This is a genomic window from Desulfovibrionales bacterium, from assembly GCA_028715605.1.
Classification (GTDB): domain Bacteria; phylum Desulfobacterota; class QYQD01; order QYQD01; family QYQD01; genus QYQD01.
Window position 1 is genome coordinate 1 of the sequence record JAQURM010000002.1, and the last position, 57,671, is coordinate 57,671.

62 protein-coding genes, 2 tRNA genes and 1 pseudogene are annotated in these 57,671 nt (G+C 49.7%); 35 read left to right on the plus strand and 30 right to left on the minus strand.

Going from position 1 to position 57,671, the window contains the following annotated elements; translation table 11 throughout:
* The first annotated feature begins 175 nt into the window (after positions 1–175).
* Both PHT49_02700 and PHT49_02705 read left to right on the plus strand, forming a co-directional pair.
* Positions 176–457, plus strand: coding sequence for a type II toxin-antitoxin system RelE/ParE family toxin (locus PHT49_02700; protein ID MDD5450791.1), 282 nt, complete (start codon positions 176–178; stop codon positions 455–457).
* On the plus strand, positions 351–767 hold the full coding sequence (locus PHT49_02705) for a HigA family addiction module antitoxin (protein ID MDD5450792.1): 417 nt from the start codon (positions 351–353) through the stop codon (positions 765–767). Before PHT49_02700 ends, PHT49_02705 begins: the two co-directional genes overlap by 107 nt.
* Before the next feature lie 173 nt (positions 768–940).
* Here the strand turns inward: PHT49_02705 and PHT49_02710 are convergent, their stop codons facing one another.
* From PHT49_02710 to tolQ, 10 genes are all read right to left on the minus strand, one after another.
* A complete protein-coding gene (locus PHT49_02710) occupies positions 941–2,422 on the minus strand; it encodes a nickel-dependent hydrogenase large subunit (protein MDD5450793.1) in 1,482 nt (493 codons plus the stop codon).
* Positions 2,423–2,437: 15 nt separating this feature from the next.
* The gene (locus tag PHT49_02715; protein MDD5450794.1) at positions 2,438–3,358 is read right to left on the minus strand and encodes a hydrogenase small subunit; all 921 of its coding nucleotides are present in this window, start codon (positions 3,356–3,358) and stop codon (positions 2,438–2,440) included.
* Positions 3,359–3,630: 272 nt separating this feature from the next.
* Entirely contained in the window at positions 3,631–6,159 is a 2,529-nt protein-coding gene (locus PHT49_02720) for a DNA internalization-related competence protein ComEC/Rec2 (GenBank protein ID MDD5450795.1), read from the minus strand.
* Entirely contained in the window at positions 6,156–6,536 is a 381-nt protein-coding gene (locus PHT49_02725; GenBank protein MDD5450796.1) for a chaperone modulator CbpM, read from the minus strand. The genes PHT49_02720 and PHT49_02725 overlap by 4 nt, the downstream gene beginning before the upstream one ends.
* A 3-nt stretch (positions 6,537–6,539) precedes the next feature.
* Entirely contained in the window at positions 6,540–7,628 is a 1,089-nt protein-coding gene (gene dnaJ, locus PHT49_02730) for a molecular chaperone DnaJ (protein ID MDD5450797.1), read from the minus strand.
* A gap of 38 nt (positions 7,629–7,666) precedes the next feature.
* On the minus strand, positions 7,667–8,590 hold the full coding sequence (ybgF, locus tag PHT49_02735; GenBank protein ID MDD5450798.1) for a tol-pal system protein YbgF: 924 nt from the start codon (positions 8,588–8,590) through the stop codon (positions 7,667–7,669).
* Between the two features lie 15 nt (positions 8,591–8,605).
* On the minus strand, positions 8,606–9,913 hold the full coding sequence (tolB, locus tag PHT49_02740) for a Tol-Pal system beta propeller repeat protein TolB (protein ID MDD5450799.1): 1,308 nt from the start codon (positions 9,911–9,913) through the stop codon (positions 8,606–8,608).
* A 5-nt stretch (positions 9,914–9,918) separates the two neighbouring features.
* On the minus strand, positions 9,919–10,740 hold the full coding sequence (locus tag PHT49_02745) for a cell envelope integrity protein TolA (GenBank protein MDD5450800.1): 822 nt from the start codon (positions 10,738–10,740) through the stop codon (positions 9,919–9,921).
* Positions 10,737–11,150: a protein TolR gene (gene tolR / locus PHT49_02750; GenBank protein MDD5450801.1), complete on the minus strand. Its 414-nt coding sequence runs from the start codon at positions 11,148–11,150 to the stop codon at positions 10,737–10,739. Before tolR ends, PHT49_02745 begins: the two co-directional genes overlap by 4 nt.
* Positions 11,151–11,154: 4 nt before the next feature.
* Entirely contained in the window at positions 11,155–11,910 is a 756-nt protein-coding gene (gene tolQ, locus PHT49_02755) for a protein TolQ (GenBank protein ID MDD5450802.1), read from the minus strand.
* Between the two features lie 181 nt (positions 11,911–12,091).
* Between tolQ and PHT49_02760 the strand changes: the two genes are divergently transcribed.
* The gene (locus PHT49_02760; protein MDD5450803.1) at positions 12,092–13,393 is read left to right on the plus strand and encodes an adenylosuccinate synthase; all 1,302 of its coding nucleotides are present in this window, start codon (positions 12,092–12,094) and stop codon (positions 13,391–13,393) included.
* Here the strand turns inward: PHT49_02760 and PHT49_02765 are convergent.
* Both PHT49_02765 and PHT49_02770 read right to left on the minus strand, forming a co-directional pair.
* The gene (locus tag PHT49_02765; protein MDD5450804.1) at positions 13,366–14,004 is read right to left on the minus strand and encodes an endonuclease III domain-containing protein; all 639 of its coding nucleotides are present in this window, start codon (positions 14,002–14,004) and stop codon (positions 13,366–13,368) included. The genes PHT49_02760 and PHT49_02765 overlap by 28 nt on opposite strands.
* A complete protein-coding gene (locus PHT49_02770) occupies positions 14,005–14,343 on the minus strand; it encodes a hypothetical protein (GenBank protein ID MDD5450805.1) in 339 nt (112 codons plus the stop codon).
* A 606-nt stretch (positions 14,344–14,949) separates the two neighbouring features.
* Between PHT49_02770 and PHT49_02775 the strand changes: the two genes are divergently transcribed.
* From PHT49_02775 to PHT49_02795, 5 genes are all read left to right on the plus strand, one after another.
* A tRNA-Arg gene (locus PHT49_02775) sits at positions 14,950–15,025 on the plus strand.
* 87 nt (positions 15,026–15,112) lie between these two features.
* Complete coding sequence (locus tag PHT49_02780) at positions 15,113–16,108, plus strand: methyltransferase (protein MDD5450806.1); 996 nt, start codon at positions 15,113–15,115, stop codon at positions 16,106–16,108.
* A gap of 224 nt (positions 16,109–16,332) precedes the next feature.
* Positions 16,333–16,557 carry a ribbon-helix-helix protein, CopG family gene (locus PHT49_02785; protein MDD5450807.1) on the plus strand — a complete coding sequence of 75 codons (225 nt, stop codon included), beginning with the start codon at positions 16,333–16,335 and terminating at the stop codon, positions 16,555–16,557.
* Between the two features lies 1 nt (position 16,558).
* The gene (locus PHT49_02790; GenBank protein MDD5450808.1) at positions 16,559–16,837 is read left to right on the plus strand and encodes a type II toxin-antitoxin system RelE/ParE family toxin; all 279 of its coding nucleotides are present in this window, start codon (positions 16,559–16,561) and stop codon (positions 16,835–16,837) included.
* A gap of 112 nt (positions 16,838–16,949) precedes the next feature.
* A complete protein-coding gene (locus PHT49_02795) occupies positions 16,950–17,435 on the plus strand; it encodes a type I restriction enzyme HsdR N-terminal domain-containing protein (protein MDD5450809.1) in 486 nt (161 codons plus the stop codon).
* 261 nt (positions 17,436–17,696) lie between these two features.
* Here PHT49_02795 and PHT49_02800 read toward each other — a convergent pair whose 3' ends face one another.
* The gene (locus tag PHT49_02800; protein ID MDD5450810.1) at positions 17,697–18,635 is read right to left on the minus strand and encodes a bifunctional riboflavin kinase/FAD synthetase; all 939 of its coding nucleotides are present in this window, start codon (positions 18,633–18,635) and stop codon (positions 17,697–17,699) included.
* Positions 18,636–18,725: 90 nt separating this feature from the next.
* Here PHT49_02800 and PHT49_02805 point away from each other — a divergent pair.
* The 10 genes from PHT49_02805 (at position 18,726) to PHT49_02850 (ending at position 25,646) form a co-directional block, all read left to right on the plus strand.
* A tRNA-Leu gene (locus PHT49_02805) sits at positions 18,726–18,812 on the plus strand.
* Positions 18,769–19,953 carry a prephenate dehydratase gene (gene pheA / locus PHT49_02810; GenBank protein ID MDD5450811.1) on the plus strand — a complete coding sequence of 395 codons (1,185 nt, stop codon included), beginning with the start codon at positions 18,769–18,771 and terminating at the stop codon, positions 19,951–19,953. Before PHT49_02805 ends, pheA begins: the two co-directional genes overlap by 44 nt.
* A gap of 9 nt (positions 19,954–19,962) precedes the next feature.
* A complete protein-coding gene (locus tag PHT49_02815) occupies positions 19,963–20,496 on the plus strand; it encodes a hypothetical protein (GenBank protein ID MDD5450812.1) in 534 nt (177 codons plus the stop codon).
* Between the two features lie 5 nt (positions 20,497–20,501).
* Positions 20,502–20,759, plus strand: a complete 258-nt coding sequence (locus PHT49_02820; protein ID MDD5450813.1) for a zinc ribbon domain-containing protein — start codon at positions 20,502–20,504, stop codon at positions 20,757–20,759.
* A 50-nt stretch (positions 20,760–20,809) separates the two neighbouring features.
* Positions 20,810–22,051 (plus strand): MFS transporter, encoded by a 1,242-nt coding sequence (locus PHT49_02825; protein MDD5450814.1) that lies wholly within the window; start codon positions 20,810–20,812, stop codon positions 22,049–22,051.
* A gap of 139 nt (positions 22,052–22,190) precedes the next feature.
* Complete coding sequence (locus tag PHT49_02830) at positions 22,191–22,583, plus strand: HEPN domain-containing protein (protein ID MDD5450815.1); 393 nt, start codon at positions 22,191–22,193, stop codon at positions 22,581–22,583.
* Complete coding sequence (locus PHT49_02835; protein MDD5450816.1) at positions 22,556–22,879, plus strand: nucleotidyltransferase domain-containing protein; 324 nt, start codon at positions 22,556–22,558, stop codon at positions 22,877–22,879. Before PHT49_02830 ends, PHT49_02835 begins: the two co-directional genes overlap by 28 nt.
* Positions 22,880–23,040: 161 nt before the next feature.
* Positions 23,041–23,760, plus strand: coding sequence for an HAD-IA family hydrolase (locus tag PHT49_02840; GenBank protein MDD5450817.1), 720 nt, complete (start codon positions 23,041–23,043; stop codon positions 23,758–23,760).
* Positions 23,761–24,114: 354 nt separating this feature from the next.
* On the plus strand, positions 24,115–24,336 hold the full coding sequence (locus PHT49_02845) for a hypothetical protein (protein ID MDD5450818.1): 222 nt from the start codon (positions 24,115–24,117) through the stop codon (positions 24,334–24,336).
* 92 nt (positions 24,337–24,428) lie between these two features.
* Entirely contained in the window at positions 24,429–25,646 is a 1,218-nt protein-coding gene (locus PHT49_02850; GenBank protein ID MDD5450819.1) for a DNA methyltransferase, read from the plus strand.
* 18 nt (positions 25,647–25,664) lie between these two features.
* Here PHT49_02850 and PHT49_02855 read toward each other — a convergent pair whose 3' ends face one another.
* The 14 genes from PHT49_02855 to PHT49_02920 all read right to left on the minus strand — a co-directional run bounded on the left by PHT49_02855 (position 25,665) and on the right by PHT49_02920 (position 40,237).
* On the minus strand, positions 25,665–28,199 hold the full coding sequence (locus PHT49_02855; GenBank protein MDD5450820.1) for a hypothetical protein: 2,535 nt from the start codon (positions 28,197–28,199) through the stop codon (positions 25,665–25,667).
* Entirely contained in the window at positions 28,183–29,343 is a 1,161-nt protein-coding gene (locus PHT49_02860; GenBank protein MDD5450821.1) for a hypothetical protein, read from the minus strand. The genes PHT49_02855 and PHT49_02860 overlap by 17 nt, the downstream gene beginning before the upstream one ends.
* 202 nt (positions 29,344–29,545) lie before the next feature.
* Positions 29,546–30,538, minus strand: coding sequence for an ORF6N domain-containing protein (locus PHT49_02865; GenBank protein MDD5450822.1), 993 nt, complete (start codon positions 30,536–30,538; stop codon positions 29,546–29,548).
* Positions 30,531–32,141: a class I SAM-dependent DNA methyltransferase gene (locus PHT49_02870; protein MDD5450823.1), complete on the minus strand. Its 1,611-nt coding sequence runs from the start codon at positions 32,139–32,141 to the stop codon at positions 30,531–30,533. The genes PHT49_02865 and PHT49_02870 overlap by 8 nt, the downstream gene beginning before the upstream one ends.
* A gap of 282 nt (positions 32,142–32,423) precedes the next feature.
* The gene (gene yihA, locus PHT49_02875) at positions 32,424–33,023 is read right to left on the minus strand and encodes a ribosome biogenesis GTP-binding protein YihA/YsxC (protein ID MDD5450824.1); all 600 of its coding nucleotides are present in this window, start codon (positions 33,021–33,023) and stop codon (positions 32,424–32,426) included.
* 204 nt (positions 33,024–33,227) lie between these two features.
* Positions 33,228–33,995, minus strand: a complete 768-nt coding sequence (locus PHT49_02880; GenBank protein MDD5450825.1) for a tetratricopeptide repeat protein — start codon at positions 33,993–33,995, stop codon at positions 33,228–33,230.
* Positions 33,995–34,870 (minus strand): ATP phosphoribosyltransferase, encoded by an 876-nt coding sequence (hisG, locus tag PHT49_02885; GenBank protein MDD5450826.1) that lies wholly within the window; start codon positions 34,868–34,870, stop codon positions 33,995–33,997. The genes PHT49_02880 and hisG overlap by 1 nt, the downstream gene beginning before the upstream one ends.
* Complete coding sequence (gene hisI / locus PHT49_02890) at positions 34,864–35,241, minus strand: phosphoribosyl-AMP cyclohydrolase (protein MDD5450827.1); 378 nt, start codon at positions 35,239–35,241, stop codon at positions 34,864–34,866. Before hisI ends, hisG begins: the two co-directional genes overlap by 7 nt.
* A gap of 148 nt (positions 35,242–35,389) precedes the next feature.
* Positions 35,390–36,316 (minus strand): UDP-3-O-acyl-N-acetylglucosamine deacetylase, encoded by a 927-nt coding sequence (gene lpxC / locus PHT49_02895; protein ID MDD5450828.1) that lies wholly within the window; start codon positions 36,314–36,316, stop codon positions 35,390–35,392.
* 322 nt (positions 36,317–36,638) lie between these two features.
* Complete coding sequence (locus PHT49_02900) at positions 36,639–37,223, minus strand: molybdenum cofactor guanylyltransferase (GenBank protein ID MDD5450829.1); 585 nt, start codon at positions 37,221–37,223, stop codon at positions 36,639–36,641.
* The gene (gene era / locus PHT49_02905) at positions 37,223–38,125 is read right to left on the minus strand and encodes a GTPase Era (protein ID MDD5450830.1); all 903 of its coding nucleotides are present in this window, start codon (positions 38,123–38,125) and stop codon (positions 37,223–37,225) included. The genes PHT49_02900 and era overlap by 1 nt, the downstream gene beginning before the upstream one ends.
* Positions 38,109–39,122 (minus strand): radical SAM protein, encoded by a 1,014-nt coding sequence (locus tag PHT49_02910; GenBank protein ID MDD5450831.1) that lies wholly within the window; start codon positions 39,120–39,122, stop codon positions 38,109–38,111. The genes era and PHT49_02910 overlap by 17 nt, the downstream gene beginning before the upstream one ends.
* Positions 39,119–39,850 (minus strand): ribonuclease III, encoded by a 732-nt coding sequence (rnc, locus tag PHT49_02915; GenBank protein ID MDD5450832.1) that lies wholly within the window; start codon positions 39,848–39,850, stop codon positions 39,119–39,121. The genes PHT49_02910 and rnc overlap by 4 nt, the downstream gene beginning before the upstream one ends.
* 114 nt (positions 39,851–39,964) lie before the next feature.
* Complete coding sequence (locus PHT49_02920; protein MDD5450833.1) at positions 39,965–40,237, minus strand: HU family DNA-binding protein; 273 nt, start codon at positions 40,235–40,237, stop codon at positions 39,965–39,967.
* Positions 40,238–40,588: 351 nt separating this feature from the next.
* On the opposite strand from PHT49_02920, the gene PHT49_02925 reads away from it, so the two are divergent.
* The 6 genes and pseudogenes from PHT49_02925 (at position 40,589) to PHT49_02950 (ending at position 45,841) form a co-directional block, all read left to right on the plus strand.
* On the plus strand, positions 40,589–41,161 hold the full coding sequence (locus PHT49_02925; GenBank protein ID MDD5450834.1) for a D-sedoheptulose 7-phosphate isomerase: 573 nt from the start codon (positions 40,589–40,591) through the stop codon (positions 41,159–41,161).
* 279 nt (positions 41,162–41,440) lie between these two features.
* Positions 41,441–42,394, plus strand: coding sequence for a hypothetical protein (locus PHT49_02930; protein MDD5450835.1), 954 nt, complete (start codon positions 41,441–41,443; stop codon positions 42,392–42,394).
* Between the two features lie 28 nt (positions 42,395–42,422).
* Positions 42,423–42,506 (plus strand): annotated as a pseudogene (locus tag PHT49_02935) (zinc ribbon domain-containing protein).
* Positions 42,507–42,738: 232 nt separating this feature from the next.
* On the plus strand, positions 42,739–43,671 hold the full coding sequence (gene hemC, locus PHT49_02940) for a hydroxymethylbilane synthase (GenBank protein MDD5450836.1): 933 nt from the start codon (positions 42,739–42,741) through the stop codon (positions 43,669–43,671).
* Between the two features lie 13 nt (positions 43,672–43,684).
* Entirely contained in the window at positions 43,685–45,235 is a 1,551-nt protein-coding gene (gene cobA, locus PHT49_02945; GenBank protein MDD5450837.1) for a uroporphyrinogen-III C-methyltransferase, read from the plus strand.
* Between the two features lie 273 nt (positions 45,236–45,508).
* Complete coding sequence (locus PHT49_02950) at positions 45,509–45,841, plus strand: PilZ domain-containing protein (GenBank protein ID MDD5450838.1); 333 nt, start codon at positions 45,509–45,511, stop codon at positions 45,839–45,841.
* A gap of 324 nt (positions 45,842–46,165) precedes the next feature.
* Here PHT49_02950 and PHT49_02955 read toward each other — a convergent pair whose 3' ends face one another.
* Positions 46,166–47,080 carry a J domain-containing protein gene (locus PHT49_02955; protein MDD5450839.1) on the minus strand — a complete coding sequence of 305 codons (915 nt, stop codon included), beginning with the start codon at positions 47,078–47,080 and terminating at the stop codon, positions 46,166–46,168.
* A gap of 298 nt (positions 47,081–47,378) precedes the next feature.
* Between PHT49_02955 and PHT49_02960 the strand changes: the two genes are divergently transcribed.
* The 11 genes from PHT49_02960 to PHT49_03010 all read left to right on the plus strand — a co-directional run bounded on the left by PHT49_02960 (position 47,379) and on the right by PHT49_03010 (position 55,289).
* On the plus strand, positions 47,379–47,600 hold the full coding sequence (locus PHT49_02960; GenBank protein ID MDD5450840.1) for a hypothetical protein: 222 nt from the start codon (positions 47,379–47,381) through the stop codon (positions 47,598–47,600).
* 11 nt (positions 47,601–47,611) lie between these two features.
* Positions 47,612–47,791 carry a hypothetical protein gene (locus PHT49_02965; protein MDD5450841.1) on the plus strand — a complete coding sequence of 60 codons (180 nt, stop codon included), beginning with the start codon at positions 47,612–47,614 and terminating at the stop codon, positions 47,789–47,791.
* 402 nt (positions 47,792–48,193) lie between these two features.
* On the plus strand, positions 48,194–49,681 hold the full coding sequence (locus PHT49_02970) for an HD domain-containing protein (protein MDD5450842.1): 1,488 nt from the start codon (positions 48,194–48,196) through the stop codon (positions 49,679–49,681).
* On the plus strand, positions 49,674–50,597 hold the full coding sequence (locus PHT49_02975; GenBank protein MDD5450843.1) for a TIGR01212 family radical SAM protein: 924 nt from the start codon (positions 49,674–49,676) through the stop codon (positions 50,595–50,597). The genes PHT49_02970 and PHT49_02975 overlap by 8 nt, the downstream gene beginning before the upstream one ends.
* 181 nt (positions 50,598–50,778) lie before the next feature.
* Positions 50,779–51,474, plus strand: coding sequence for an HD domain-containing protein (locus PHT49_02980; GenBank protein ID MDD5450844.1), 696 nt, complete (start codon positions 50,779–50,781; stop codon positions 51,472–51,474).
* Positions 51,475–51,802: 328 nt separating this feature from the next.
* Complete coding sequence (locus PHT49_02985; protein MDD5450845.1) at positions 51,803–52,000, plus strand: hypothetical protein; 198 nt, start codon at positions 51,803–51,805, stop codon at positions 51,998–52,000.
* Complete coding sequence (locus PHT49_02990) at positions 51,978–52,421, plus strand: hypothetical protein (protein MDD5450846.1); 444 nt, start codon at positions 51,978–51,980, stop codon at positions 52,419–52,421. The genes PHT49_02985 and PHT49_02990 overlap by 23 nt, the downstream gene beginning before the upstream one ends.
* Before the next feature lie 143 nt (positions 52,422–52,564).
* Entirely contained in the window at positions 52,565–52,864 is a 300-nt protein-coding gene (locus PHT49_02995) for a hypothetical protein (protein ID MDD5450847.1), read from the plus strand.
* Between the two features lie 365 nt (positions 52,865–53,229).
* Positions 53,230–53,454, plus strand: a complete 225-nt coding sequence (locus PHT49_03000) for a type II toxin-antitoxin system HicB family antitoxin (GenBank protein ID MDD5450848.1) — start codon at positions 53,230–53,232, stop codon at positions 53,452–53,454.
* A gap of 336 nt (positions 53,455–53,790) precedes the next feature.
* On the plus strand, positions 53,791–54,618 hold the full coding sequence (proC, locus tag PHT49_03005; GenBank protein MDD5450849.1) for a pyrroline-5-carboxylate reductase: 828 nt from the start codon (positions 53,791–53,793) through the stop codon (positions 54,616–54,618).
* An 86-nt stretch (positions 54,619–54,704) separates the two neighbouring features.
* Positions 54,705–55,289 carry a rubrerythrin family protein gene (locus PHT49_03010; GenBank protein MDD5450850.1) on the plus strand — a complete coding sequence of 195 codons (585 nt, stop codon included), beginning with the start codon at positions 54,705–54,707 and terminating at the stop codon, positions 55,287–55,289.
* Between the two features lie 659 nt (positions 55,290–55,948).
* Here PHT49_03010 and PHT49_03015 read toward each other — a convergent pair.
* Entirely contained in the window at positions 55,949–56,575 is a 627-nt protein-coding gene (locus PHT49_03015; GenBank protein ID MDD5450851.1) for a nucleotidyl transferase AbiEii/AbiGii toxin family protein, read from the minus strand.
* Positions 56,572–57,363 (minus strand): type IV toxin-antitoxin system AbiEi family antitoxin domain-containing protein, encoded by a 792-nt coding sequence (locus PHT49_03020; protein MDD5450852.1) that lies wholly within the window; start codon positions 57,361–57,363, stop codon positions 56,572–56,574. The genes PHT49_03015 and PHT49_03020 overlap by 4 nt, the downstream gene beginning before the upstream one ends.
* Positions 57,364–57,671: the final 308 nt, after the last annotated feature.

The following is a 57,671-nucleotide window of genomic DNA, read 5'->3' on the forward strand; positions in this document are numbered from 1 at the left end:
GTAAGATGTGTGTAGGACATGACAGGCTCCTTCTGGGTGTAAGGTTGGTCGTGCTTCCTACACTACCAGAAACCCTGTCATGTCTTCTAGTTATCTTAAGTGGTGCACTTGCAACTTGAATTCACCACAAAAAGCGCCACTTGACATCAATAAACAAATTGTTTATAATTAATTTGTGATTCAGTCATTTGCTTCTTCCGAAACGGAACGCTTCTTTGCCACCGGAAAATCGCGCCGCTTGCCGCGGGACATACTGAAGCGTGCAGCGATGCGCTTGACACAGTTGGATGGAGCCGTGCGCCTCGACGATTTGCGAAACCCGCCTTCCAACAGACTGGAAGCGTTGGTTCATGATCGCGCCGGTCAATGGAGCATTCGCATTAACGACCAGTGGCGCGTATGTTTCCGCTTTGAAAATGGTGACGCTTACGACGTTGAAATCGTTGATTATCACTAAAGGAGATACAGATATGGTTAAGAATGGTTTGCCTGCAATTCATCCGGGAGAATTCCTGGCAGAAATCTTGGGAGAGATGGGTATATCTCAGGCCGAGTTCGCTCGCACTATCGGGGTATCGCCGATGCGGATTTCGCATGTAATCAAGGGCGATCGTCCGGTGACGGCGGAACTGGCATTGTTGTTCGGTCGTGCCTTTAACCAGACGCCGCAATACTGGCTCAATCTTCAGGCGTCTTACGATTTAAAAATCGCGAAGGCGAGTATCGGTAAGCGCCTTGCTGGTATACATGCCCTCGCGCATGCCTAATTTCCCGGAATGAAGAATAACGCTGGTAAAAAAGTAACAAAACCTTATTCGATTAATCGTAACCCATAGCTACATATCCATATCAGGCATAATTTACCTTACATAAAAAAATGGCTGCCGGCGATTCTATCTGCCGCCGGCAGCCATTCCTATGCCCGCAAGCGAGCAGGGTATTAGCTGACCCTGATCTCGTAAGCCTTATTGGTATCGACGTGCAACACGTGCACGGCACAACCCAGTCACGGGTCAAAAGAACGTATGACCCGCACCACATTAAACGGATTCTCCGGATCCGGCACCGGAGTCCCGATAAGGGCTTCTTCAATCGGCCCCCTCTGTCCTTTATCGTCACGGGGCGAGGCATTCCAGGTAGTAGGCGCAATCACCTGATATTGGGCTATCTTGCTATTTTTAATCTTGATCCAGTGGCCAACCGATCCCCTGGGAGCTTCACTTAGACCAAATCCCTGACCGGACTTGGGAACGGGTTTCATGATAACACCTGACTCGCCCGGAGTCAATTCATCCAGCCACTGCCCAAGGGCCTTGGCCACCAGATAGCATTCTTCGGCCCGGGCCACGTGCCGCCCCATGATGGAAAAGGCCTTTTCACCAAGATCCCGCATACGCACATCCTTTGCTTCATCAATGCCGAGGAACCTATTGGCCTGTTTGCTCAGTACCGGATTGGTTATCCACATCCTGGCCAGCGGCCCGACCTCATGCGGAAGTCCCTTATACCGGGCCGCCTTGATATAGGAGTAAGCGCCCTTTTTGCCGGGTAGTGGTACGGTTTCTCCTTCCGCAGGGTTCTTCCCGGTGGTGCGATCGTCATACCAGGAATGGGACACGAACTCCTTGATTTTTTTTACGTCTAACGGGTAATCCTTACCATTGGTATAGACGCCACGCTTTAAGAGAAAGGCGTTTTCCTTGTCGTCTAAGGGAAAGACCCCATACGACAGGAAGTTTTTGCAACCCGTGCCAACGTTAAAGAGATCTTTATACGCCCCGCCTATCAGATAGACCGTGGGCAGATAAGTATTGGCAATAAAATCTATAACCTTTTTGGCCCGTTCCTTGTACCCGGAGATCTCTTCCCTGGTGGGGATAGCCGTGGCTCCACCCACGACCATGCCCTGGACGATGGGTCCTTTACCACCCCACATGGCGGTCAGTTCATGGCCGAGGGCCTTTATCTTAAGGGCCTCAAGATACTGATTAACCGCCACCTGGTTTGTTTTTTCATCGAGCCGGTAATCCCCGTCATAACGGGGGACAAAAGGTTCGGTTCCCGGCCCCTTGACATAATCGAGGGCGGCCAGATGATAAAAATGAAGGACATGATCCCATGCATAGTCAGAGCCAAGAATAATATTGCGCAACACCCGGCCGTTCTTTGGGGGTTTCACCTTAAAGGCAGAATCCAGGGTCCTGACCGAGGCGCTGGCATGAGAAGTAGGGCAGACGCCGCATATGCGCTGTGTGATCTGAGAGGCATCCCGCGGGTCTCTGTCTTTCAAGATTATCTCAAATCCCCGGAAGAGGGCGCCGGTGCTGTGGGCATCGACTACCTTTCCGTCCTTGACCTCGACCTCTATTTTTAAGTGGCCCTCAATCCGCGTTACCGGGTCAATTACTATCTTTTTAGCCATGTCTTATCCCTCCCTTCAGCCTGTGGTCTGTTCATAGAGCGGGGCCATCTCATCCCAGAAATTCGGCTGTACGCAGCCGATACAGATGGCGTTCCGCACACACCAGTTGACCTTGTTATTCCACTGACGCTGCCAGCAATCGGCGTAGGTCTCCGGTCCCTTACAGCCGAGCTTCAGGCGACAACCTTCTTCGCCATAGGACCTGGCAAACTTTCCCTCTTCGTAATACTTAAGATAGGGGCAGTTATCATGGATAGTACTGCCGAAGAACAGCAATGGGCGTCTGTATTCATCCAGGGGCGGGATGCCTTTGGTCAGTGCATAAGCAATAGTTCCCACCATCCAATCCGGATGCGGCGGACAACCAGGGACATTAACCACCGGCGTTTTTATCCCGTTTTCCTTGAAGATAGCGGTAACCGGTCTTGCTCCGGTGGGATTGGGCTTGGCCGCCGGGATACCGCCAAAAGAGGCGCAGGTGCCAAAGGCCAGGGTTGCCGCGGCCTTTTTACCCATATCAATGGTAGCATCTAACATAGTAATCTCATGTCCTTGACATTCGCCAACCATACAGAACCGTCCGTCTTCCTTGGTGGGTATAGAACCCTCCACTACCAGATAAAACTTTCCGGCATAATCCTCCGCCACTTTATACATCTTATCCATGGCCAGTTCGCCTTGGGCAGCCATTACCGTAGAATGAAATTTCAGACTGATTATCTTGAGCAGGACGGCGGCAATATCCGGTTCTACGGAATTAAGGAGGGAGACAGAGCAGCCGGTACAACCTGATCCCTGAAGCCATATCACCGGAGGATTACCTGCCAGGGCCTTCTCCAGGGCCTGCACCACATTCGGGATACCCAAACTGGAAAGCCCACATGCTGCTGCGGTACCACCGCATACCTTTAAAAAATTACGCCTTGTAATTTTCATTCACATCTCCTCCTTTCGTGTTTGTTCACCCCAAAGGCGCAAAGATAAGGATATATAGACGCCTCTGGGGTAATTATGCGTGTGCACAAGTTCACAAGCATACCCAAAAAAATTTTGCTGGGCCTGTATCTTCCTGTATCTCTTACCAAATCCTGTTTCATTTCCCCTGAGTCACAATTGCTATGCCCATTTAAAGTAGGCTGACTTATTTCATAAATCCCCTTAACTTTCTTATCGGGAAAGTGGGGCGGGACTTTAATAAGAAAGGTTCCTTAGCGTGAGAAGGGTTCGATTTGAAGATTATGGCCATCCGTGAGGCAGGTGATCGCCCCGTCCCGGTCTGTCCGATAAATGGAGCAGCTCCTATCCATATACCTTCCTACTACGTCAGGGTGGGGAAAAGAGAAGCGATTGAACTGCCCCACAGAGAAAACGACCGCATCGGGGGCCACGGCCCGGATAAACTCCGGCGTATTTGATGTATTGCTGCCGTGATGGGGGGCAAGAAGGACATCGGATTTAAGGGCATAACCCTCTTGCGACAGCTCATTCTCCCTGCATGCGTCGATATCACCGGGAAAAAGAAGGTGTCTGCGGCCATAACTGATTCTGAGGACCAGAGAACGGCGGTTAAGAAGGACGTCCTGTCCGCCCGTCGTGGCCATATCTCCGGACGGGTCGCAGATGTGCCTTGGCGGGCCATAGACATCGACCATAACGCCATTGATATTAAAAGGGTAGTGGCTGTCCATCTTAAATTCCCGGTGAGGGATGCCTTTATGCGAGACCGCTTGTTGCCAGCGGACAAAGGCCTCTGTCTCTACCCGGTCTCCATTCGCCCAGACCTCTTTGACCTTAAAGTTATCCAGCAAGAAGATAAGGCCGCCTATGTGATCAGGATGAGGGTGGGTAAGCACCAGGTAGTCTATAGTCCAAACCCCCTTCGTCCTCAAAAAAGGCGCTATCACCCGCTCGCCGATGTCAAACTGGCCGCTCAGGGTCCCGCCTCCATCGATAATCATGTTCTTTCCACCGGGGAATTGCACGAGCGCGGCATTCCCCTGACCGACATCCAGAAAGGTGGTCCTGAGCATATCAGAATGGTTTTGCTGATAAGCGCCGACCATTTTTACCACGAGAATTATGGATAGACAGGTCAGGCCGCACCATCTGAATGCCTTGCGGCGGGAGGCCATAGTAATGAACAGGACCCCCGCATAAAAAAGGAGTATTTCAAACAGGCAGGGCGGTGTTACCCATAGAGAAGAAAACGGACAGGCCGCAAAAAAATCAATAACCTTCACCATTGCAGTAAGGCTCAGAGACCCTGCCTGCAGAAATATGTCCGCCAGTTTCAGGGAGAGGGGTGACAAAGCAACGGAAACAAGTCCCAGAGGCAATGCCAGCATACCTACCAGGGGGACCACAATAACGTTGGATAAGAGGCCGACAATAGACAGCCGGTGAAAGTGATAGACCACGATCGGCGCCGTACCCAGGGTAGCGATGGCCGATATCAAAAACAGGCCCCATAGCTTATCCACAAACGGGGAAGGCCGCGGACGCAGCCTGGCCAAAGGGTTCTCCCTTTTTCTGTCAAGCCAATCCTGCCGGCGGGGGTAGAAGAAGACTATGGAGAATACGGCGATAAACGATAGCTGAAAGGAGGGGGCATAAAGCGCCGCGGGCGAAAAAAGCAGGATGGCCCACATGGCTATGGCCAGGTTATTGTAAATATCCCACTGCCGGCCCAGTAGGACAGCGGCCAGAAACACAGATACCATGACCATGGCCCGGGTAGAAGGGGGAGACAGGCCGGCCATGGCCCCATAAAACAGGACTATGGGGATAGAAAACAAGGCGGCTATTTTGAAGGCCGGAAATCTCAGGAGCAGGTAAGGGAAAAGTTTTATCAGCCACATGCCAAGGGCATAGGTAACCCCGGCCACCATGCCCATGTGCAGGCCGGAAATGGCCAGAATGTGGGTCACCCCGGCACGGGTAAACGCCTCCTGTACGGGTTTGGGGATACCGCCCCTCTCGCCGATGAGAAGGGCCTTGTATAGGGAGGCCGCTAACGGGGTGGCATGGTTATCCAGAAAGCTCTGGATATGCAAACGGGCGCCTTCAATGAGGCCGGAGAAGGCACGCCAAGGCGTATCTTCGAAAGGGCCGCTCTTGCCAATAACCGTCAGAAGATGCGGGTCAGAGACCCAACCGGTAACATAAACATCTTTGAGGGCCATGTGCTTCTCAAAGTCAAACCCCCCTGGATTCTTAAAGTTAATTACCGGGCGCAGACTGCCCATCCATAAGACTCGATCGCCGCAAGCAAGCCGGGCCGGCGGTCTATCCTTTAGACGCACGAGAATGCGGCCGGTTACGGACCGTATTTCTTCCCGGCCAAGATATTGTTCGGCCCTGATCAACAATTCTGTTCTGTCCGGTAAAAAGACCGGCATTTTTTCCAGGACGCCGGCCAGACGTACACTACGCCCGTCAGCCAGGGACAAAAGGTCCCGGGGCGTATTTTGCTCCGGTGAAAAGGCCCCGGCATGGAGATAACCCAGACACACAAAAAGCAACCAGGACAGTAAGAGGCCGCTCGAAGATGTCCGGCCTGCGGCGGATGCCTTTCCCGGTCTCTTATCCGGGGCGAGATAACTCGAATAAAACAGGATGGCCACAAGGGCGGAAACGGCCCCCAGAGCAAAGTTTATTCCACCCTTAAACGGCAGATGATGGTTTAAGACCAGACCGGTGACAAAGGCGGTGAGCAGGATGGGGAGTAGTCTGTTCAATCACTTTCTTCTTGCACTGTGATCTTGGTTATATCTTTTCTAAACGGCCGGGCAGGTAGTTTAGCGGATCCTGCTAAGTAGTCCTTAAGTCTGGACTGTATCTCCTTTTCTATTCCTTCGGTCAGGTGTTCTATCTGTTTTTGAAGGGCGAGGATCTTTCTTCGCATATCAAGAATTACCTCAATCCCGGCCGTATTTACATCCAGGTCCTGACGCAGGCGCACAATCCTGGCCAATTCTTCCATATCTTTCTCTGTAAAAACGAAACGGCCGGACTCCTTCCCGGGCTGCAGGAGCCCTTCGCACACATAAAGACGTATGGTGCGGGTGCGAATCCCCAGCCGTCTCGCTACCTCGGTTATAGTATAAATGCGCATTTCTTATTTACCGTCCCCTTTTTTGACCGCCATGTTCTCTTTAAGCTCGCGGAACAGGGTCTCCGAACGGCTATCCAGGCGGCGGGGGATAGCCACCTCGATCTCGACAAATTGATCCCCCCGTGCCCCTCCTTTGAGCGGAGGCGCGCCCTTTCCTTTGAGCCGAAATCTCTGCCCGTTTTGCGTCCCGGGCGGCACGGTCATCTCTACCCGCCCATAGAGTGTATCCACAGAGACCTTTCCTCCGAGGACAGCCGTGAAAAGATCAACCGTAGTCTTAACCTGGATATTATTCCCTTCACGGCGGAATACAGGATCGGGTCTAACCTTGATTTCGATGTAAAGATCGCCTGGCGGGCCGCCATTATATCCGGGATATCCCTTACCAGCCAGCCTGATCCTGGAGCCGTTATCCACTCCTTGAGGTATGTGCACGTCAAAGCGCTTCTCTGTCCTCACCATGCCCATCCCATGACAAACCGGGCAACCCTTTGTGCCGATACGCCCCCTGCCGCCGCAACGGCCGCAGGTCGTAACTACATGCACCGCTCCTTTCCGGCTCGCTTTTTGCCCGCTCCCTTTGCAATCAGGACATGTCTCGCCGCTATAGGGATCAATGCCGTTCCCTGCGCATTTCTTGCATGGCTCCTCTTGAGCCAGGCTAACCTGGGTTTTTGTCCCAAAAACTGCGTCGCGGAATCCCACTTCCAGAACAGTATAAAGATCATCCCCCCGCATTGGTTGGGGGCGATAAGAAGCCTTTTCTCCAAAGAGATTTTCAAAGATAGAACTGAAACCCCCTCCGGACTCCGAGGTAAACCGGCCGAAATCAAATACCCTCTCTCCGCCCGGATAGGTATAGCTATAGGAAGAAGCAGCGCTTCTCAGGCGGTCATATTCGGCCTTTTTTTCCGGCCGGCTGAGGATATCGTAGGCCTCGCTGATTTCTTTAAATTTTGCCTCTGCCTCTTTATCACCGGGGTTGACATCCGGGTGGTGCTTGCGCGCCAGCTTGCGGTAGGCCTTTTTGATCTCTTCATCCGTGGCCTCGGGTTTCACCCCCAGGATGTCGTACAGGTCTTTTTGGATCATGGGTTATGGGCCTTGTTCAGCCGCCAGGAATAGTTACCTTACTTCTTACCCCACTTCTTGAGATTGGCGCGCGCTGCCTCGGCCTGTTCACTCTTGGGATATTCTTCGAGCAATTTTTCCATGAGGAACCTGGCCGTTTTTGTGTCCCCGAGATGATGAAAGGCCAGCCCTTGTTTCAGTAGGGCGGCGGGAACCTTAGTCCCTTTATGTTCACGGACGACCTTTTCATATTCCAGGATAGCCTCTTCGTAGCGCTCCTGCTGGTAATAACATTCTCCAAGCCAGTACCCGGCATTGCCGGCCAATTCAGAATCAGGGTATTCCTTTAAAAAAGTCCTGAATTTCTCTATAGCCTGTCTGTACGCATTTTCTTTATAAAGCTTGTAGGCCTCATCATAATCTTCCTTTGCCGATTTCCGGGCTTTTATCTTTGTCTTTTCTATGGTAACCGCCTGCCCGGTCACTGCGCGCCCGGGCGCATCTGCGACCGGTGTATCGCTTTTTACCTCTTTACCGGCAGACTTATCCTCATGTGAAACATTTTTCTCCAGAACGCCTATCCTGGCCTGAAGACTGTTTATCTGGTCAGAGAGTTTTTGCATCTTTTCGGCCAAGACCTTATCTTCCGCCTCGCTCCGGCCTGTTAACTCCTGCCAGCGATTTTCCTGCCGCTCCATCTTGTCCTGCAGGCGCATCATCTCCATCTTGATATCCTCAAGCTGTATCCCCATATCGGCCTGTTTCTTGCTTATAACTTCCACAGACTTGACTGTGTCCATGCTTCTCAGCCCTTCCTTCATCTTGGAAACCTGCTCTTGCAGGCTGCTGATCTCTTTATAGACTTCGCCTGTCTGCCTGCTCAAGACATTGATCTTGTCATTTAATATGAGGACATCTTCCTGCACGGCGCAGGCGCTCAGGAGCATAATCATACCCGTAAAGACAAAAGCGAACCGTTTCATAATGTTGTACCCCTTTCAGTTAAGCCGGCGTGACCAGCAAGGTTGTGTCTGCGCGCCGAGCGCAGATGCGCCCGGGCGCGCGCTGTTTATAATCCTGCGCTGGCCGCTGCCGTCGGAAAACATGACAAAAAGCTGCGGCTGCCCGGACCGGGTGGAGCTGAAGACTATCTGCCGGCTGTCCGGCGACCAGAAGGGACATTCGTTACTCCCGGCGTCATTGGTCAATTGTGTCACACTGCCGTTTTGGACATCAATGGTATAGATGTCAAAATCCCGGCCTTTCATGCCGTTGTAAACTATGCAATCACCGCGGGGTGACCAGTCCGGAGCCGTATTATAAGCCCCGGCAAAGGTCAAGCGGCGCGCATGCATGCTTTGCAGGTCAAGGATGTATATCTGTGGCGCGCCTGAGGAATCGGAGACATAGGCCAATTGTTTACCATCCGGTGACCAGGTGGGGGAGACGTTTATTCCCCAGTTATTGGTCAGACGCCGGATAATACTGCCTTGACGATCGATAAGATAAAGTTGCGAATTGCTTCCGTCCTTTGTCAGCGCAACCGCCAGGAACTTGCCGTCCGGAGACCATGCCGGAGAGACATTGATCCCCTTGAAACTTGCCAGCCTCCGGCTTTTTCCGGTATAGATATTTTTGATGTAAAGGATCGGCCTTCCCTCCCGGTAAGAGGTGTAAACTATCTCCTCCCCATCAGGAGAAAACTTCGGAGAAAGGACGATAGAATGTTCCGAGGTAATGCGGCGCGCGTTCTCTCCATCAAAGTCGGCCACATATATTTCTTTATGGCCGTCCCTGGCCCATACAAAGGCTATTTTAGACTGGCTTACGCCGGGTTCGCCGGTCAGTACCTGAATAACCAGATCACAGAAGCGATGGAGCATGGCCCGATAATTTATCATTTCCCCTTCGTAGCGGCGACCAACGGCTATTTTGCCTTCCGCCACATCGATCAGCACCATTTCAAGCGCCAGGCGGTCGCCGGCGCTTTTGAAGTTGCCTTTAATAACAAACTCCGCTCCCAGGGCGCTCCAATCTGAGGTATCACTGCCGCCGTAAATGTCCGGATCAATGGCGGTAAAGATGCCGTGAAAGACAAGGGCATGAGTAAGGGTATCAGAGAATTTTTTACCTGCCTCCAGGCTGCCCGTCGCCCCGGCCGGCGGACGAAAATAAGGGACTGCGATAGAGATTTTCCGGGTTTGACCCGATGTGATGTCTATGTAAACCCTCGCGCAGGCATGGCCCGCGGCCAATAACCATCCGGCGAGCATAAGGGCTATAAGATATTTAAGTTTATGTGCCATGCAGATTATCCCCGATCACTTGGACGAAACCGGATGCCTATCTCCAGAACCGATTCTCCTATCTCCGGCGGTAAAGGTGAAAACGGGCCGGAGAGGTGCACCGCACGAATAGCAGAATTATCCAGGTAGGTATCCCCGGAACTCTTTTCCAGCCAGACGCTTCCGATGCCCCCGTTCTTATAAATACGCACCACGACGATCGTCTCCAGATTTTTATATCTTAACAGATTTGGCGGAATCACCCAGTTGCTGCTTATTTTATCCCAAACCAGCCCCAGGTATATATTCAAAATGGATGCCCCGGCCTGTCCACTGCCACTGGCGACCGGCGTCCGCGCCTCAATTGCTCCGCCCTCCCGGCCGATCTTTTCCCGAATACCGGCCAGCGCTTTTTTTATGCCCGGAGAGCCCTGCTGTCCGGCCTGCTTTCTTAACCTGTCCAGGGCGGTTTTAAGATATTCTTCACGTTGTCTCTCTTTTCTCTGCCCGCTTTCGCGTTTTAAGGCCAGGGACTTTATCTTTTCTTCATATTGTCGCGATAACTTCTCGTTGGCCAATATCTTCTTATTGACAACCTTTTCCCCCGCAGCCTCAACGCCTGTATCCTTGGCGCTCACGGATTCAGACTGAACGGGGTACCTGGCCGACAAGGGAGCGCCAACCAGGCGTACGCTGTAAACAGGCGTCAGATGGTAACGTCGCGGGAAAAGAGTTAGAGGAAGCACGGCCAGCAGGAAAATAAGGAGATGCAAAACCAGAGAGAAGATCAGCGGGTAAGTCCATTCCCGCGGCGAGGTTCTATCGTCACATATTGACCAGGGATTCATTTTTTTTCTTCTAAAGGCTCTGTCACCATACCCAGTTTTTCAATGCCCGCCATCCTTATTTGGGCCATAATCTCCACCACGAGGCCATAGGGGACAGACCGGTCGGCCCTGAGCAGTACCTCGCGGCCTGTTGCCGTCTCCTTAAGATGCTGCATGTACTTCTTAATTTGAGGCTGTGGTATCCGGGCATTATTAACAAAGATAACTTTATGTCTATCGATGGTTATAACTATGTTTTCCTCTTTATTGTCTATAGCCCGCGCGGTGGTCTTTGGCAATTCCACGTCCATGCCCTGAATCATCATAGGCGCGGTCACCATAAAAATTATCAGGAGTACAAGCATTACATCTACAAAAGGGGTTACGTTAATTTCTGAAAGGAGTCTTTTGTCGTTACCGCCTAGCTCCATACCATTAATCCTCCTTTTTAGAACCCTTGGCAGCTCCGCTCCTGCCCGCCGGGCGGTGTATGTATTCCCTTTCTACAAGATTTGAAAAGTCATTGGCAAAACTTTGCATATCCGATTCTATCTTACGGATGATATTAACGTAATAGTTAAAGGCTATAACAGCCGGTATGGCTGCGGCCAGGCCGGCGGCCGTGGCAATCAGGGCTTCCGAGATTCCAGGGGCAACGGTGGCCAGATTGGCAGAGCCGCGCAATCCTATGCTGCGGAAGGCAGACATAATCCCCCATACCGTGCCGAACAGACCGATAAAAGGGGCCGTGCTGCCGGTAGTCGCCAGAAAAGAAAGTACCTTGCTGAGTCTGCTTATTTCATTACTAATAGCCTTATGAAGGGCGCGCTCTATGTTTTCCATGCAGGCTATGTTTCCCCCGGCGCTGATTTTTTTTATTTCCAGGTTCTTTACCTCGAGATCACTGCCCGGCTTTCCAAACTTCAGTAACTCCCCATATCCGACACGAAAGACCTCGGCGATGGACGAATTTTTAAGATTTTTGGTATTAATATAGGCATCTGCCAGCGTGCGGCTTTTCCAGAACGTTTCCAGAAAAATATTTGATTCCTGCCTGGTGTGGCGCAGGAGGAGAAATTTTTTATAGACAATTGCCCAGGTAACAACGGACATGGCGCACAGCAGCAACAAAATAAACTTTACCATCAGGCCGGCATCGCGGATTATCTGGATGATACTCCCATCAGGCATGGAGAAACCCCTTTAAAAAGCATTATTAAGTATTAACGGATATTAAACGTCTGTCATGAAAAAGTCAACCGCCTCCGGCTCACCAAGCCACAATTACAAATTGACATTTTCCCTTCTGTAAATTACAGTCCTAACCTGGTTTGCTTTAAACACTCTTTCAGACCGGATATGGGGGATTTGCATGGCTAATGTAATTGTTGTCGGCACACAATGGGGAGACGAAGGCAAGGGGAAGATCGTCGATCTCCTTACCGAATATGCGGATATTATTGTGCGCTTTCAGGGGGGTAATAATGCCGGCCATACCATTGTAGTGGGAGACGAGAAATTTATTTTTCACCTGATCCCGTCGGGGATTCTTCATCCCCAAAAAAAGTGCCTTATCGGCAACGGCGTTGTGATTGATCCGACCGTCCTCCTGGCCGAGTTGGATAGTTTGCATGCCAAAGGACACCCGATCAAGCCGGGACGCCTTTTACTCAGCGAAACTGCTCATCTTATTATGCCTTATCACCGGGCTATCGATCAGGGCCGGGAAGGCCTTACCGGCGGCAAAAAGATAGGCACGACCGGCCGGGGTATCGGCCCCTGTTATGAAGACAAGATCGCCCGGCGCGGGATCAAGGTGGGGGACATCCTGCACGGCCCGACCTTTCGGGCCAAGCTCTCGGAGGTTCTGAGAGAGAAGAATTTTTATATGGAAAAGTACCTTGGCCTTAACTCCATGGATATTGAGGACATATATAATGAATATATGACTTATGCCGGGAGGCTGGCCCCCTATGCGGCCAATGTTTCCATTATCCTGGACGAGGCGGTAAAGGCCCAAAAACATATCCTTTTTGAAGGGGCACAGGGGGCGCACCTGGATATTGACCACGGCACGTATCCCTTCGTCACTTCTTCCAACACCATAGCGGGCGGGGCCTGCTGTGGCGCCGGCATCGGGCCGACGCGCATCGATGCGGTTATCGGCATCTGCAAGGCATATACTACCCGCGTCGGAAGCGGCCCATTCCCTACTGAGCTGGAGGATGCAACAGGGGACCGGATTCAACAGAGGGGGGCGGAGTTTGGGGCTACTACCGGGCGAAAGCGGCGATGCGGTTGGCTGGATGCGGTGCTGGTCTCCGATTCTGTCCGGTTGAGCGGCCTGAGCGGCCTGGCTATTACCAAACTCGATGTCCTGACCGGTATCCCCACGCTGAAGATAGCCACGCATTACCTGAGCGAGGGGCAACCCATAAGGCACCGTCCGTCACGCATCGACCTTATGGAAAACGTTAATCCCGTGTATGAAGAGCTTAAGGGTTGGCCGGAAGAACTGACAGGAATCCGCTGTCTCGAAGATCTGCCTAAAGCCACTAAAGGTTACCTGAGCCGTATAGAAGAACTGACGGGGACCAGGATTATGATCGTCTCTTTGGGGCCCGGACGGGATGAAACGATCATGCTTCATAATCCATTCAGGGGGCAGTCCTGACAGAGAGGGGACTTCTTTTTGCAGTAAGTCTTGCCCAGTTTTACAAAGAGGGCGTGAAATTCGTTGAAAAGGGCGGCGTCGGGGGGGAGGCGATCCATAAAAAGGGCCCGAATCTCCTCATAATCGGCATCTTCCGCTATTAATAAATGGCGGGATATTACCCTTTGGGTGTAGGCATCTACCACGAACGTGGGCTTGTGTCCGGCGTAGAGGAGTATGCTGTCGGCCGTTTCCGGGCCGATGCCTTTTATGGCCAGCAGTTTTTGTCTCAAGGTCTCCATATCTTCTGCAAACATCTTCTCTGTGTCCGCCTCGTATTTCTCCACAAAAAAAGAGATGAGGTTTTTCAGACGTCCGGCCTTGATATTGTAATAGCCGGCAGACTGGATATACGAAGATAACAGCGATAGAGGGATTTCGTAGATAGCCCGGGGTGAGAGAATCCCTTCCTGCTTTAGACGGCCTATGGCCCGCTCGACATTTCCCCAATTGGTGTTTTGCGTCAGAACGGCGCCGACCATCACTTCAAAAGGGCTTTCGCCCGGCCACCAGTGCTGCGGGCCGAAGGCTGCGAACATCCTTCGGAAGATATCATCAAGATTCTTGTTCATTTATTCGGGGCGGATAAAGAAAAAATAGACGGCGACGGCTATTATAACAATAGACAGGCCGATAAAGGAAATAATATTTTTTAGAGGAACAACATCTTCGCCGCCGGTTGCGACATAACGTGAGGCATAGTAGAAAGCGCCGCTGCAAAAGACCAAGGCCAGAAATTTATACATTCGTTTGTACACTGCATATGCCAGGACAATGACCGCCAGGCCGATAAAATAAGGATTATGGAATAGCGCCTGCCAGTCAATTTTGTCCAGAAATTCGGGCAACTGCTGAGGCCAGAGTTCTTTTAATGGTTGTAAAAATCCCCAGTCCATTTTGTTTATCTCCATTTGGCCGATCGCTTTTATACTTATCGACAGAGAGGAAGATTTTCATGACATGCCATAAAATGGGTTATGATTTTGTCCATCAGTGTAGCTTTATAATAAAATAGATGCTAAATTATGTTCATCTGGAAACCACCGTTTCCGAATGAAAGCTCTCAGCGATCAGCTTTCAGCCGTCAGCAAAAAAATAAGACAAATAACATCTTAAGCTGATAGCTGACTGCTGACCGCTTCATCCAGAAAACCGGAGTTTTCGGATGGAAACTAAATACCCCCAGCCTCTTTTGTGAGAAGGAGGGAACATTGTTTCCCCTCTTTGGCAAAGAGGGGGCAGGGGAGATTTTATTAAAGTTGCGGGGGTACATTATGAGATTCTTTTTGACGGTTCTGTTGATAATCTTTGTCTGGTTTGCCTTGAATAAGTGGATTCTACCCAGGTTCGGCATCAAGACCTGAGTGAGCCGGTCATGCCGTATTGAGGATCAATACGATAAGAAAAAAACAGGCGGCCCTAACTGAAACCATATCTACCTGTTTGCCGGAACGGGGGTAATTTGTCTTTGACAAAAAAGGGCAAAGAGGTTAAGAATACATCCCACCCGATAACTTGCGCCCATGGCTCAGCGGATAGAGCGACGGACTACGAATCCGTAGGTCGCAGGTTCGATTCCTGCTGGGCGCGCCAATGAGAGAAAAGGGGCTTGCATAATTTTGCAAGCCCCTTTTTAATTGGCTGGTTGATAGAGACCAAAAGACAGGAGGGGGTCCTGATATGGACAGGCCGGAATGGAATCCGGGCAAGCTGCTGGAAGTATCCGGAAGTTACTGGAAGACCTGTACCCTTCATGCCGCGGTCAAGCTCGGCGTGTTTACCGTGATAGGCGCTGAACGGCTTAGCGGCGGGGAGGTCGCCCGGAAGCTGAACGGGGATGAAAGAGGGGTAACCATGCTCCTCAATGCCCTTGTTGCCATGAATCTGCTGATAAGAGCAGATGATAAGTATTCTAACACGTCCGCCGGCCTGTCTTTCCTCTCCAAGGCCTCTCCTGAGTATATCGGTCACATGATTATGCACCATCATCATCTGGTGGATTCATGGTCTCAGTTGGACCAGGCCGTTAAGACCGGTAAGCCGGTGCGAAAAAGGGCGTCCTACAGTAATGAGGAATGGCGGGAGAGCTTCCTTATGGGCATGTTCAACTTGGCCATGCATCTGGCCCCCAGGCTGGTCACTGAGATAGATCTCTCCGGCCGCAGACACCTCCTCGATCTGGGCGGCGGGCCAGGGACCTATGCCATCCATTTTTGCCTTAACAATCCCCGGCTCAAGGCCACGGTTTATGACCTCCCTACTACCAGACCGTTTGCAGAAAAGACTATTGAAAGATTCGGCCTGAGCGACCGTATAGACTTCATGAATGGCGACTACCTGGAAGAAGGTGTCGAAGGGGTCTATGATGTGGCCTGGCTTTCTCATATTCTCCACGGGGAAGGGCCGGAAGACGCGGGGCGGACTATCCGGAAGGCTGTTTCCGCCCTGGAGCCGGGCGGCATGATTATCATTCACGATTTCATTTTAAACAATACTATGGACGGGCCGCTTTTCCCGGCGCTTTTTTCTCTAAACATGCTTCTGGGCACGGCCCGGGGGCAGTCTTATTCGGAAAAACAGATCATGGATATGTTGGCCGGGGCCGGTGTGAGGGAAATCCGGCGCACTGCTTTCCAGGGCCCGAACGATTCCGGGGTTATTACCGGGATAGTTTGAACAAGTATAGCCAGGTAGGGTGGGCTGTGCCCGCCAAAACCGCTGTGCGCAAGAAAACGCCTCCAACGATATTTACTCCTTTCTTTTCTGTTTCACGATGACAAACATGGCTCCAAAGAGAGTCAGCCTTAATCGCTTGAGAGATCGCCGCATTTTTTGCTTTAAAAACGCGTTTAATCAGTGTAGTATAAGTGGCACACCATTATTTACCGGAGGCGAAAATTATGCCCACAAAAAATCCAAGGATCAACGTCGCTCTCGAAAAGCCCCTTTATCATAACATTGAACGCCTGGCGAAGAGAGACGGCGTTTCGCTATCCATGAAGGTGCGTGATTTGATAAAGGAGGCCCTGGAAATCGAGGAAGACATTGCTTTATCGCGTTTTGCGCAAGCCAGGGAAGAGACCTTTGTAAAAGAGAAATCTCTGAAGCACGAGGAGGTCTGGTAGGTTGCTCTTTGAACTCCGATACCATCCTGACGTCAAAGAGATCTATATCCCCGCTCTGAAGGAAAGGTTAAGAAAACGCATTAAAAACGCCATAGAAACCCGCCTTATGACTGCTCCCCATGAATACGGGGAGCCTTTAAGAAAAACTCTTAAAGGCTACTGGAAACTCAGGGTAGGAGATTACAGGGTAGTCTTTAAAGTAGTGAATAGCGAAATCCGGATATTCGGGATCATCCACCGGAAAGAAGTTTATAAAAAGATAGAAAAAAGGACGCCCTGATGCCGTTCAGGGGGGAGAGAGAAATCTGTTTTCCGTGGATTTTTAGGGGAAGGGCATGGATAATTGTAGCGGTAAGCCTTGTCAGGTCTCAAGTCTTGCGGGATAACAATGTATGATTCCTGAAGAAACCAGACATAACATCCGCGAGAAGGTAGAGAGGTTCCTGCGCGAGGATAAAGGTTACGCCCCGGAAGACCTGGAATTGGGGCAGATCGTGGAGGTGGTTATCGGAGAGAAAAGGGTGGCGTCGGTCCTGGACATTGTGATTCGTCTCCGGGATAAGAGGCTTATAGCCATCAAATGTTCCCCCGGCTCTGTAGTCTCACGGGAGATGGAGGTATTATCTATGGCCCGGCTCCTGGACAGCTATCAGATACCGTTTTCTGTGGCGACCAATGGAGAGGAAGGTGAACTGCTGGATACGGTTACGGGAAAGGTGATCGGCAAGGGGCTGGAGGCCATTCCTTCCAAGGCTCAGGCCCTGGAATGGCTGGAAAGGGTAGATTTTAAGCCGCTCCCGGAAAAGAAAGTGGAGCAGGCCAGACGGGTGCTCCTGGCCTCTGATCTCATCAAGTGCCCGGTAGTTTGTGAGTATTAATAGATTGTTGTAACAATTTAGCGTTTTGAAAATGCATGATAAAAAGTGCAAAGAAACATATCAAATCAGGAAATCAGGAAGGAGAGGGCTTGAAAGAATTCAGGAAGACGTTTGAATCAGGAACTCAGGAAATCAGGAAAGTATTTTTGAGAAATTGATTTTCAACAGTTCGGCCTCTGGTTGCTCTGTTCTTTCATGAGTTCGTGAGTTCCAGATTAATAGCCTTTTCTGAATGTAGGACGGTTTTAACCACCTAATGTGTTACGATTTTTCTTGTTTTAAGATTTCGTTGGCTTTTTGTATGTCTTTTTTGATCTGAGCGATAAGCTCCTCAGGGTTGGCGAATTTTTTCTCATCCCGCAGGCGTTCGATCAGGTTTACCTCTATTTCCTGTCCGTAGATGTCTTCCGAAAAGTCAAAGACGTGCACCTCCGCCGAGATATGCTCATCGCCGAAGGTAGGGTTATAACCGATGTTCATCACGCCGTCATGGGCCTTGCCCTTATAGATGACCTGGGTGGCATAGACACCCAGCCTGGGGCATAGTTCGTCTTCAGCCAGTTCGATATTGGCAGTGGGAAAACCAAGTACCGGCCCGCCCCTGCGTTTGCCCACCAGGACCTTGCCGGTCATCTGATACGGCCGGCCGAGAAGTCTCCGTACCTGCACCATATCACCGGCCACAATTAACTCACGTACCTTGGTGCTGCTTACGATGACATCATCGACGTAGAGGGGTTCGACCACGGTTACCGAGAAACCCAGTTTCCTGCCTTTTTCCCTGAGGAACTCGATATTACCCTGGCGATTCCGGCCAAAGGAGTAGTCATATCCCACCATGAGATTCTTTACGCCTATCTTTTTCCACAGAATATCATCTACAAACTCCTCGGCCGTGGTGTCGGCAAAGTCGCGTGTAAATTTGATGCATATAAGCACGTCCACCCCGGCCTTTTCTATCAGTTCCAGCTTCTTGCTGCACTTGGAGATCAATTTTAAACCGATCTGTGGCCGGAGTACGGCAACCGGATGCGGGTCAAAGGTGATTACCACGCTTTCCCCGCCCGTGGCTTCGGCCTGCTCTTTTACCTTCTTAAAGAGGAGTTGATGCCCCAGATGAACCCCGTCGAAATTGCCGATGGTGACCGCCGGATGGACAAAGCGGCGGTTTATGTTATCTATGCCCCTGATTGCTTCCATATTTGCTTTCGCCTTCGCCTCGATAAGACTTGACAACAGGAGCTTTTAAATATAAATAAAGCACGTGTAAAAGGCAATCATTAATCCGGTGCCGAAGTGGCGGAACTGGTAGACGCGCTAGGTTCAGGGTCTAGTGGGTGTACGCCCGTCGGGGTTCGAGTCCCCGCTTCGGCACCATTTTTCATTCTCCGCCAGGGAAAGACCTATCAAGAAGCAAAAGACCATAGAGGACATCAGGGCAGAAATCGACAAGCTTGACACCAGGATTGTCGATCTGCTCGGTAAAAGGGCCAGGCTCGCCTTTCAAATAGGCCGTTTAAAATTAAAAGAGTCTCTCAACTTCTATGACTCGAAGCGCGAGCAGGATATTTTAGAGCGGGTTACCGGGCTTAATAACGGCACGTTTCCGGAGAAGAGCCTGGTTTCCATCTTTCAAGAGATCTTTTTTGCCTGTCGTTCCGTTCAGCAAAAGGAAACAGTAGCTTATCTGGGGCCACGGGGCACTTTCAGTTATCTGGCGGCCTTGAAGTATTTCGGCAAAGAGCATCGTTTCCACCCCGCCATGTCCATTGAAGAAGTTTTTACAGAAGTGGCCAGAGACAGGTGCCAGTATGGTATCGTGCCTATTGAAAATTCGACCGAGGGCACGGTTAACCTGACATTGGATGCCCTGTATAAGTATGACCTGAGGATCTGCGGTGAGGTCTATCAGGAGGTTCAGCTTGATCTGGTCAACCAGTCCGGACAGATTGCCGATATAAAAGTTATATATTCGCATCCCCAGCCGTTGGCTCAATGCCGGCAGTGGTTGCGCGATAATATGCCGTCGATCCCTCTTAAGGAGGTTTCCAGCACGGCGGCGGCGGCCCAACAGGCGGCTGAAGATCGTGACGCGGCGGCCATCGCCCCGGATATAGCGGCCAGGCTGTACAAACTGCAGACAGCGGCCCGGCGGATTGAAGACTATGTGGGCAATACCACGCGTTTTGTGGTCCTTTCCAGGCAGAGTATGCCGCCGTCAGGCCGGGATAAGACCTCGGTCCTCTTTGGCGTGTCGGACCGGCCGGGCTCACTCGTGGAGATTTTACGTGTATTATCTGAGCGCAATATAAATATGAGTAAGATAGAGTCCCGTCCCAAGAAGGGAGAACCATGGCAGTATCTCTTCTTTGTTGACCTGGGGGGCCACTATAGCGACGAACCGGTACAAAAGGCGATGGAAAAGATGGCCCGGGAATGTTCTTATTTCAAATGGCTGGGTTCTTATCCCAGAGGGCGTGACGCCGGAAAGATTGACAGGGGATCGATTAGTAATTAATATAATTGCATGAAACCGGTCTATTTTAGTCAGAGCCATTTACATGTCGTGGATGAGGCCGTCAGCCTGGCTGAAGATATAGCCAGTGATTTTTTTAAGTTCTCTACCACGGACTGGAAGGCGGCCCCTTATGATGTCAGGACACGCAAGGACCTGGCAGAGGAAGAGATAGTTTCCGGTGTCTTCGCCCAGGTGATGCGATACCGGCAGGACCCCTCCAGGTCTCCTTCCGGGATAGGGTGGTATGAGTATTACAAGATCTGTCTGCACGATCATGAGATACTCAATGCCCTGGACAGGGAGAAAGCGGTCGCCCTTTTCCCTTTAGTCCTCTATGTCGTCACCCACGAACTGGTGCATATCGCCCGTTTCAGGCGTTTCCTGCACAGTTTTTATGCCTCGGGAGAAGAGAAGGCGGGTGAAGAAAAGAGGGTGCACCAGATTACGTTTGATATTTTGCGAAAGGTACGTATATCCGGGCTGGAACCGGTTTTAAAATGTTATCAACATCATTGTATAGCACACGATGTTAAGGAGGTGTGAACAGAGTGCCTATTTACGAGTATCAATGCCAATCCTGTGGTAAGGTCACCGAGGCCTGGCAGAAACTTTCCGATGCCTCTCTGGCTGTCTGCCCCCATTGCTCCGGCCGGCTAAAGAAGGTGATCTCTTGCAGCTCTTTCCATTTAAAGGGAAGCGGCTGGTATGTAACCGACTATGCCGGGCATAATGCCGGCAATGCAAGTCCCAAGGAAAATACATCTGATAAGCCCTCCTCTGACAAGCCCTCTCCGGCAAAGGAGTAGAAAGGCAACGGGGTTTGCCTTTCTACTCCCCGATCAATTTCGGATTTGAGATGCGGCTGCAAGACATCATAGGCCTATCCGGCCGTAAACTGGCGGTAATCAGCCTCCTTTATTTTGCCGAAGGCGTCCCTTTCGGCCTTATCAATAACGCCCTCTCGGTCTATTTTCGTTCCAACCAAATGAGCCTGGAGAATATCGGATTGCTCAGCCTGGTAGGCCTGGCCTGGAGTCTGAAGCTCCTGTGGGCCCCCCTGGTGGATCGTTTCGGAAAGAGACACTACTGGATGGTGCCCGCCCAGATGACTATCGGTCTCGCTGTCCTGGCCCTCCGGCAGATTGACCCCGCTCAACCCGGCATTTTTCTGTGGGCGGTTATGGGGGTTATGGCCCTGGCCGCGGCCACGCAAGACATAGCCATAGATGCCTATACCATTGACATCCTGGAAGAAGGGGAACTGGGGGTGGCCAATGGTATCCGGAGCGGCGCCTATCGTGTTGCGCTTATCCTCTCCGGCGGCGGTGTCGTGGCCGTGAGCGCCTTTATCGGCTGGGATGGGGCGTTTATCGGCCTTTTCATACTTATGGCGGCGGTAGCGGCCTTGGTATTTTTCTGGCCCGGTTGTCATCAGGAACGTGAAAGGGCACATCCGGCCGGGCAGGCAGGGATAATCGATTCCTGGACATTGCCCTTACGGGGCATCCTGAACAGACCGAATTTTTTCGTTCTGGCGCTTTTTATCCTGCTCTTTAAGGTCGGAGACGCCATGATGGGGCCGATGATCAGCCCTTTCTGGGTGGACCGGGGGTTCACCCGGATAGAGATCGGCCTTATTTCCGGGACGTTAGCGCCTATCGCCAGCATAGTTGGTTCGATTATGGGCGGGTGGCTGACTACCCTGTGGGGGATCGGCCGGGCCATCTGGGCGCTCGGGGCATTACAGGCTGTTTCCAACCTGGGTTATGCCTATGCGGCCTTGGCCACCGGCAGCAAGTTTGCCGTCTATGGGGCGTCACTGGTGGAGAGTTTTACCGGCGGGCTGGGCACTGCCGCCTTTCTGGCCTTCCTGATGAGGCTTTGCGATAAAAGATTCAGCGCCACCCATTACGCCTTTTTCAGCACCATATTCGGCTTCAGCCGGGTGATAGCCGGGGCGCTGAGCGGTTTTGGCGCCGCGCGCCTCGGTTACGCCCCGTTTTTTCTCCTGACCTTTTTTGCGGCCTGCCCGGCTTTTTTTCTGTTACCATGGGTACTGCCGATGGTACAACAAGGTGAGAAATACAGGAACAGATAAGAACTAACAGATGACACTAATTTGTCTGATCGTTCTTGACATTACCCTGCCATTCCCTTACCATCTGAACCATGGGTTGGATATAAACGCTTTTTATATAATGTTTTGTTCTCATGACTGAATAGCGAAGGAACTTTCGGTGAGCAAAAAAGAACTCACACAATTCTGGCTTGATTCATCTGATGACAATTATCGATCCATGCAAGCCATGTTTAATGCCGGGGAATATATGTGGGCGTTATTCGTCGGACACCTGGTTATCGAGAAACTATTAAAGGCATATTATGTGAAAACAGTAGGAAGAGAAATCCCCAGAACACATGATCTTTACAAGCTCGCCATTAAAGCCGGGTTAGACCTGTCAGAAGCCCAGAAGGACTCCTTGCAATATATTACCCTTTTTAATATTGAGACGCGATATGAAGACTATAAAAGGGATTTTTACAAAAAATGCACAAGAGAGTTTGCAGAGAAAAATCTCGAGAAAATAAAGGAGTTGGCAGCTTGGCTAAGAGAAAAGATAAAAAATTGATATACGAGTCCATAGAAAGATACGTTGAAGAGCTGAGAAAAAGAGACGTTGATATCCTTGCTGCTTATCTGTTCGGTTCATATGCCAAAGGCATGGCCACGGAATGGAGTGACATAGATGTGGCTCTCCTGACGAGGCAGTTCATAGGGGACAGTTTTGATTTCAAGTTTCTCCTTATGAAAATAGCCCGCGAGATAGATTTCAATATCGAACCCCATCCGTATCTGGTGGATGAGTTTAACGAAGATAATCCTTTGGCCGCAGAAGTGATAAGAACCGGGGAGAGGGTGGTTTGACATCCGCAGAGGGGCGACCTGACCGGGTTCCGGCCTTTTCTGATCTTATACCTTTTCGCATTACAGACACAATTTGAAGAAGATTTACGAAATAAGCCAGCATCCACCACGCAAAATCAGGCGGTTAACGCGCTTTTATCTTTTTACCTGAAGGATAACGTATGAAGGGCACGACCTATCCGGCCGAGGCCGGTATGGAATCTTCGGAAGGGCCGGTTTTAGAGAAGGGGCTGCTGGCAGGGAGGCGCATAAAGTATGTCCTCCTGGACATGGATGGGACGTTGCTGGATTTATATTTTGACGACTATTTCTGGGGGCATCTGGTGCCCGAGAAATATGCGGAAAGACATGGCATAACCTTTGGCCGGGCCGTGGATAAGCTGACGAAGAGATACGGTCATCATAAGGGCACGCTCAACTGGGCAGACGTGGACTTCTGGTCGGAAGAGCTTGACCTGGACATTCCGGCGCTGAAAGAACAGATCAAACATCTCATCGAGGTCCATCCCCATGTCGAGGCCTTTCTCAGGAAGCTGAAAGGCTCTGAAAGAAAAGTCTTTCTGGTTACCGATGCCCACTACAAGGTGCTGGATTTAAAGATGAAAAAGACCAGGTTGGGCGGATATTTTGATGCCTGCATCACCTCTTTTGAGATAGGATACCCCAAGGAAGATCTGAGATTCTGGTACCGGCTGTATGAAAAATTGGCCTTTGATAAGCAGGACACCCTGTTCGTTGATGACACGGAACGGATACTGAAGACGGCCCAGGAATTCGGGATAGGATACGTGGTCTATAAAACCGGGGCGAATTCAAGGAAGGAGCCCTCTGTATCAAGGCATTTCCCGGCGATAACCGATTTTAGAGAACTGCTGTGGTAAGAGCAACCCCTGCCGTATATCGATAAAATCCACGGCCCCTGGCCCGGCCTTATTCTTCCTGGATGGGAGATCCCCAATGCCCCCCCTGTTACCATGGGTACTGCCGGCGGTAAAGGGAGAAAAAGTTGATAGGGGCTAGATTTGCAAAGTTACATAAGGTAGTCCGCAGTGCCGTGACGGGAATAGAAGGTGTTCAGAGGGAGACGAAGTGGAATACTTCTTGCTTGACATAAGCATCTGATCCCCTGTAAGCTTTCTCTCGACGCTAAGCATCCATCAGGAGAAGTTAAGCTGAGCAAGGAAGATATAGCGATAACCAAAAGGCTGATAGAAGTCGGTAAGGTAGTTGATATTATGGCTGAAATGGCAAGCGATTTTGAAATACGTAAAAAAGGGCTGAGTGTTTTATTTAAGAACCTCGGTGAGGTCGATGCTATAAGGTTCCTGTCCCAGATTACCTATGAAAAGAGAGACTATTTGAAACTTCAAGAGGAACTGTTTGAGGGAATGAGTGTAGAGGATATTTACAAGAAGGCAAAGGAATATTTTGAGAAGAAGGAACAGGAAAGGGTCTAGTTTTCATACAGAGGAAATTATATCACGCTATGCGACGGGTTGATCCTGCATATTCAACTATAAAATAGGCCGGGTATGAGGCTGGTTGAGACATGGTAAAGAGGCAGATGATATCCATTGCAGATACCGGTATCGCTAGGCTGGCTGAAGCTGCACAAGATCGTAGACCGGTGAGCGGTTTGACGCATGAATATTACCGCTATCCTGCTCGTTTTTCTCCGTGGTTTGTGCGTGCGGCGATTGAAGCGTTCACCCGGCCAGGCGATTTTGTCTACGATCCATTTATGGGCGGAGGAACAACGCTGGTTGAGGCAAGTGCTCTGGGGAGGAAGGCTGTTGGAACAGACATCAACAGATTAGCAGTGTTTGTCACAAGGGTGAAAACTACACCTCTTACAAATGCACAACTTGAATTGGCGGTTGGGTGGTTTGATGGGCTTGCCGATGCCCTGAACTTGCGAAAACCACCACAAAGGGCGGTAGATTGGATCAATCTCGGCTACCAGAAAAACATATCTGGTAAGACAACATGGCCGATTCGCAAACTTATGGAATTGGCTTTGTCTAAAGTCCAAGAAATCGCCGATGAACAAGTCCAAAATTTTATTCGTTGCGCCTTATTACGAACAGGCCAATGGGCACTTGACTGCAAAGAAACCATCCCTTGCGCTGAACAGTTCAGACGACAATTCTTTCAAACACTACAGCAGATGGTCAAAGCAGCGATAGAATATTATAATAAAATTAAAAATGCGACGGCTTTTACTGAGCACAATGGACTGCCGATTTCCAGATGTCTCCATTGCTCGGCGATGGACATTCATCGTTATTCAATATTCTCGGATTCGGAAAAGCCTTCCCTGATACTCACTTCCCCCCCATATCCAGGGGTTCACGCGTTATACCACAGATGGCAGGTTAAAGGCCGCCGTGAAACACCGGCCCCTTTCTGGATTGCCAATTGCTTGGATGGCAATGGCGCATCGTTCTATACGCTGGGAGATAGAAAGCAGCAGGATCTTAGAACCTATTTTGAGCAGATTCGATTGATTTTCAGGTCATTGGCCAAGGTCTCTTATTCACATACAATCATTGCTCAACTTGTTGCGTTTTCCTCTCCTTCATGGCAACTTCCCGAATACCTTTCCGCATTAAAGGAGGCCGGTTTCGTCGAGATTTTCGTTAAAGGATACAAGGATTCACCCGACGGCAGGATATGGCGTACTGTTCCTAATCGGAAATTCTATGCGGATCACAAGGGGGCAACAGCCGCAAGCAAAGAGGTCGTTCTCTTGCATCGCCCTTTTTAGCACCGCCATGACGGCCGATTATGTCGCTTCTCCTGATTCTTGAATCGGGCTCTCGTCTTCCACATTGAGGGAGCCAAGTGAGTCAATGATTGGCAACAGCACCGGGGCAATCGCTTTTGTAAATTTATCCACCATATCTTCAATGTTCCCATTTGACTCTTCGTCATCATTGTGGTCATCGTGCGATGTGTCCGCTTTCTTTTTGCTCTCAGTCTCTTCCCTAAGCAGGGCCAGTCCAATTAGCACCATCCCATACTTGAATCTTGCTTTGGCGATATCCGGTTGATGCTTACCTGTCTTCACTTCATGCTTAAGATACTGATTGTCCATGTTAATGAAGAAGTCATAGACGTCATGATCTTCTGCCCCATCATCCTTATCTCCGGCGGATCCGGCATTAATAATACGCAGCGCCGTGTACTTATCGAAAGGTGGCTTTTTGTTATCCCATTCGGGTTCATGGACTTCGGTAACCTGAGGCAGCGCGATGCCTGAAGGTATCTCGCGTTCATCGCCATTCTTGTCCGCCGGTGGTTTGCGCCTTGTTCCCAACTCTCCGTTCTTGGCTGCCGGTCCCATAACCTCTAACGTAAAACGATTCTCAAACGGATCAATTCGTGAGGGATCTGTAACGATAGCGAGGAACTCCAGATGATCGCCTGTACGGCAATCATCTGGTAACTGTAGGTTAAGACTTGCGATGCCGTTTTGCAGATGGATAAAATAGTTATCATGGGGAGTCTTGGCGTTTCCTGAAATCCGGGACAGGGAAAACTCCCCTGCTTCGATTTCGCGGCTGAAGTACTCGTTCTCTGCATCTGTTTCGAAGATTGTGCGGCAGCGCATGTTGATGTGGCATTCGCGTTGCAGGGTATGTCCGTAGTCCTTTCCCTTGAATTTGAAATAGGAGGGAAAGCGTTTTCCCGTAAATTGCCGTTCGGAACTCTGAGCCTGGATGGTTTTGAACGGTGTGGATATTCTTGTGCCTTTGAGGAACAGGTCCGACAGAGTGGGCGATTGCTTGAGCAAAGATTGGAGAATATCCTCAAGCGGCTTAGAGTCATCGAGTTTTGATTCGACTTCTTCTCTTCGCCTGCGTTCTTTTAGGGCGCGCAAGCCGCTATGATCTTTCAATAGTTTTTCCAGTTCGCCTTCTATGGCATCGCGGAGGGGGCCGCCGCTCAACCGATCGCGGCTATTCATGAAGAGGTCTTCTCGCGAACGACCGTCGAATCTACTGCAATCTATAACGACTAACAAGGAGTCGGCTAAGTAACTCAGGCCTGATCTGCGGAAAAAACCCTGAGTCAGATGGCCGTGAGTTTGCCCGTTCAGAACGAAAATAATCCCCTCATTCTTACGGTACGTTTCAGCCTTTCCTTTTTTGAATGCATATATGTTTGCCGTCATCTCCTGTCCCGACGCGCGAAGCGAGCATGAAGATGGAAAATCGTCTTCAAGATTCTGCGCTTTGTCGTCCTCGAGTCGCACGGTGAGACCTGTAAGAGTGGTTTCTGGACTACCGGAATGGCCTCCATAATCACGGTATTCATAGAAACGAATCGGGAGGGCAATTTCGGGAAGTAAAAGGTCCACGCGCCCCATAAGACCATCTTTCCTCAGAATGTGAGATCGGTTGGGGAGACTGTATTCGTAAAGTTTAATCAGGGTTCCCCATTTCGACTCTTTTTTGTAAGCATCCTTTCCATCTGGAAAGATCGGCATAGAATCAGAGGAAAAGCTGAGCACTTGACCTAGTTCTTCCCGAGTCTTGGGCGCAAGAAATGTATAGACGGAACTCCGGCGATTCCCAGAAGGATCTTCGCGCCGAACGACCGTGAACCCCCAATGGGTATCGGCGGGATGTGTGGTATTCCCATTAAGTATCTGTGGATTTCGGCGGCTGAGTACAAATTGAAGATTATGTCGCCCGCAAAATTTAAGGACGCCGGTTCCTCCCATGTTGAACTTTCCCTGAACAAAAGGAATCCGGAGTTTGTTGGACTTGTTCAGTGAAAGAAGGGTATCTGGCATCATCTGGGGGGTTTGACCTTCGCCGCAATCTGCAATGGTGAAACTCGGGTTCTTTGGCGGCTTACTTCCTGTTGCACACAAAGTAATGCCCCGTGCCACTTCCGTTCTCTGTGAATTACTCCATTCGCGAATGCGACCGGCAATCCTGCTGTTTGGCTTACTCGACTCTTCGAAGAAAGAGGCAACTGCTGCACGTATAGACTGTGGCGCATTATCTCCCTCTAGGTCGATTCTTCTTACCAACGCCTCATTCATGAGGCGTGCATCCACGGCATTGACAAGTTTTTCAACCAAGGCAGCATCTGGACGTGCTTGCTGGTTACCAATGGTGTTGAAGTTGTTCTCATAGTCTCCGTAATAACGCCATACACTTGAGTCATCCCAATATCCAACCTTTTTCAGGAGTTGAATCACCTCTTCCTCTGTATCCGCGCGCATTAATGAAAGGCAGAGTTTTTTTGCCTGCTGATCCGTCATGACCGTATCCTCCTTTTCGCAGTGTTCATCTGGTTTCAGCATAGTCTTGTCCGGAATCCGTGATTGAATATGTCACCCGAACCCCGTTTCGTACTCGTGTTATCAACCCTAAATCTGCCATGCGGGAGAGTGCGCCGGAACGCTGGGAGGCGAGGAAAGAGGGGCTGAGCGAGCGGCTGGAATCGGTGGGTACGAGAGGACGCAGGGCTTCATCCAGTTTTTCCGGCGTATCGGCCCCTTCGCGGACAGCGTTCAGCAGCGTTCGGAACACAAAGTCCTCCACGGGCACGAATACCCGGATATGATTCAGCAGGAAAGTAACCTCTTCCTGTGAGAATTTCTGCGTCGGTTCTCCCTGCGCTCCATCCAGGATAGGATTGCCGAGCCGAGCAAGGCACAGGCCTGGAGCGGTGAGCAGCAGACGCGACGGCTCTCCCGTTGCCAGAGCGACCAGCTTGTAATCGCACAGCAGACCAAAGAGTTGACCATGGCTGTTCACGCTGCCGACGAACTGATTTGCATAGCGAGCGCGGCTTTTTTCGGCTTCCGATCCGCTGCGTGGAAATGCGGTGGAAAGGGCATCGTCGCGTCCGATCTTGTATCGGCGGTCGTGAGCGGTCAGGTAGTCGCCCAGAAGGGCGGCCGCTTCGGCAATCCGAGAGGCCGCGGATTCCAGGGAAACGCCTCCCTTATGCGCGGCGGCCATACGGGCAAGGGCGCGGCAATTGGCTTTGGCGGGAAGCAACTTGTTGTACTGGCCGAAAAGCCAGTGGTCGAGCGTGACCGTCTTCCCGGCGTTTGATTCGTCCTTATCCTTATGGGCCTCCATGGTAACTATGGAAAGATCGCCAACCCCGTCGAGAAGGAAAACGTCCGGGATGCGCGAGCGTTTTCCTTCGGCGGGAGGATAGTGAGCGTCCGGCGTCTGTTGTGGGCGGGACGCGGCGGGCGACCTCTTAGTCGAAGCAGGTTTTGCCGTTTCTCGTTTAGGGGGAAGCCCGGCGGAGAGGGGTGAAAACTCGTTTCCAATGACAAGAGCGCCTTTCATGGCTACTTCCCGATCCAGCAACCAGAGATTGGAGATAGCGACGGCGATCAGTTCACTGTAGTCTTTATACTGATCCTTGCCTAAAAGACTGTCCATCTTTCGCTTGGTCTCTGTATCACAGTTAAAGCAGACAATCATGATTTTTTCTCCTGCTCGATCAATTTTATGTATACAGTAATACAGTATATTAAAATATGTCAATAGAAAATTTCGAGAGTGCACGGTAAAGCAGGCCCTTCAGGTGGGAGGCAGCATTGGGGATGTCTATAAATTATAACTTACTTTCGATGGTTAACTCATGCCTGAAAAAGGAATTTTTAGACAGGTTGGAGGGCGATGTTCAGGCGCTTGGCGGCGCCGGAGATAGAAACTCATCCAGTCTCTCCAGAAGCGTGAATGCGTCTTTATCAAACCTGGAAAAGGCGAACCATTTTTTGCCCAGGTCTTTTAAGGATGCGCCGAAATGATAAACGGTTTTGCCGTCAATGATTAAAAATCTATCGTGTGAGTTGTTAAATTCCTTAACCGTAATCGCCGGGTATTGCTCGTTATATTTTTTTACGTCCAGAGCAAGCTGTTTGGAAATGGTCTTGGTGAGAACGGTAATCCGCACTTTCTTGTTGGCTTTGGAAAGCAACGTCAAGACGCCATCATCAATATAATTATCAATCACAATCATTGATTTCCTTGCAGTGCGAATCAGATCGGAAACAAACTGATAGGCATCAAAAATCTGTCCGTCAAAAAAGATGCCCTGCTTTGGTCTTATGCTTCGTTCTTCAATGGCATTGAAAATCTGTTCAAATTTATGGTCAGTCTCTGCCTTGTGCTCGATCTGTTTTCTTTCCACTGCATCCAGACGTTGAAATACCTCTGCATTAGAGGCCAAAAACCGGCGCATGGCAACAAAGGCATTGATAATTTGAATGCTTATCTGAACAGCTTTCGCGCTTTTCAGAACCCCGGAAAGCATCGCCACCCCTTGTTCCGTAAAAACGTAGGGGAGATACCTTCGGCCTCCCTGACTATTTAAGGTCGCAAATTGCGACCTTATGTTTTGCTCATTTTTTGAGGTGCCAATTTGGAACCTCAAATGGTTTTCGTTTTCTAAGGTCACAATTTGTGACCTTAGAACATTGTTCTCTTCTGTGGTAAGCTGGAAGCTGAATTCCTGCGGGAATCTTTCAATATTTCTTTTGACCGCTCGGTTTAAGACTTTCGTTCCCACACCGTAGATTTTTGCCAGGTCGCTATCCATCATGACTTGAACACCGCGTATGGTATAGATGCGGCTTTTAATGTCGTCATTCTTCATGATTGCATGTTCAGCCATTGATTTTCACCTTCCGCAAATTTTCAATAATCAGGGCATTGAGCCGCACTTCTTCTTTAATTTGCTCTTCCAGTTCCGTCTTGAGCTTTCCAAACCGTTCGGCAAAATCAAAATCATCCTCATCTTCCGGCAGGCCGATGTAGCGGCCCGGAGTGAGCACATAATCTTTTTCTCTGATTTCATCGAGAGTTACTGATTTACAGAAGCCGGGAACATCTTCATAGTGATTGCTTTTGCTGCGCCAGTGGTGGTAGGTGCCCGTAATTTTCGCAATGTCTTCATCGGTAAAATCTTTTGTCCGGCGGTTAATGAGATAACCGCGATTGCGGGCGTCGATAAACAAAACTCTATCAAGGCGGCCTTCTTTTTTACGCGACAAGAACCAGAGACAGGCAGGTATCTGCGTATTCAGAAAGAGTTTTGCCGGAAGGTTGACAATACAGTCAAGCAGTCCGGCTTCGATAATGGCTTTGCGTGTTTCGCCTTCACCGTTGGTTTTGGAAGTAAGAGAACCCTTGGCGAGAACAAAGCCTGCCATGCCTTTTGACGACATGTGATAGATAAGGTGTTGAATCCATGCATAGTTGGCATTACCTGCCGGCGGTATCCCGTATTTCCAGCGGGCGTCATCTTTTAAGAGATCACCTGACCAGTCGGAATCGTTGAACGGCGGATTGGCAATGATGAAGTCGGCCTTCAGGTCTTTGTGCGCGTCATTCAGAAACGAGCCCTCATTGTTCCATTTGATGTTGGAGCTGTCGATCCCGCGAATGGCAAGGTTCATTTTGGCAAGACGCCAGGTGGTCTGGTTGGACTCCTGCCCGTAAATGGAAATCAGGTCGGCAGGATTGAGGCTGACGCCCTTGCCTTTCTTTTTATAGTGGTCCTGGTGAGCGGTAATAAACTTCTCACTCTGAACAAACATACCGCCAGACCCGCAGCAAGGGTCGAAAACGCGGCCTTCATAAGGTTCAAGCATTTCAACCAGCAGCTTGACAACGCTTCTGGGAGTGTAGAACTGACCGCCCTTTTTCCCCTCGGCAAGCGCGAATTGCCCGAGGAAATATTCATACACCTGGCCGAGCACATCCTTGCTTTGTGCTTCTTCGGTGCCGAGCGCAATCGTGCCGACAAGGTCGATGAGCCCGCCAAGACTTGCCCGGTCAAGGTTCTGCCGTGCGTAAACCTTGGGAAGAACGCCCTTAAGAGAAGGGTTCCGGCGTTCTATGGCTTCCATGGCTTCATCAACATATCCGCCAATATCTACTTTTTTACCATTATCGAGAAGGATTTCGGTCTTCTTGGCGTTATCGGAAATGGGTTTCCATCGGGCGACAGGCGGGACAAAGAAAACCTTTTCAGCGGTGTATTCGTTCGGGTCTTCCGGGTCAGCCCCTTCGTATTCGCCCTTACCCTTTACAAGTTTAGAATGCAGGACTTCAAAGGCATCGGATATGTATTTCAGAAAAATCAGACCGAGCACCACATGCTTATACTCCGCAGCATCCATATTTTTACGAAGTTTATCCGCAGATTGCCAGAGTGTCGCCTCGATGGATTCCTGTTTGTTATTCTTCCTGCCTGCTTGCTTGACTTTAGGCATTATGTCTCCGTTCTGAATTTCTGTTTTTACACCCGCTTAGGACGAGCGGGCGCTCTTAGGGGCACTTACTTCATTCTTTCCGCATAACGAACAAGAGTTTTTCCGGCGCGGAGCCGACCGGAAAAAGTATAATTAAACTGAACCGCGCACGCTCACGCTGTTATTTGGAAATTTATCGGCTCAGTATAGTCCTATTGTTTGATTTTATAGCAGGAATTGATTGATATTCCAAGATGAAACGTTGTGGATATGAAGATTTTCAGACAGGTTGGAGGGCGATGTTCAGGCGCTTAGAGACGCCGGAGATAGAAACTCATCCAGTCTCTCCCATGTAGCCTCTTTTCCTGCCCCGGTTAATGAGGAGAAGGGGATCATATCTTCGGTTTTTACAGATAATATTTGCCCGATGCGGGAGATTTGTTCCCGCTTTTTATTGCCGGAGAGCTTATCGGCCTTGGATAAGACAATGAGATAAGGGAGGTGGTGCGATTCAAACCAGGAAAGCAGAGAGAGGTCTTCTTGATTGGGCAGTCGGCGGATATCGAAGATGACCACCACTGCCTTCAGGGTTGCTCTTTTCGTAAGGTACCCCTCAATCAAACCCTTCCAATCCTTTCTTACAGAGACAGGGACCCGGGCGTAACCATAACCAGGCAGGTCGACGAAATAAATGACGTCATTCACCTGGTAAAAATTGATGGATTGTGTGCGTCCGGGGTCCTTGCTGGTCTGGGCCAGTTTTTTCCGGCCCACCAGGGTGTTTATAAATGAGGATTTGCCGACGTTAGACCGTCCCGCGAAGGCCACCTCGGGGCGGTCCGCGTCCGGTAACTGGGGTAACTTATAGACACTTTTCAGGAAATCAACAGAATGGACATGCATAATGATACCGGGTGACTAGGCCTTGACGTCTTCGTAAAAAGTCTATTTGCTGCGAAATAGCGATCAGCCATTAGCTATCAGCGGTCAGTTTAAGGCGCTATTCCACTTCCTGAAAGCTGAGAGCTGAATGCTGACTGCTCTTCTTATTTGCGCGCCTTGTCCGCCGCGGCGGAGAGCTTTTTACCGTGCCGTTGGGCTGAGGGCCTACTTTAACTCTGCCATGGCCTTGCGCGCCTGCCTGCCCCATGCGCTCTCCGGGGATAACCGGACCACCTCTTCAAAGGCGGCCAGGGCCTGTATTTCCTTGTGTTGGCGCAGATAGGCCTCACCCAGGTGATAATGGGCCTCGACATACGAGGGGAAATAATTTACGGCCTGTTGAAAGGCGTCTATGGCCTTTTCCAGATCATTTTGCTCCATATAGACTATGCCGAGGTTATTAAAGGCGCTCTCGTAGCGCGGAGAAAACCGGAGCGCCAGGTTGTAATTATGGATGGCCTTGTCGTATTCTTTTTTACGATAGTACGCCCATCCCATGTTGTTATATGCGAATTGAGGGGTAAGATAGAGGGGGTTGGACAAGGCCAGATTGAATTGCTGAATAGCCTTATCCCAGTCTTCCAGCGTCAGATAGACGGTCCCCAGGTTATTGTAAGCCTCTGAGAAGTCCGGCTTCAGCTTTACAGCCTGATTAAAGTGCTCAATAGCCTTGTCAAAATCGGCGCGTGTAGTGTAAACGCGCCCAAGTATATTATGTACGGTTGGGTTTCCCTCGTCCAGATTGTAAGCGTTTAATGCCTCTCCCAGGGCGGCGGGAAGATTTCCCTCGCTCAGATAGGTATCGCTCAGCCTCAGGTGTATCATGGTCTTTTTCTGGCGTATAGCCATGTCTTCAGCGCAGGATACAAGTGTCAGGGTAAGCAGGATGAGTAAAGAAAACCGCAGCCCTATTATTTGCCGGGGCATAGCCATTATATCACCTTATTCAGGGAGTATTCTATAATCCCTTCCGCTCCGGCCCTGAGGAGTTTAGGAATAAGGTCTCTGACCGTTTTCTCCTCAACGACGGTCTCCACCGAATACCACTGAGATTGGTAAAGATGGGCTATCGTCGGCGCGTTGAGACTGGGGAGTAAGGCAATGACTACTTCTAATTTTTCTTCAGGGATATTCATTTTAAGGCCGACCATTTTGTAGGCCAGCAGGGCGCCTTTTAACAGCAAGGCGATCTGCTGTATCTTTTCCCTTTTCCACCCGTCCTGCCAGGATTCGTTATTGGCGATAAGCTGTGTATTGGACTGCATGAATTCGTGGATGATGTGGAGGCCGTGCGCCTTTATGGTGCTGCCGGTCTCGGTAACCTCTACGATAGCGTCGGCCAATCCCGACACTACCTTGGCCTCGGTAGCTCCCCAGGAGAATTCAACCTGGACGGGGATATCCCTTTCCGCAAAATAGCGTTTCGTAAAGTTGACCAATTCTGTAGCTATTTTCTTGCCGGCAAGGTCCTCCAGTTTCTTAATGGGTGAGTTTACCGGCACCGCCAGTACCCAGCGGGTAGGGCGATTGCTTACCTTGGAATAGACCAGATCATCTACCACAGTAATCTGCGAACCATTTTCCAGTATCCAGTCCTTGCCGGTAAGGCCGGCATCCAGAGTGGCGTTTTCCACGTAACGGGACATCTCCTGCGCCCGGCAGATATGGCATTCAATGTGTTCATCATCTATCTCCGGGAAATAGCTGCGGGAATTAAGCGATATCTTCCACCCGGACCTGGCGAATAGTTCAAGGGTGGCCTTTTCCAGGCTACCCTTGGGTATGCCCAGTTTTAGTTTTTTCAAGATTTATAAACCTCCTTGGGATCAAATACCTTTTCTCCTGTTATCTTCAATTCGTTGTCTTCTACCTTCCGATAGAAACAGCTTCTGTACCCGGTGTGGCAGGCCGCGCCGCCAAGCTGATCCACCTTGACCAGTATGGTATCCTCGTCACAGTCAACATAGATTTCTTTTACCACCTGGACATGACCGGAGCTTTTACCTTTGAGCCACAGCTCCTGACGGGTGCGGCTGAAGTAATGGACCTTTCCGGTCTCCAGGGTCTTTTGCCAGGCCTCTTCATTCATATAAGCGAGCATCAGAACTTCGCCCGTCTTGTAATCCTGGGCAATAGCGGGCAATAACCCGTTGCCCTTGGCAAAATTGAGCTTAAGCATGTCCGGACCTTTCTATTTTTTGCACTGGTCACTAATTAAAGGGTAAGCAGGCGATTGTCAACCAAAAACTGCCCTGGAGTAAGCGCGTACCTATTCCCGAGAATTGTTTACCGATGATTGACGGAGAGTGCTTGCTTGGTCGGACAGACTAGAATGGGGCCGCAGGGGCGACTACATTGACATACCCCACACCGGGTTGCGGGTTGTGTTGCCCAAGAAACCCTGCACACTCGACCCACCGTCCCGTTTGAATGGCTATTTTCTGAAGCAGGCGGTGGTGTAGCGCATGTCCGGATTTATGGACTACAATGTGTCCCAGGATCGGCTTGCCAAGGAGCGCTATATCTCCAAGTAAGTCCAGGATCTTGTGACGGACAAACTCGTTCTCAAATCTCAGGCCGCCTTCGTTGAGAATAGAAGAGTCGTCCATGACGATAGCATTGTCGAGCGAGCCTCCTAAGGCAAAGCCGTTTTCCTTAAGATTTTGGACTTCGTACAGGAAGCCGAAGGTTCGGGCATTTGCAATTTCCTGGCAGAACGTCTCTTCTGAGAAGGCCATGCTATAAGATTGCTGTTGTATAAGGGGATGGTTAAAATCAATGCTGTATGTGATCTTCAGGGAGTCGTCCGGATATATAGATAGAGTTTTATCTTCACAACGAACCTGGATAGGCTCGATTATCTTGATATATACCCTTTTTTCTCTCTGTTTGACCGGCATGGCCTTATTCAGCATGAGGACAAACGGCGCGGCACTTCCATCCAGGCTGGGAACCTCCGGGCCGTCTATCTCGACGAGCGCATTATCTATTCCTATACCCATAAAGGCCGCCATAAGATGCTCCACGGTAGCCACACTGGCATCTCCCTCGCCCAATGTAGTGGCCAGGGTGGTGTCTGTTATATACTTGTAATGAGCGGGGACTGATGGCTTGCCCGGCAGGTCGGTACGTCTGAAGATAATCCCGGTATTAGCCGAAGCAGGCTTAATGATTAGATTAACCTCTAATCCGCTATGCAGGCCTATTCCTGAACATCTTACTTCTTGAGTTATGGTATGCTGATAAGGTGACAAAGTAAACCCTTTCCAATAAAAAGTTATTCAGTGTATATGCAATACTCGTGCCTATGTTAGTTAAGATGGCTCCTGATAATTATTTATAGTTATTTCAAATTGTTATGTTATAGCTTCCCGGGTGTTTTTTCTATAACTTCCATAAAACTGTTCTTCTAGTTACGGCCACATGTGTCAAAAAGGACACGGTAGGTTTGTGGGCTATGTACTTTTTATAACAATTATAACTATCCGCCACAAAGGCACTAAGACACCAAGCTGCTAAATCAGATTAAATTCGGAATTCGAATTTTTTTAACTTTGTATCTTAGTGTCCTGGTGGCTATAACTGTGCTTTTACCCAATCTTCAGGTGTATTAATATTAACGCAGGAACGCATCTCCGGATCGATTTCAGATAACTCCGCCCCGGTTATGGTTTTTATTCTAACCCGGTTATAAAAACCGGTAATCTTAAGCTTGTTGGCGCTAAGGTCTTCATGAATATAATCAAGACATCTTCGGGCATATACGGCATGGAGCGGCTCATACACACCGGAGACAAACGGCACAATAACATCCCGGCCTGGCTTTGCCTGCTTCAGGATGTAATCAATAACCTCTTTCTTCAAAAAGGGCATGTCACAGGCCACAACAAAGGCATGGGACGAGGCGGCATAAAAAAGACCGGTGTAAAGTCCGCCCAAAGGGCCTTTTCCTTTTATGAGGTCGGTTATTACCTTAACGCCTAGAAAGGAATAGGCGCAGGGGTGGTTGGTCACCACGATTACCTCATCGAATATATCTTTCAAAACCTCACAGATGTGACCTATAATGGGCCTGCCTTCCAGCGCCAGCAGGGCCTTATTTTCTTTCATCCGCTCACTTTTCCCGCCGGCCAGTATTATAGCAGTCATTTTTATAGTCATTAGTACCCCAGCTGTTTCATAATCTCCGGACTCTTTGCCCAGCCCTTGCGTACTTTGACCCACAGCCTGAGGAAAACCTTTGCGCCGACCATGACCTCTATCTCCTTGCGGGCGGCCTCGCCAATTTTCTTAAGCAGGCTGCCGCCCTTACCGATTACGATGCCTTTCTGTGAATCCTTCTCCACATAGATTGTAGCGGAGATGGATATGATCTGTTTTTCGGTATTTTCCTTGAATTCATCAATAATTACTGCCGTGGCATAGGGAATTTCCTGGCCGGTCAAGAGAAATATTTTTTCGCGGATAATCTCAACGGCAATAAAACGTTCCGGCTGATCGGTAATCATGTCCGATGGATAATAAGGAACACCGGCTGGTATGAGTGTAAGCATATCCGTCAGCAGGAGATCCATGCCCTCTCCGGTCAGAGCGGATACGGGGACAATGGCCTTGAAGTCATAAATATCTTTGTACCGCGCAATTAACGGCAAAAGGGTTTCCTTTTTTATCAGGTCTATCTTGTTGATAGCCAGGATGACGGGGGTAGGGATATTGTGCAGCTTTTCGATAACCAGCGCCGTATCATTACCAAATGGATGGAGACCGGCATCTACGGTCAGGAGGACGACGTCAACCTCGCGCAAGGTATCTACGGCAGCCTTCACCATGAATTCGCCCAGGACATTTTTGGCCTTGTGGATACCCGGCGTATCCAGGAAGATAATCTGATATTCCGGTTGGGTCAGGATTCCTAATATCCTGTTTCGTGTCGTCTGGGGGCGGGGAGAGACTATGGCCGTCTTTTGCCCTAAAAACCGGTTAAGGAGCGTGGATTTACCTACATTGGGGGCGCCGATAATGGCCACATATCCGGACTTGAAATTTTTAACCTCGTGTGACACGGAAATCCCCCCGGCCAAGACTCTGATCGGTCCATACCTTCAATGACCGTATGGCGCTTTTTTTTTGCAGGTCAGCAAGGACGCGTTTTTTAAAGCCGGTCAACAAGGAAACGTCAGACGGCGCGATCCATATCCCGACTTCATCCGAACCGCGAAAAGGCTCTAATTTTTTCATCAAGTCATTTTTAAAGACCTCAGCCCTGACTATCTGACCGAATGCCGGATGATAAGGGCCGGCGATAAGATTCTTCTCCAGACCGGCATCTGCCTGGAGACCCATGCGGATGACGGCAATGCCTCTTTCCCGGCCGAGGATGAATATAGCCCGGCATATCTCTACAGCTTCCTCGATCGTAAGCGGATGGTATTCTCCTTTTTGGTAAAGGCCGGCTAAGACCGTCCCCCTTAAGACCAGCGCAGGATAGATACGCATGAAGTCCGGCTTATGAGCGAAGAGTGGTTCGAGGGCGCTGAGGATTTCCCTGCGGTCTTCGCCGGGCAGGCCGATCATAATCTGTGCCCCCACCTGGAATCCAGCCTCCTTAAGCATTCGGACGGCCCGCAGATTGTCCCGGGAGGTGTGTCCGCGGCGTGCCCCGGCCAGGACGGCGTCATTCATGGATTGGATGCCCAGTTCCACGGTCTTTACCGGGTATTTCCTGAGCAGTGTGATCTCTTCTGTATTGATATAATCAGGTCTTGTGGAAAGGCGGACAGAATGGACTTTTTTTTCTTCCCAGAAAGGCAGCACCACAGAGAGGGTTTCTTCTTGAAGGGCGGTATCCAGGCCGGTGAATGTCCCCCCGTAAAAGGCTACCTGGGTCTCTGTCCTTTGCGCTTTTCTTTTTCTGTTCAGCCCTTCTTCAATAATAGATGCCACCCATTTTGCCGTTATGGGTGAGATATCCTGGCCGGTTATATTGGGCTGGTTACAAAAAATGCATTTCTGGGGGCATCCCTGGTGAGAGATGAAGATGGGTATGATATACGGATTCATTGACTTTTTGCGAGATCTTTAATTTTGACGGCTGCGAGTTTTTTCAGGGCGTTCTGGGCGGCCTTTTGTTCGGCTGCTTTCTTATTTTTGCCCATCCCACGGGCCAATATTCCCCCGTTAAGTTTAACGCCTATGGCAAATCTTTTCTGATGTTCGGGCCCTGATTCTTTTAATATGACATATTCCGGTACCGCCTTGAATTCCTCCTGTGTATATTCCTGCAGCCGGCTCTTAAAATCCAGTAGAGATTTTCTGCTGATTGACGCGGGGAGAAACGGCAGAAAATGCTTTTTTACAAGATTGTGTACCGGTTCCAGTCCGCCGTCAAGATAAATAGCAGCCAGGAGCGCCTCATAGGTATCGGCCAATATAGAATTTTTAGCGCGACCTCCGGATAATTCTTCACCTTTGCCCAATAGCAGAAACCTCCCCAGGTTTAATTTTCTGGCCAATTGGGAGAGGCTGTTTTCACTGACCATGTTGGCCTTTAACTGGGACAGGGTGCCTTCTTCGTAATCCGGATATTTAACAAAAAGGAGATGACCGACGGCCAACCCCAGTACGGCGTCCCCCAGAAATTCAAGACATTCGTTGTTTGCCGGCTTTGATGTCTGTTCATAGCTGTATGAGCGATGTACAAGGGACTGATTCAGGAGCGTTTTATCTTTAAAAATATAGGAAATTTTCTTTTCGAGACTGTGTAAATTTTTTTCCCGCATTGATTCCATGGCAATTAAACATACTTATTGCGCTTGTCCTGTATTGTCAAGGCCATAAAAAACCAGGCCATCCCCTAAGGCGGATGGCCTGGTTTTCATACAAGTTATTGATAACGGATCTTATTACTTTATATGGCCTTTCAGGTCTTTCCCAGGCCTGAACTTGACCACCTTGGACGCCTTAATCTTGATCGGCTGACCGGTTTGAGGATTGCGCCCTGTCCTGGCCTTACGTTTGGAGACACTAAAGGTGCCGAAACCGGTAAGCGCCATTCTGCCTTCTTTTTTGAGGACTTCTTTGACGGCGCCAAGAAGAGTATTAATGGCCTTTTCTGCTTCTACCTTTTTTATCCCCACTTCTTCGGCTACTTTTGCAACTAATTCCGCTTTGGTCATAATTTATTCTCCCCCTTAATTATTATTAATGTGGTTAGCCTGCTAACCTTGGTGGCCTTATGTGTACTTACCTTAAGCCGGAGTATTCGCTAAAAAGCAGCCTATATCTTTATAATTAAAGATTGCTGGGACAAATATCACATATACATTAGGATTTCAACAAAAAAACAGCAAGATAATTTTTTTTATTTTTCACAGTCATGGGTCAGCGCATTTAATATTAAAAGTAGCGGGCCTGCAATAGAGAGGGCGGATAAAGTATGTAGGCCATTTTACTTGGAAATCAGGACATTAACGTTGACAGGCATAGATAAAAATATTATCTTGATCCCGGTTTACAGGGGGTAGAAGGTGGATCATATTATCCGGCGGAGTTTACAGGATTCCCTGAGAATAAAGGAAAAATTTATCCTGGACCATGCCGATCGAATTAAAGAATTGGCCGTGTGGATTGCAGAGGCATTCGGCCGCGGCGGGAAACTGCTTATCTTCGGCAATGGCGGCAGTGCGGCTGATGCCCAGCATATAGCCGCAGAGTTTGTCAACCGCTTTATGATCGAAAGACCGCCCCTGCCCGCCTTAGCCTTAACCACCGATACATCGATTTTGACCAGTATCAGTAATGATTATGACTATAGCGAGGTATTTGCCAAGCAGGTAAGGGCGCTTGGTCGCAAAGGAGATATTGCCCTGGGTATCAGCACCAGCGGTAATTCGCCCAACGTAGTCAAGGGACTGGAAGTGTCCGGAGAGATGGGGATTAAAACCGTGGCCCTGGCCGGGAAGGATGGCGGCAGGATAGCCGGGATGTCTGACCTGGCATTTGTCGTCTCTTCTGACCGGGTGCCGCGCGTGCAGGAGGCGCATGGTCTGTTCGGACACATTCTCTGTGAGCTGGTGGATTATATACTTTTCCAACGTTGATGGCCTCATAAAAAGTCAATTTCTCACGCAAAGGCGCAAAGACCGCGAAGACAAATATTGTTATCAAAGAAAAAACTTTGCGTCCTTGACGGCTTCGTAAAAAGTAACAAATTACCGCAGAGGTCGCAGAGAACGCGGAGATAACATATTGAATAGTCTATAGTTTTTCTCTGCGGACTCGGCGTGCTCAGCGGTGAAAAGGTTTTTTTACGAATTCATCAACGTTCGTCTGCGTAAATTAGCCGTTTTATCATCTCTACATCGGGCTGGACTTAAGGTATGAAACAAAAAATTAGGCCGATTGACACTGGAACAATCAAGACCTATAGTCTCAAAGAAAGAGAGAGTAAGGTTTCCCGGGAACATTTTGGCAGGGTCTTGCCTCCCGGGGCCCGGTTCTCTGATTTTTTGCAGTCATTGCCCGATATCCTGGCAGGCAGTGACTTGCGCGCCATTGTAAAACGGGTGGCAGAGGCGGTCCGTAACGGCAGGCCCGTCCTTATTGGAATGGGCGCCCATGTTATAAAGGTGGGTCTGAATCCCATCCTGATCGCCCTTATGGAAAAGGGCCTTATTTCCGGTCTGGCCGTAAACGGGGCCTGTATTATCCACGACACAGAAATAGCCATGGTAGGCCGGACCTCCGAGGATGTGGCCGTGGCGCTGGGCGGCGGCGATTTTGGCATGGCTGAGGAAACGGGCGTCTTTCTCAATGAGGCTATTGTCCGGGGGGCGCAGGAAGGTCTGGGGCTTGGTGAAGCAGTGGGCAAAAAGATACTGGAAAGCGGCTCGCCTTACGCCCACTTGAGTTTGCTGGCCACAGCAGCCAGACTGGATATCCCGCTGACGGTTCATGTGGCAATCGGCGCTGATATCATCCATATGCATCCAAAGGCCGACGGCGCAGCTATAGGGAAGAGCAGTCTCCATGACTTTAGGGTTTTTTGCAGTTTAGCGGCCATGCTGGAGGGCGGAGTATATTTTAATATCGGTTCAGCGGTAATCCTCCCGGAGGTCTTTTTAAAGGCCCTTAGTGTGGCCCGAAACCTCGGCCACGAGGTGAAACAGTTTACAACCGTGAATATGGACTTTATCCGCCATTATCGGCCCATGACTAATGTGGTTTCCCGGCCCACAATGGATGGCGGCCAGGGTTATTGTCTGGTCGGACACCACGAGATTATGGTGCCGCTCCTGGCTGCGGCCATACTGGAAGAATTGCAGATAAGCTAAGCTTGATAATCTTTAGAAGGAGTAAGGAATGCCTATCTTTGAATTTCACTGTCTGGACTGTGGGAAAGACTTTGAGGCTTTAGTGCTCAGTAAATCAGACCGGATTGATTGCCCCAAGTGTCATAGTGCTCATTTAGAGAAGCTGATGTCCTCCTGCGCCTTTAAAAGCGGGAGCAAGTTTACCGGCACGGCCAGTTCAAGCAGCTGTACAAGCTGCTCCAGCAAATCGTGCAGCACGTGTCATTAATATTGAACATATTCCGGCAGCCTTCCTGAGGCGGGGACTGCCGGTTTTTTATGTTTTTTGCCCGATTAAGATAAGGACCTTGAATATGCCTTTTGACCTGAAAAACATACGCATCGGGACGCGGGGCAGCGCCCTGGCCATGACCCAATCTACATGGGTTAAGGATGAGATTGAGGCTACATTACCGGATTCCCGGGTCTCCCTGGTCAAGATAACCACCCAGGGCGATAAGATCCTGGACGTTCCTCTGGCCAAGGTCGGTGGGAAGGGTCTTTTTGTCAAGGAGATTGAAGAAGCCCTCTTGCGGGGCGAGATCGATCTGGCTGTGCATAGTATGAAGGATGTCCCTACTGATTTGCCGGCTGAACTTCATATCGGCATCACAACAAAAAGGGAAGATCCCCGTGACGTGCTTATTACTCAAGGGGGAGAAAAACTCGACGGCCTTCCTCTAAAAGCCCGGATCGGTACGAGCAGCCTGCGACGCAGCGCCCAACTCCTGGCCCATCGGGGAGATTTTGAGATCGTTTCACTCCGGGGAAACCTGGATACGCGTATACGGAAACTAAAGACAGAGTCCCTGCACGCGGTAATTGTGGCCGCGGCCGGTATCAATCGTATGGGCATTAAAGACGTGATTACTGAATATCTGCCGGTTGAGATTATGCTGCCGGCTATTGGGCAGGGGGCGCTCGGTATTGAACTTCGCCGTGAAGATAAAGACCTCTTGGAGGCCATTTTTTTCTTGAATCATACCGAAACGGCAATAACTGTGCGGGCTGAACGATCGTATCTAAAAAGGCTTGAGGGGGGCTGTCAGGTGCCGATCGGGGCCTTTGGAGAGATACGGGATGGGCGGCTTATCCTGCGTGGTATCGTGGCCGACCCTTCAGGCGTGCGCTTTTTTAAAAAGGAAATGACCGGCTCGCTAAGTGATCCGGAAGGGCTGGGAATGGCCCTGGCTGAGGATATGTTGGATATGGGCGCACGGAAGGTGCTGGAAGAGGTATATAAACGAACTCTGGATTAATGGAAGAATAACCATGTCCTGTACTCAAATGAAGAAGAGCGGAAAGGTGTTTCTGGTAGGGGCCGGGCCGGGCGATCCGGGCCTGATTACGGTCAAGGCCAGAGAGGTCCTGGGTGAGGCCGAGGTGGTCATATATGACTACCTGGCCAGCAAGCGCCATCTTGACTATGTCCCGGAAGAGGCGGAGCGCATCTATGTGGGAAAAAAGGGCGGCTGCCATACTATGGCGCAGGGAGACATTAACCAACTTATTGTGGAGCGCGCCGGAGAAGGGAAACGGGTGGTGCGTCTTAAGGGCGGAGATCCCTTTATCTTTGGTCGGGGTGGAGAAGAGGCCGAGGAGTTGGTTGCCGCCGGGGTGCCGTTTGAGGTGATCCCGGGCGTGACTTCGGGCATTGCTGCGGCTGCCTATGCGGGCATACCGCTCACCCACCGCCGCTATACCACAAACGTGGCCTTCATTACCGGGCATGAGGACCCGGCCAAAGAGGAAAGCGGTATCGCCTGGGATAAGATTGCTACCGGCATAGGGACACTCGTTTTTTTTATGGGGGTCAAAAACCTTCCCCATATTGTAGAAAATCTCGTTGCGAATGGGAGGTCTCCTGAGACGCCTTGCGCGGTCATCCGCTGGGGTACGACACTCAGACAGGAGACGGTCGTGGGACGCCTTTTGGATATCGTGCAGTTGGTTAAGGAAAAGGGCCTGAAACCCCCGGCCATAACCGTAGTGGGCGAGGTGGTAGGCCTGCGCGAATGTCTCTCCTGGTTTGAAAACAAGCCTCTTTTTGGAAAACGTATCGTGGTTACCCGCACGCGTGAACAGGCGAGCGATCTGGTAAAAAAACTCGAAGAGTTGGGCGCGGCCTGCGAGGAATTTCCCACCATTCGCATTGTCCCTCCCGATAGCTGGGAGCCGCTGGATAAGGCCATAAAGGACATTAAAGAATTTGACTGGGTCATCTTTACGAGTGTTAACGGCGTCAAGAATTTTTTGCTGAGGTTAAGGGCTACCGGCTGTGACCTTCGTTCCCTGAGCGCGTGCAAGGTGGCTGCTATCGGCCCCAAGACAGCCGAGATGCTGGAAGACCTCTACCTTAAACTGGATTATGTCCCTTCCGAATACCGGGCTGAGGGTATTATTGAAGGTCTGAAGGCCCTGGGTATAGCCGGTAAAAAAGCGCTTATCCCCCGGGCGGAGGTGGCGAGAGAGATATTGCCGGAGAAATTAGCGGAAGCCGGCGCCAAGGTTAACGTAGTGCCGGCCTACAAGACGGTCAAGCCGGAGGCGGAAGAGGCCGAGGCCTTGGTCAAGCTCCTGAAAGCTGGAGAAATCGACATGGTGACCTTTACCAGTTCATCTACGGTCAGCAATTTTGTGGAGATGCTGGGAAGCGACCGGATTGTCTCCCTCTTGGAAGGAGTTGACATCGCCTGCATCGGGCCGATCACCGCGGAGACCGCGCAAAAATTTGGCATTCAGACCCATGCCATGCCTCAGGAATACACCATCGACAGCATGGTGCGGAGTATCGAGGCATTTTATCGCGACAAGCATCGATAAGAAACTGCTTACCCCGTCATTGATGGACGCCCTAATCAGCGGCGGCGTTTCAATCCGCCATATCCGCTAAATTCTCTTCTGCATCCTGTCGATAAGGGTGTTAACGCATTAATGCCGCCTTGATTGGGTAACCCTATTATCTGAACTCTGTCCACGTGAAAAAATCCATTGAATATATTCTGAAAAAGTACGATAAGAATATATAACCCTTAACCAGGGGCGCCATGAAGTGGGTACCAAGACCCTTCCGCAACAGCAAAAGGAGTGTCGCTCATGTATTCGGGAAAAGAAAAAAGACAACACGAACGCATCCCAACCTTTCTTCCTATTACCTACTCTGACGGCAAAAAGTTTTTCAAGGAATATGCCCATGACGTCAGCCTGGGCGGTCTGCTGATTAAAAGCATTGACCCCTGTGATATAGGCATGCCCCTGGATATGGCCATCGATGCGCACGTACCGATAAAGGCAAAGGGTAAAGTGGCCTGGGTCAAGAAAGATGATTACCTGTACAGGATAGGCGTTCAGTTGAAAGAGATGGATGCATACACGGCCACCGATTGGACTAATTTCCTGAACCGCGTATCAAAATCGACGGCTCATTAGAGCCGGCACGGGATACTCTTTACAGCCTGCTTGCCCTTTACCCGGAACCCCCGAAATTTTAGATGAGCTGTCAGCACTCAGCTATCAGCGTTCAGCTTAATGTGTTGGTTGTCTTGGGTTTTTTTCGCCTAGGCGTTATGCCTTCGGCAGATCCGCCGGGGCGGAAATCTGCCTATGGCACGAGCTAGTGTAGCGTCTCTAACGCATCTTTACAATGATTCTAGAGTTGTCATTCACGCGAAAGCGGGAATCCAAGTTGAAAAGACTGGATTCTGGATCAAGTCCGGAATGACCGTTGTGTAAAGTTTTTTCTGAGACAGTACACTAGGTCTTGCTTATCCGGCTGACAATACCTTCCAGAAATACCTTGTCCATGGCAGCCGGCTTTCGGTGGATGGAAAAGAGATAGCGCCCTTCGACTATATCCGGCCTTAGAAACGGCAGGCAATGCCATTTGAATTCGGAAATAGGTATGGTGTTCAGGACCTCAAGATATTTGCTGCTCTTACTCCGTTTAACCGGCGTCTGGGTTTGGATGTATAAGACCCCCTTGAGCGGCCTCTTTTCCAGGAGGGCGTCGATGTCTATCTTGTCTTTAGCAATAGTCCCGATGAGTTTAATAAAGTTGACCGCTGTGAACTTCCTTTGACGGGAAAGCCGGTAATACATCTGGCTGTTTTCATCAAATCTTATTTCCTTATACCCTAATCCAGTCGCCCAGCCTTCTGAACGCACGTTTTGTCTCATAGCTACATCAATGATGCCGAGAGTGATACTTGCAGGCATCTTAAGGCATGAGCAGGCATCACTTCGGGTCGAAGATGCGCTTGGGCGTGTCATAGATGCGCTTGAGCGTGCGGCCTGTTCTTCACTATATCCGAGATATTGCCAGAAACTATCGGCCATTTCTCTTTGTTTGTCTATGACCGTTTCCAAAACAGTCTGCATGTCCCGGAGTTTTTTCTCTTCTCGCCGCGGGGCCTTTAGATAGCGTTCTTTATGCAGAAGAAATAAATTAGGGTCTTTTGCCCAGTTGAGTTTTTCATAGGCCAGATTGATTTCAGCAGCCCGTTCTGTGCTTTTCCGGCGGGCGCTTTCTGTCTGCCTCCGCAGTTTGTCCGGATGGTGGGCCTGTTGCAGGGCGCGGTAGCAGGCCCTAACCAGGTTATAGAGGGCCTCATCATCCATACGGGCCACAATCTGTGGTGTTATGCCGAGTATTGCGAAAGGGTTTTTCATTTTTCCGTCTTGCTTAAGGTATTTGATGCCATAGATACCTTCATGTATAGACTACAAGGGTTCGATAAATTTTGTATCTATTATACCCTAACTTACAAAATCATTCCATTTATTACCCCGGCAATTAAAAAGCCTAAATCCCCCCTCACCCCCCTTTAGAAAAGGAGGATGGGGGGATTTGGCAAGTTTATATATTTAACTGCCGTTGTAATAACTATATATTTTAGCGTAAAGATTCAATTGCCGATAAGAAAAGTAAGAAGAGATGAAAAGCCGGACTCAAGGGGGAGGTGCGGTTATGAATCGACATGATAGCACTAAAATGGGCGACAGGAAAATGGTGATGGAAAAAGGAGGAACGATTTATAACCTGTATATGCTGGCCTGGCCGGACCTCATGGACGAGGAGCTAAGGGTCTTTCTTGATAATAAGGGGCATTTGCCGGATGAGGGCATGAAAAGGTTCTGCGGAGAGGCGGCGGGCCTTTCCGACTGTTTTGATTATTTTTGCCATCGTTGAGGAGAAAGAAGATGACCGACTATTACTATTGTCGATTTTGTCCGCGTGTGGAACGTTGCTGGCAGGTCTGGGATTATCTGGGCGGCGCTTTGTGTGAGATGCCCATATCATCCGTAAGCTTCCGGGCTCCGCGCGATTCCGGGTGCGGTGGTGACTGCGGTCAAAATAAAGAGGCCAAAAAGAATAAGTAACAAGGCTGAGTTATCCATTCCGATTGGCGATTTTTGCCTTCCTACCGGCGGCGGATCACTGATCCGTATCAGGGGTTTGTTCCAAAAATCGAATTTGATTTCTCATAACACTTTAGGTGTTTGAAACCGTCCTACATTCAAAAAAAGCTATTAATCTGGAACCCAGGTCGTGCCATAGGCAGATTCGCCTGGGCGAAAAATCAGGAAAAGATAGGCCCTCTTTATTTGGGTTTGCACTTCCCTGAGTTTCTGAGTTCCAGATTTGATATGTTTCTTTGCACTTTTTATCATGCATTCTCAAAACGCTAAATTGTTACGATTTCTCAATTCCTTGTTTTAATCTCGTGACCTGGGTTTGTCGATTTTCTTGAAAAACCCCCTGCTACCTGTTAAAAGTATTTCATGGCTGATTTTTTAAGGCTTGATGTCCGGAGTTTTTTGCCGCCGGAGGTCCTGGGATTCGTGCGCAGGTGCGCACGTGAAGGGATCAAGATTTGCGTGGCGGGCGGCACTATCCGGGACGTGATTCTCGGCCGGGAGGTAAAGGATATTGATCTTACGGTTTCCAGAGATGCGCCGGCGCTGGCGCAGAATTTTGCGGAAATCGTGCACGGCGCCTTTATCCTTCTGGACGATATTGAGAAGGTGGCCCGGGTGGTCTTCGCGGGTTATCAGATAGACTTTGCGGAATTTCGCAAGGGGAGCCGGACCCTGGAGGAAGACCTAAGCCTGCGCGACCTGACCATAAATGCCCTGGCCGTTTGCTTTGCTGACGATAAGCCTGAGGCCCCTTTAACCCTTATTGATCCGGTGGGCGGGCATGCAGACATTGAAGACAGACTGATCCGTTTTATAAGCGAGCAGGGCATAATAGATGACCCTTTGCGTATGCTGAGGGCCTACCGCTTTGCCGCTACCCTTGATTTTAAAATAGATCCCGCATCCCGTGAAATGATAAGAAAATACGGGGCACTCATCAAAAATACCTCTGTAGAGCGCATAGCCTATGAATTGAACGCCCTGTTGGGTGCAAGAAATAGTTATCCCGCCTTGCGATGGATGGCTGAAGACGGGCTTTTCTCAACTATCTGTCCGGAAATAGAGGATATGCGCGGCGTACAGCAATATGGCTACCATCATCTGGATGTTTATGGCCATTCCTTTCTTACCCTTTACTATATAGAAAAAATCCAGGCTAATCCGGCCGATTATTTCCCTGATAAGTACACAGGAGAGATAGAGGAGTATCTGCAACATGATGCAAAATCTATCCTCCTTAAATGGGCGGCTCTTTTTCATGATATAGGAAAACCCAAGACGGCTCGTAGATGCGCCGAGGCGTGGGAGGATAACGGCGAAAAATCCACCTTTTACAACCACGATCAGGTCGGTGCGGCTATATTCGCCGATTTTGTCCGGAGGCTTAAATGGAGCCACAGGCACCTTGAGTTTGTGGAGAAGCTGATCTATCTCCATATGCGGCCCTTTCATCTGGTAAATGTCTTAAGGTCGGGGGAGGTGACCCCGCGGGCCATGGGACGTTTGATCCGGGAAACCGGAGATGAGCTTATTGGATTGTTCGTCCTGGCTATGGCCGATAGTCTGGCCGGCCTTGGCCCGGCCAAGCCGGATGATTGCGAGGCCTTGCTGGTGCAGCTTTTCGAGACCACGCTTACTTTCTATAAGGAGAAGGTAAAACCGCTTCTTACCCGTCCACGGCTTATAACCGGCCATGATTTGATAAACATCTTTCATCTTGACCCGGGTCCTTTTTTCAAGGTCTTGATGGAGGAACTGGAGGACGCCCAGGTCGAGGGCCGGGTAAATACGCGAGGTGAGGCATTAGACTGGGTGACGGCGCGTTTAAGGGAACTAACGGTTAATGGCTGAAGACAGGCTCTATAACGACCTTAACCATTACCTGCGCGGCCTCTATGGATGCCGGGTACAGAAGATACCTATAGATGCCGGTTTTACGTGTCCTAACCGGGACGGCACGAAATCGACGCAAGGCTGTATTTACTGTAACGCCTATGGTTCCGGTACCGGCGCTTTCAGGCAGGGCGTGTCCATTTCCGAACAGATCAGGCAGGCCAAATCATTTCTGGGCCGGCGGTATGGGGCCGGGAAATTTATTGCCTATTTCCAGTCCTTTTCCAACACGTATGCGCCCATTTCTGTTCTCAAGCAGAGATATGAGGAAGCCCTTTTTTATGAAGACATTGTTGGCCTGGCTGTCGGCACCAGGCCGGATTGCATCAGTGACGATATCCTGGCCCTTCTTGCCTCCTATCAGGAGAAGTATCTGGTATGGATGGAATATGGCCTTCAATCCGCCCATGACCGGACCCTTGAGTTTATCAATCGGGGGCATACGGTAGCCGATTTTTTGCAGGCCGTGGATAGGACGAAGAAGGCGGGACTTCCTGTTTGCGTGCACATTATCCTGGGGTTGCCGGGAGAGACAAAAGAGGATATGCTTGAAACAGCGCGGCTGGTCGCAGGGCTGGACATCCAGGGGTTAAAAATCCACCTCCTCTACGTGGTCAAAGGGAGCGGGATGGAAAGTCTTTTTAAAAGAGGCGAATATATCCCCCTTACGCAGCAGGAATATGTGGACCTGGTCTGCGATGTCCTGGAATTGATGCCCCCGGATGTGGTTATTCAGCGTTTAACCGGCGATCCCAGGCCAGAGGAATTAGTAGCGCCGCTCTGGGCCAGGGATAAGACGGGTACGATTAATGCCGTAAGAACTACTCTCAAGGAAAGGGGCAGCTTTCAGGGCAAATACTTTAGCCTGATTTGAGCGAGCCTAATGATATATTAAGTTTTGTAGCAGTTTAGCTGTTTGAAAAAGTATTTTAAAATCCCTCCCGACCTCCCTTTTCCAAAGGGAGGAGAAACACTTTCCCCTTTGAAAAAGGGGGATTAAGGGGGATTTTTGAGGCGCCGTTTTCTGGACGACTAGCTCTTTTCAAACAGCTAACGTGTTACTAGGTTTTGAGTATGTCTGGATAACTATGGATCAGTTGAAAGATAACCTTAAGCAATTAGAAAAAAAGATTAGAGATGAGGCCCGGCGTATCTATGAGAATGGCAGCCGGAGCCATGCCTGGGATCATGTGGAGCGTGTCTGTACCCTGGCCGTGCATATCGGGGAGAGAGAGGGCGCCGATCTCCATGTTCTGAAATTAGCGGCTATTCTGCACGACATTGGACGGGAGGCCGAGACGAAGAGCAATGGAGGCATTTGTCACGCCGCGTGCGGCGCAGAAATGGCCGCAGAGGTTTTACGGAAGCATACCCGTGATGAAGACCTTATAAGGGCGGTTACGCATTGTATCGCCACCCACCGCTTTCGAGGCCATAATAAGCCTCAAACCCTTGAGGCCAGTGTACTCTTTGATGCCGATAAACTTGACTCCATCGGGGCGGTAGGCATAGGCCGCTCCTTTCTTTTTGCCGGTGAGATCGGCGCCAGGCTTCACAACTCTCAAGCAGATATCTTGCAGACCGAGCCCTACAGTATAGAAGATACGGCCTTTCGGGAATTTAGTGTCAAGTTGAAAAAGGTTCACAGCCGCATGCTTACCGCAGAGGGTGAACGCCTGGCCCGCGGCCGTCACCGTTTTATGGTGAACTTCTTTAAAAGGTTGCACGAAGAGACAAACGGTCTGAAGTAGCGCCTTTTCCGTGCATAGAGAACGGTGTTTTGAACAGCGTATTTTGATCATTTCTTCTGCTACAGCTTCCCCACGAAAGTCGGAATCAATACCTTGCACCAGGTCTCCAGACAATAAATTATCGTACCTATATCGAGCCGACATAATATTGATATTTTCAACAAAAACAAGGCTGCCATGGTTTATGTTATCGGCCTTATGTGCCTAATATTTAAATACATTTTATCTTATTGTGTTATTTGGCCAATTCTTATATGATTACTTTTACATGCAGATTTTCACGAAAAAAGTAGAGGTGATATAATATATAAGTTCGGCAGGAGAGGAAATGAGAGTAATAGAGGAAAACTACCAGCGTATCACGGATGACAGGCGTTCATTCGATATTCGCTTCTGGCAATCCCAAGGTGATCGTGCCATTTTTGAGGCAGTATCGGAAATGCTGCATGACTACTTCTTGATTCGAGGTAAAGATGCTGACGAATTCCGACTTCAGAGAACTGTTGAATCTTTTCGAAAAGCATGAGATTCGCTATCTTGTTGTGGGCGGCTATGCAGTAATGAAATACAGCGAGCCACGATTCACGAAAGATCTTGATGTATGGATAGCGACTGACCCAGAGAATGCAAATTCGGTGTATGTGGCATTGAAGAAATTTGGTGCACCACTGGCAAATCTTACCGCAGATGACTTCACCCACCAGGATTACTTCTATCAGATGGGAAGACCACCTTTGCGGGTTGATATTATGATGTCGATTCCAGGAGTCGAATTTGAAAAGGCATGGAAGAACCGAGAGGTGGTTGAATTGGATGACCTTAAGATTCCGTTCATTTCGCGATCTGACCTGATCCAGGCAAAGGAAGCGAGCGGAAGGCCGCAAGACAAGATCGATATCGATAAGCTCAAGGAAGCCGAACAATTGGATGCACTCGACGAGAAATAGCGCGCCGCTTCGCTTTGCCCATTTCTCGCGAGTGATCCATGCCGTGTGTGCCGTGATCATGGGACAATCCTAATCTGGCTATGAACCGCAATAGCGAGCGCATTCCCAGCAGCTTGCTGCGGGGAATGCGAATGAATCAAAAAATGGCAAAATTCCTTACGGTCGAAGATTCCCTGCGGCTTGCCGCAGGGAGCTTCAGTTTTGTGCACGTTCTGCACGAACGTTATATGGCCTTACTGGCACATCTGGCCCGCCGAAGGCGGGCCGTGGCCGGAAGGCACTTCTACAGATGTAACCGTTCACCGTTGACCGTTGACCGTTCACCGAAGAAGACGTTTTTCGCCCTTTTCACGGACAACGGCGGCCGAATAACGGGAAATACGATCACCATCGACTGTTCACCCAAAAAACGCTTTTCAGCAGAAGAATGGGGACGCGGGTAAAAAAGTAAGTTAATAAAGGAAAGCGTAACCGCGAAATAGATTCCAGGAGGCAGAAGGCCGGGATGTTTGTGTTGAACGTGCGTAGCTTTCGGCCCATCCATTTTCCTCTTGAACATGCATAGCGAACGCATTCCCCGCTGCTTGCAGCGGGATTAGCGAGCGAATACGATGCATTTTACCTTGCATACGGAGATTCCCCGCAGCTTGCTGCGGGGAGCTTCAATCGCGGATACCAATTCTTGTAGCATCCCGAAAGGCATCCCATTTCGTCCACACCCACAACCGGAATAAAAGTCTTGCGAAAAAGGCTGAATTAACCTATGATTTTTTGCAAAAGCCGAATTAATAAGCAGGGAGGCTCGACAGTGGAAAGCCGGTATTACACAGTAATTATCGAAGAGGAAGAAGGGGCCGGCTATCATGTATTTTGCCCCGTACTCAAAGGATGCCACAGCCAGGGAGACACAATCGAAGAAGCCCTTGCCAACATCCATGAAGCTATCGAGGCTTATATAGAAAGTCTGAAAGCCCATAGTGAACCAATTCCTACCGAAAATATCCTTATCAAGCCACTTCAAGTTGCGGTATGAGCCCCAAATTACCGGTCGTAAAGGCTCGTGAGGTTGCAAGAGTAGCCGAGAACGTCTTGGATTCGTCTTGGATCGTCAGAAAGGAAGTCACGCAGTCTATTACAGGAAAAAAGACGGGGCACGAGTCGTTATCCCCATACACTCTGGCAGGGACATCAAGCCAAAAACTTTGGCTGCAATCATAGAAGATATGGGACTGACCATTGAAGAATTCTTAAAGCTATTATAACTCCTCCATGCTTATCCGCCTGAGGCGGAAGAAAAGGGGGATACGGGGGGATTTTCAGGTGAATCCCAACTAATTGTGGTTATACGCAAAAGATAAAGGGGTCAAAAATGGGACTAAAAGGTAAGATAGGGTTTATTGGTGGCGGAAAGATGGGAGAGGCCCTTCTTAAGGGTCTGCTTAAGGCCAAAGTGCTAAGGGCTGAGCAGGTCTGTGTGTTCGACACCAGCGCCGGTTGTCTGGAACATCTTAAAGAGACTTACGGCATCAATGTCTGCCGGAGTAACAAAGAACTGGTCAGCCGGAGTGACGTAATTATACTGGCGGTCAAACCACAGGTGATGGCCGCAGTCCTGGATGAAATAAGGCCCGGGATGACAGCGAAACACCTGCTTATTTCCATTGCGGCGGGCATCCCGCTCCTATATCTGGAAGGCAGGCTGCCGGAAAAGAGCCGTATCATCCGGGTCATGCCGAATACCCCGGCCCTTATCGGCGAGGGAGCGACGGCCCTGGCCAGAGGCAATCAGGCCAGCGCCAAGGATTTGCAAATAGCTGAGCACATTTTCTCTGCTGTGGGCAAGACCGTAGCCGTTGAAGAAAAGTATCTTGATGCCGTAACCGGGCTCTCCGGCAGCGGCCCGGCCTACGTATTTGCCATTATGGAGGCCTTCATTGATGCCGGAGTCAGGATGGGGCTTTCCCGTGAGGTGGCCAGGGTACTTACTTTGCAGACTGTACTCGGTTCGGTGAAATTGGCTATGGAGACGGGTGATCACCTGGGCTGCCTTAAGGATATGGTCACCTCGCCCGGCGGCACAACCATCGCCGGTCTGCATGTCATGGCCAGGGCGGGTCTCAACGGCATTCTGATGGATACGGTTGAGGCGGCCACCAGAAGATCGCAGGAGTTAAGGGAAGAGGTTTTAAAAAGTTAGGGCAGATGCGGGTAATTTTTATATTGTTAAAAACAATAGGAAGCTGATAACATATAAAAAATCGCTTGATCCTGGAGGTAAAGACCATGAAGAAGACTATCGAGAATCTGGTGAAGGCATTTATCGGCGAGAGCCAGGCCAGGAACAGGTATTCCTTCTACTCCAAGATTGCGAAGAAAGAAGGATTTGAGCAAATCGCCGAGATTTTTCTCATTACCGCGGAGAATGAAAAAGAACACGCCAGTTGGCTGTTCAAGCTGATCAATGAATTGAAAAAGAAGAGCGGTGAGCGGCTGGATGAGATCAGGGTGGAGGCTGCCGCCCCAACCGTACTGGGCACAACGGCTGAAAACCTGAAGGCCGCCATCGCGGGCGAGCATTATGAATATACCAGCATGTATCCTGAATTTGCGGATATGGCGGAAAAGGAAGGGCTTCCGGAGATCGCGTTGCGGTTAAGGGCTATTGCCAGGGCCGAAGAGCATCACGAGGAAAGATATAAAAAATTACTTAAAGAGGTTGAGGCCGGCACTGTCTTCAAGAAAGAAAAAGAGGTATCGTGGGTCTGCCGGGAGTGCGGTTATGTGCACTTCGGGACCGAGCCGCCGGAAAAATGTCCTTCCTGCGATCACGAGAGAAGCTACTATCAGATCAAGTGTGAGGAGTATTAGTTGCAGATTTGCACAGGCAAATCTAAGCAATAAGGGATACGTCATCATTGAGGATTTGCAGGATGAGAGGATATATGCCCTAAGGCTGCCGTATGCTGAGGAATTGGCGAAAAAGCTGGGGATATATCGATCTTCGGCGTAAAGTTGCGTATTACGGCTGGTAACCTTGTTAATCACCTAACGTTACCTTTTGACCAAAGGTCACATTGGTGGACTAGACAGAATGCCTGTGTGGCCCCTGTGCGGAAGGGGATTAATAAAGCGGATGTCTCCAGTACGGTCCTGAAAAAAATCTCTACCGGAATTTCGAATAGAGCAAAAAGGCTGATCAAAGATGTTTGGCAACCGGGGTCTATTCAAAGGAATCTGCTAGATTCCTAAGTAGTCTCTTAAGCTACGAATGGCTCTATTCCGTTTCGACTTATCCATTCTAAGAATATTCAGTAGCTTCCATTGTACGGCGGGTAGATCCTCAATTCCCCTTAATCCCAGCAGATCCCAATGGGGCTTTCCCTCCTTGAATGAAATCAAGAACGCTCTTTCGCTTCTGGTGAGCGAAGCTTTTACTAAGGAAATCAACTCCGTTCTAATATTTAAGAGTTCTTCATGGGAAGTGCTTTCGACTGTCATACCTTGGAGTTCGTTTTCAAAAATGCGTTTTATATCCAAGGATTGGGATTCAAAATTTCAATTAATGGCCGCGGATGGCTGATGAGATATACGATAAAAGCCTTTCGTATTTTTTCTGTCAGACCTTCCTCTCTCAATAATATGCCGACATCGAAAAGGTCTCGCGGATGCTGTCTGTCGAGAGCTGCACAAATCTTTCCTGCATAACGCTCTGAAAATGATAGCGCATTGACGGTTAGAGAGATTTGGAATAACTCCTGAGCCATTGGGGAGAGTTCCATGCTCTCGGGAGCAAATACAGTTCCGCGGATAACCAGGTTTGGCTCGATTTTAACGGTGGTCGCATCCACGTTGATAACAAGTCCTTTGAGCACATCAACATTGTGGAGTCGCTTGTGAACTATTGTGCATCGAGGAAAGACCCGGGCTATTCGACCTGCTATCCTTGTGAGAGCGCCGGTGATATCAGCCAATGCCGCATCTCTCTTATTATATGGAGTATACGCGAGATCAATGTCAATGGAGAGTCTGGGGAGATTTCTGACAAAAAAATTAATTGCAGTTCCGCCTTTTAAAGCGAACACTTGTTCCATATTTACGTAAGGCAGTACCCTCAGCAAGAGCTCAGCCTGCCTATAGTAGATTGAGTTTTTCACGGTATTGTCGTTTCCATCGGTTCATCACCTTTCGGGACCGTTATGAGATACTCGGTATCTAGCCTTCCATTTTTTACTATGCTCCTTTTCCCCTTTCCAAAATCTACATTCGAAGTGTCTACCTTAGTGAACCATGGATGATTGTGCTTTTTTGCCATGTACATAAATAGTCTTTTGACCTTCACAGAATTGCAGTTTTCGAGTAATCTCTGAACAACATTGGATCGCAAACTCACAAGATTCTCCATTACCAACAATGATTCCTCGTACGTGACCCGATTTGGAACGTGATACAACATTTCCATTGCTGCTCTTTCGGGCGAAGATATTTTAACGGAGAAGTCTTTGCTATTATATTCCGTTAGCCCTTCTCTATAGCCGTTTGGGAAGAGTTTCGTTCGAATATATACCATAGGTCTCGCCCAATTGTATTCTCTCATCCAGGCAGGAAGCCTCTGAACGTTATACCCGTAGAGGAAGACCGGGGTTTTTTGCTCAGGGGAAAGGAAGTGGGCATACCCCTTCAGCTCAAGAGCGGTTTTTCCTCCGGCATGAACCTCAAGCCCCAGTTGTCGTTGAAGGGCGTAAAGAGCTCCCACCCACTCTACAGTATCACCATACAGAGCATAGGCGCCTCTTCCGATAGGTTTTATCCACTTACTATGCTTGTATTTTCCCAAGAGCTCAGGGCTGAAGCCTTTGGCAGCAAGGAATGGTGCAACATAAATGGCACCTCTAGGCCACTCAGCTATTAGTTGGTTTAATTTTGATCTATTTTGTTTACTCATGGTTCATAAAATAACATATTTTTAAACTAAAGTCGAGCGGTTAGTTTAACTTTTGTTGTTTTAGTCAACCTAGGGTTAATGTCTAGATGGTTTTTTAAACTAACCCCTCTTCTGTTCATTGCCATGACCCAAGTGGTCGTAACCGCAGATCATGGCACGTGAGGAGGGTTTGGGAGAAAGTATTGTGAGTGGTCAGTGTACTATATATACATACCATAAAACTCACGCACCGGAGACAAGGTCTGATCGCCATAGGATCATTCCTTCAGGGTGCTTACAGTGTTGCGGCTTCCGAAGCATGCTGCTCG

Coding starts and splice junctions, on each gene's coding strand:
- PHT49_02705 (MDD5450792.1), top strand. CDS start 351: ATGATCGCGCCGGTCAATGGAGCATTCGCATTAACGACCAGTGGCGCG.
- PHT49_02715 (MDD5450794.1), bottom strand. CDS start 3,358: ATGAAAATTACAAGGCGTAATTTTTTAAAGGTATGCGGTGGTACCGCA.
- PHT49_02725 (MDD5450796.1), bottom strand. CDS start 6,536: ATGCGCATTTATACTATAACCGAGGTAGCGAGACGGCTGGGGATTCGC.
- dnaJ (MDD5450797.1), bottom strand. CDS start 7,628: ATGATCCAAAAAGACCTGTACGACATCCTGGGGGTGAAACCCGAGGCC.
- ybgF (MDD5450798.1), bottom strand. CDS start 8,590: ATGAAACGGTTCGCTTTTGTCTTTACGGGTATGATTATGCTCCTGAGC.
- tolB (MDD5450799.1), bottom strand. CDS start 9,913: ATGGCACATAAACTTAAATATCTTATAGCCCTTATGCTCGCCGGATGG.
- PHT49_02745 (MDD5450800.1), bottom strand. CDS start 10,740: ATGAATCCCTGGTCAATATGTGACGATAGAACCTCGCCGCGGGAATGG.
- tolR (MDD5450801.1), bottom strand. CDS start 11,150: ATGGAGCTAGGCGGTAACGACAAAAGACTCCTTTCAGAAATTAACGTA.
- tolQ (MDD5450802.1), bottom strand. CDS start 11,910: ATGCCTGATGGGAGTATCATCCAGATAATCCGCGATGCCGGCCTGATG.
- PHT49_02760 (MDD5450803.1), top strand. CDS start 12,092: ATGGCTAATGTAATTGTTGTCGGCACACAATGGGGAGACGAAGGCAAG.
- PHT49_02765 (MDD5450804.1), bottom strand. CDS start 14,004: ATGAACAAGAATCTTGATGATATCTTCCGAAGGATGTTCGCAGCCTTC.
- PHT49_02770 (MDD5450805.1), bottom strand. CDS start 14,343: ATGGAGATAAACAAAATGGACTGGGGATTTTTACAACCATTAAAAGAA.
- PHT49_02780 (MDD5450806.1), top strand. CDS start 15,113: ATGGACAGGCCGGAATGGAATCCGGGCAAGCTGCTGGAAGTATCCGGA.
- PHT49_02785 (MDD5450807.1), top strand. CDS start 16,333: ATGCCCACAAAAAATCCAAGGATCAACGTCGCTCTCGAAAAGCCCCTT.
- PHT49_02795 (MDD5450809.1), top strand. CDS start 16,950: ATGATTCCTGAAGAAACCAGACATAACATCCGCGAGAAGGTAGAGAGG.
- PHT49_02800 (MDD5450810.1), bottom strand. CDS start 18,635: ATGGAAGCAATCAGGGGCATAGATAACATAAACCGCCGCTTTGTCCAT.
- PHT49_02815 (MDD5450812.1), top strand. CDS start 19,963: ATGAAACCGGTCTATTTTAGTCAGAGCCATTTACATGTCGTGGATGAG.
- PHT49_02825 (MDD5450814.1), top strand. CDS start 20,810: ATGCGGCTGCAAGACATCATAGGCCTATCCGGCCGTAAACTGGCGGTA.
- PHT49_02840 (MDD5450817.1), top strand. CDS start 23,041: ATGAAGGGCACGACCTATCCGGCCGAGGCCGGTATGGAATCTTCGGAA.
- PHT49_02845 (MDD5450818.1), top strand. CDS start 24,115: ATGGCTGAAATGGCAAGCGATTTTGAAATACGTAAAAAAGGGCTGAGT.
- PHT49_02850 (MDD5450819.1), top strand. CDS start 24,429: ATGGTAAAGAGGCAGATGATATCCATTGCAGATACCGGTATCGCTAGG.
- PHT49_02855 (MDD5450820.1), bottom strand. CDS start 28,199: ATGCTGAAACCAGATGAACACTGCGAAAAGGAGGATACGGTCATGACG.
- PHT49_02860 (MDD5450821.1), bottom strand. CDS start 29,343: ATGATTGTCTGCTTTAACTGTGATACAGAGACCAAGCGAAAGATGGAC.
- PHT49_02865 (MDD5450822.1), bottom strand. CDS start 30,538: ATGGCTGAACATGCAATCATGAAGAATGACGACATTAAAAGCCGCATC.
- PHT49_02870 (MDD5450823.1), bottom strand. CDS start 32,141: ATGCCTAAAGTCAAGCAAGCAGGCAGGAAGAATAACAAACAGGAATCC.
- yihA (MDD5450824.1), bottom strand. CDS start 33,023: ATGCATGTCCATTCTGTTGATTTCCTGAAAAGTGTCTATAAGTTACCC.
- PHT49_02880 (MDD5450825.1), bottom strand. CDS start 33,995: ATGGCTATGCCCCGGCAAATAATAGGGCTGCGGTTTTCTTTACTCATC.
- hisI (MDD5450827.1), bottom strand. CDS start 35,241: ATGCTTAAGCTCAATTTTGCCAAGGGCAACGGGTTATTGCCCGCTATT.
- PHT49_02900 (MDD5450829.1), bottom strand. CDS start 37,223: ATGACTATAAAAATGACTGCTATAATACTGGCCGGCGGGAAAAGTGAG.
- PHT49_02910 (MDD5450831.1), bottom strand. CDS start 39,122: ATGAATCCGTATATCATACCCATCTTCATCTCTCACCAGGGATGCCCC.
- rnc (MDD5450832.1), bottom strand. CDS start 39,850: ATGGAATCAATGCGGGAAAAAAATTTACACAGTCTCGAAAAGAAAATT.
- PHT49_02920 (MDD5450833.1), bottom strand. CDS start 40,237: ATGACCAAAGCGGAATTAGTTGCAAAAGTAGCCGAAGAAGTGGGGATA.
- PHT49_02930 (MDD5450835.1), top strand. CDS start 41,441: ATGAAACAAAAAATTAGGCCGATTGACACTGGAACAATCAAGACCTAT.
- cobA (MDD5450837.1), top strand. CDS start 43,685: ATGTCCTGTACTCAAATGAAGAAGAGCGGAAAGGTGTTTCTGGTAGGG.
- PHT49_02950 (MDD5450838.1), top strand. CDS start 45,509: ATGTATTCGGGAAAAGAAAAAAGACAACACGAACGCATCCCAACCTTT.
- PHT49_02955 (MDD5450839.1), bottom strand. CDS start 47,080: ATGAAAAACCCTTTCGCAATACTCGGCATAACACCACAGATTGTGGCC.
- PHT49_02960 (MDD5450840.1), top strand. CDS start 47,379: ATGAATCGACATGATAGCACTAAAATGGGCGACAGGAAAATGGTGATG.
- PHT49_02965 (MDD5450841.1), top strand. CDS start 47,612: ATGACCGACTATTACTATTGTCGATTTTGTCCGCGTGTGGAACGTTGC.
- PHT49_02970 (MDD5450842.1), top strand. CDS start 48,194: ATGGCTGATTTTTTAAGGCTTGATGTCCGGAGTTTTTTGCCGCCGGAG.
- PHT49_02975 (MDD5450843.1), top strand. CDS start 49,674: ATGGCTGAAGACAGGCTCTATAACGACCTTAACCATTACCTGCGCGGC.
- PHT49_02985 (MDD5450845.1), top strand. CDS start 51,803: ATGAGAGTAATAGAGGAAAACTACCAGCGTATCACGGATGACAGGCGT.
- PHT49_02995 (MDD5450847.1), top strand. CDS start 52,565: ATGGCAAAATTCCTTACGGTCGAAGATTCCCTGCGGCTTGCCGCAGGG.
- proC (MDD5450849.1), top strand. CDS start 53,791: ATGGGACTAAAAGGTAAGATAGGGTTTATTGGTGGCGGAAAGATGGGA.
- PHT49_03010 (MDD5450850.1), top strand. CDS start 54,705: ATGAAGAAGACTATCGAGAATCTGGTGAAGGCATTTATCGGCGAGAGC.
- PHT49_03020 (MDD5450852.1), bottom strand. CDS start 57,363: ATGAGTAAACAAAATAGATCAAAATTAAACCAACTAATAGCTGAGTGG.